The organism is Anaerobiospirillum sp. NML120449 (genome assembly GCF_023051105.1).
Taxonomy (GTDB): domain Bacteria; phylum Pseudomonadota; class Gammaproteobacteria; order Enterobacterales; family Succinivibrionaceae; genus Anaerobiospirillum.
On record NZ_JALKIL010000022.1, the window covers coordinates 1 to 57,671 of the forward strand.

Genomic DNA, 57,671 nt, shown 5'->3' on the forward strand with positions numbered 1-57,671 from the left:
GGCCTGTGGCCTGTCGCCTGTGGCATGGACAGGGGCAGAGTCAGGGACAGGGGCAGAGTCAGGGACAGGGGCAGAGGCTGGGGCAGGGGGTGAGTTGAGGCTGCGTGCTTGCACTGCGGGGCAGGTACTGCGGAGATGACAGTGCCGGGCTGACACTTTATTGGTACGTCTGTCGGTGCACGGGCCATTAGTGAGGGTACTCCGGGCCAGTGTTATGTTACAGGACGGTGCGGTGGTGCACGACAGGGAGCTTACGTGCTTACGTGCCTATGTGCACGTGGCAGTGGTGCACTGTTCAGGAAATGCCTTGTTTACGATTTTTGGACCGGGCAGGGGCACTGTGCTTTGCGCATTGTGTGCCATGATTAAATATATCTGCACATCTTCAGAGAAGGGGCTGTTTTTGGTAGGATTCATAACTGTTTTTTGAGTTGTTCTGAGCATTGCCTGTCGTGCAGCAAATGGAAGGCAGACAGCTTTACCGGCTATGCCGGCAGTCTGTCTGTAATGGAAGCTGTGCTGTTGGCTGTGCCTGCGACCTGAACTTGTACCGGTTGAGTATCAAAGTGGTGAAAGGACTGAATCTCGCCGGAGTGGTCAAATCTTCTTTCAGAGGACTTACGTAGTTTTTATCATGCAACAAAAGGTTCTAATCTCTGAGTGTCCTGATGCTACAGGTTTAATTGCCAATGTAACCACCACCTGTTTTGAGTTTGGTCTGAACATTGTTCACCAGGATCAGTTCGCTTCAGTTGAGGACAATCGCTTTTTCATGCGTACTGTGCTCGAGGGCAACTTTGAAGACGGTATTGAGGAGAAGTTCTTAAGCCGTGTTAAGTCCCGTATGCCAATGAGTGCTGAAGTTCGTCTTAAGGACAAGTCCATCAAGCCACGCATTGTCATTCTGGTTACCAAGGAGTCTCACTGCCTTGGTGATCTGCTGATGAGAAGCTATTCAGATTCACTCAATGCCGAAATTGTCATGGTTGCAGGTAACTACCCTGACCTTGGCGACCTGGTTTCCAAGTTTAACATTCCTTTCCACGTAGTCTCTCATGAGGGCCTGACCCGCGAAGAGCATGATCAGCGCATGATGGATCTCATCGACCAGTACAATCCAGACTACATTATCCTGGCCAAATACATGCGTATTCTTACCCCACGCATGGTTGCCCACTACCGTCCTGGCACTCTTATCAACATTCACCACTCCTTCCTGCCAGCCTTTATCGGCGCCAAGCCATATCAGCAGGCCTTTGACCGTGGCGTAAAGATCATTGGTGCCACTGCCCACTTCGTTACCGACAATCTGGATGAAGGTCCAATTATCGAGCAGGACGTTATCAAGGTCACTCACCGCTACGAGGCCGCTCAGATGGCCAAGGCCGGCCGTGACGTAGAGCGTATGGTTCTGGCCCGTGCTCTGGGCAAGGTCTTTAACAACAAGGTCTTTATCCACGGCAACAAGACCATTGTGTTCTAATCTTCACTTGTAGATGCCACAGGCCTTATAACCTGCCGCGACAGCACATAAACAAAGCCCCTGACAGAATGACTCTGTCAGGGGCTTTGCTCTCTTTATACGTTAATTTTGCGTAGATCAGTGTAGCCTGTTCTTAAATGCGGTTAACTAAACAGGAATATTTTCCACGAAAAAATGACAATATCCTCAGACTGGAGGATGCATGAACAGGCACCTGTTATAAGGGCAGATGCCATGTAACAACTCATGAGTGAGATTCATACTGGACCTGTTAAGTTGAACGTAGTCTCTCAACATCAACGGTGTCATTACCAACAGCATCAGCCAAAACAGAAGGACGTCCGCGAGGTCTTTTAGTCGCCTCCAGTGCTGCCCGTTCCTCAGGAGTCCTGTTACGACTGCCCGGTGGCCTTCCAGGACGTCTTTTCATGGCAGCAGCAAGAGCCTGCTCTCTTTCTATTGTGCTCTTGTTTCTGCTGCCTGCTGGACGTCCACGTCCACGCTTAACCGATTCCTTTGCAAGCTCAGCCTCCCGTTCAAGGGTCTTTTTGTTCTTGCTGCCCGGAGGGCGTCCTGGACGGCGCTTTACCTGTTCCTTAGCCAGCTCTGCCTCCCTTTCCAGGGTCTTCTTGTTCTTGCTGCCAGGAGGACGACCGCGTTTAGCAGGTGGCTCAGGAGGCATGTTGGCCGCTGCAGCCTCCCGTTCAAGGGTCTTCTTGTTCTTGCTGCCAGCAGGGCGTCCTGGGCGGCGCTTAACCGTACCCTCGGGCTCAACGGTGGATGCCTGTGCCGCAGGATCAACAGGTGTTTTCTTTCTGCCCCTCTTTTTCTTGCCAAACAGAGAATCGATATGCGGCAGCTTCCTTACCTGTGAAATAGCGGAATTTACACGCAAATCAGCAATCTCATTAGCCATTGCCTGAAGACAAACAGTGGTTATACCAAGATCCTCAAGGATTTTCCTTGCAGACTTGAACGTTGCTCGCGTGATGGTTGGGAGCTTTCCCTCCTCACCAATATGAATCTGAACCTCTTTCAGACCATTAATAATCGAGTTTATGTCAGATGCAGGAATGTCTGCTGCGTATCCGATAAGTGAGCGAATAACGCATGCTATGAAGCTGCAGGCAATTCGTGCATTTATGCCCTCGTCAAAATGAGAGTGCAGAATGTTATGTCCAATTTGGGGATTGTTAACAGAGAAGGGATTATCAACACAGTCACGGGTGCTGTACCTGGCATAAGCTTCTGCCGCAGCCAGAGGTAAGGAGGAGGCAATGGAAAAATACCCCATGGATCCGCAATCTCTCTGCAACTGCTCAAGATCCAGATACACCTCAGAACCGCCAGAGTCATTGCTGACAATTTGCACAACCTGACTGAACTTAGGATTTATTGAAACACTGGTCTTGCCACTGGCGATAAGACCCTTGACCCGCTCATACTCGAGCATTGCCTTATCCATATGATGGATAAAGCGTTCTGCCCCATTAACTCCATGAAAGAAAAGGGAAACACAGTATTCCCTCTCGCTTCCTCTGAACAGCTTTTGTCTTGAAGAAACACCATACAGACCGCCCTCTTTAACTATGGTGTTGACCTTGAAGTAAATCTCGGCAGAGTGATCTTTCATCATGCTCTGATGTGCATAAGTCTCGGCTTTGAGCATCATGATCCAGTTATAGCCCAGGCTTTCAACCAGGCTGATAATCTCATCACCATTGAAACCTCGGTCAAGAATGACGCCCTCAACCTCAATGCCTGCCTGTTCAAGAAGCTTGATGATCTTTTCAAAGGCAGTTGCATCGGTCATGTTGCCACGGTTTACAAGCCAGGTTACAGGCATGTTAATCCCGGCTGCAACAGCCCATATCTGGCCAACAATGTTGGATGAGGTACCCGACTTTGACTTACCCTGGGCAGCAAGCTCAGATTGCGTGGCCTTACAGTCATCATTAGTGCCGTCGACTGCAAGCCATACCTTCTTGATAGAGAACCTGTCACGGCAGGCATACAACCACTGTTCTCTCAGAGTGTTTATCTCATCACTGTCAGTTGATTTGAACTCACGTGAATACCATGCATCATCCTTAGGCTTGATTGAGAAAGTTGCATTCTTTCGGGCATAGTCAGGGAAGTGTGTCAGAGCATTTGTGTTCTCGCTAATGTTGAACAGCGCGTAGTCCATAAAGGCATTGCCTTTCTCTGGGCCAAATGCAGCCAGAACAGCCTGATATAGACCACTGCTCTCTGAAACTGCCAATGCAGACGCATAAAGACCTGATGACAGGCTTTGATCCTGCTTTTTATCGGGTCCATAGTGAGCCTCCCACAGGTCACTGTGCATCCTGCGAAAGTTATCGTTTGGAAGCATGTTGCCATTGGAAAGCAGCTGGCCAATGATGTACCGACGCCTCTTGCCAGAGGTGTCCCTGTAGTAGACAGAAACCTCATTAGTTTTTCTGTCAGGAGTAGCAAAGTCAGGTACAGATATTTCGTGCAGGTTTCGATAAATATAGCCCATAAACAAGCCCAGGATAATTTTCACGTATCGTGAAAATGTTCCAGTATATTTTAATGCATTATTATAAGTGTTTTATTATAAGAAAAACGCCTTATTTATCATGAAAACCATGGGGATTTATATGGGAATTAAAGTAATATCCTATTTAATTGTTCACGGTTCTATGCAAAATTAGCGTTTGTAACCTGAGTCTGCTGCCGCAGTGCGCCGCCTCAGGCAGCAGCTGCATTCCAGAGCCGGAGGCAGCGGCGGCTGCCGACGGCGCCTTTGGCTCTGACAGTGGCTGCCTGACATGAGGCTAGAGGCGGCGAATGTCAGGCTTCTGGTAGATATTGGTGATGTGGAATATTGGCAGGCCGGCGGCTGTGCATACTCTGTCCAGGCGGCGGTCGCGCAGCTTGCGGTCGGCATTGAGGTGTGTTGGGTCATCAAGCTCAATGGCACAGACAATACGGTCCGTGGCCTTTTCAACCAGCACGAAGTCAAAGCTCATGTTGTGGCATTTCTGACCAAAGGTGCGGCGTTCCTGAACGCTGAGATCTGATACATCAACGTTGATGCCCAGAGCTGAGCCCACGCTTACCTGGCAGTAGACATAGTACTGATGGCCAAACCAGATGCGCAGCTTTTCCAGATAGCTGTGCTCGAAATTGGTTACCAGGAACTTGCGCCCAGTGACAGCACCAGCCTTAATCATAGTGCTGAAGATACGGTCCATGTCATCAAAGTCACCGCCTTTGATGTCCTTGGGCTGAACCTTCTTGACCAGCTCGTTAAAGGAATCGGTAGCTTTGGGATGAGTAAACTCGGTGGCATTTTCCTTGTTGGACGAGAGGAAGTCCATTTTGGAGGTGAGGCTCTTATCATCATCATCGCCTCGGCCAAAAAGACCACGATGACGTCTGGCGGCGCCATTTTTGTTCCTGCTGCCAAAAAGTCCGCCACGACCACCACTGTCATTGTCCTTATCGCCGCCTTTGCGCGAATCATGAGAACTGTTCTTTTTATGGCTCCAGCCACGGTTGCCTTTACGGCCTCCGGACTGGTTGCGTCCTTTGCTGCCCTTCCTGTCGGCATCAGAATTTTTCCGGCCGGAAAAAGGCACAAAATACAGAATTACAACTATACCAAGTATGGCCATGGCAAGATAGAGCACCATGGTCGAAGTGGACAGTGACTGGAAATATGCGAGCACGTCTTAGGCCCCTGAAAAAACTGGTCTTAGGCTGGTTAACAGCGCCACATATTAGCAAATATACCTGTCCGGGCATAGTTTGCCGCGCCCTTATCTTTGAGCTTTTGCCCTCAACAGCCTTCTTTTGCGTGCTGTGCAGTCAATAATTCCTGTCACTCAATCACGCTGCAAAGCTCATTACCAGAAAAGACGCTTTCCATAATGCATAGTTATACGTCATGCCGGGATGCCCAGCGCACATACTTTCAGCAAGGCCGCGTGTAGTCAGTCAGCTTGTTACCAGCCAGCTTGTGGCCAGTCAGCTTGTTGCCAGTCAGCGTGTTACCAGGCCATGCCAGGTCATGCCTGGCATGGCCTGGTATGGAGTGATGCACTGCAGCTGCTGCCTTCAGCGGCAGCAGCTGCAGCTGAGACCTGGTTTTGCTGATTATGGGGAGAGGCGGGAGGTGGCCCAGCTGCCGTCTTCCTGGAGATCGTAGATAAAGCGATCGTGGAGGCGGTTTTCGCGGCCCTGCCAGAACTCTACCTGATGGAAGAAAACGCGGTAGCCGCCCCAGAATGATGGGAGGGGAACTTCGCCATTGGAGAATTTGGCCTTAATCTCCTGGAACTTGCTTTCCAGAACGGAGCGGGCACTGATGCGGCTGGACTGATGGGAGGCCCAGGCGCCGATCTGGCTGTCACGTGGACGGGAGTGGAAGTATTTGATGACCTCAGGTACAGAGAGCTTTTCAGCATGGCCGACAAACATCACCTGACGCTCCAGGTAATACCATGGAAAGAGCATGCTGATTTTATTGTTGTGCTCCAGGTGCTGTGCCTTGCGTGAGCCCAGATTGGTAAAGAATACCAGGGACTTTTCATCGTAGTTTTTGAGCAGCACCATACGTGAGTAAGGCTGACCTGTCTGATCCACTGTGCTTACTACTACACCATTAGGGTCATAAAGACCTGCATCAAGCATGTCCTTGAGCCAGCGCTCAAAGAGCGGAATCGGGGTCGGGGTCAGATCCTTTTCATCAAGACCGTTCATGGTATAGCTGCGGCGCAGCGGAGCAACATCAATCATTGTTAACCTCTGAATAATCCAGTATTTATGCCCCTCATTGTAGTACGCCTGCAGTGATATGGCGCACTGTGCTGTGTTACGGCCCTCATTGCTCCGCTGCAGGGCAGCGCTGGCATGAATTCCAGCTGCTGACGCGCTGCAGCGGGTGGCATGAATTCCAGCCGCTGACGCGCTGCAGCAGCTGGCAGGCGGGGGTGGCAGGTGCGACAGGGCGCTGCAGGGGCTGTTGATGTTGAAGTTCTGGCTGGTAGCCGGGGTTGATGGATGGAGCTGTCGCAGCAGGGGCAGGGCCGGGCTGTTGGCGCGCAGGGTTGACAGATATGGTGAATGGTATTTTTAGAGGGCTGAAAATGGCCCTATATTAAAAACAGTTAATTAATGCTTCCTGGGATGTCCTTGGCACTAGATATGAGAAAAATCCCCTGGTATAGCTATCAAAAGCCGTAAATATAAGCCTTTATGGGGGACATGACCGGTGCGTAATACGCATTGTTGCCTGGCAGAAACATGGTGCATTTTCACAAAATGCATTATAAGAAAAACTTATGTAAGGCAATTTTCATACGACTGAAAAACGGCCTGGATATGCTGTTCTGGTTTGAAGTATTTAGGATAAAAGTGCAACTGTATCGCTTTTTGATATTTATTTTACTTAGTTATTAAAGTCACTGTATTATAGTTACCATTAACAGACAGCGGTGTTGAAAATTACAAATCCCCAAGACAAGCGGTCTGCTGGACTTTTTGATATATGTTCTCACTACAAATTTTCCCTCAAATTTGAGCTGCATCGAATTTATGAAAAATCGCTTTTTAGGGCTGGTGCTATAATGAACCCAGGTCAAGCATGGGAATGAACACCGTATTTATCTGTTGTTCTGATTAATTAAATCCGCTTCTGGCGGTTTTTTGTTATCTAAATGTCCTGGTATGAAAAGGACAGTGCAGCAGGTCATCAGGCGCTGACTGAGTCACCGGAAATTCCGGGATAACAGTCATGGTCAACGATTATCCCGTCATGGTGATCAGGCTGATGCACGGTGCTTGAGATCTTTAATGCTGCACAGAGGTGAGTCTGTGCGGGGATTGCCCTACATAAGGGGTCTGTCATAACCAGCCCGGCTTGACAGGTTGTTCAAATAACGGGTTTTGTTTAGTCATCTAGGGTACACAATGTCTACTATCAATCAGTCAGTATTAGTCATCAACTGCGGCAGCTCATCAGTTAAGTTCGCTATCATGAATCCAGAGGACGGCAAGGTTCACTTAAGCGGTATCGCTGAGGCCATGAACCTGCCTGAGGCTTTCATCTCCTGGCGTTTTGGCGATGAGGACAAGCAGAAGGCTAACATCTCCGGTTACAACCATGAGCAGGCACTGGCTTACCTCGTTGATAACATCTTAAGCTCCCACAAGGATCTGCTTGATTCCATCGTAGCCTGCGGTCACCGCATTGTGCACGGCGGCGAGTACTACAGCGCCCCAACCCAGATTGACGACGAAGTTTTAGCCAACATTGAGAAGGTTATTCCTTTCGCTCCTTTACACAACCCGGCACACATCCTGGGTATCAAGGCTGCCCGTACCTCTTTCCCATCCATTCCACACGTAGCTGTCTTTGACACTGCTTTCCACCAGACCATGCCTCCAGTGGCCTACCGTTTTGCCATCCCTGAGGAGTACTACACCAAGGGCGGTATCCGTCGTTACGGCGCTCACGGTACTTCCCACATGTACCTGGCTCAAGAAGCTGCACGTCTCCTGGGCAAGAAGGTTGAGGACACCAACGTAATTACCTGCCACCTGGGCGGCGGCGCTTCCGTATGTGCTGTTAAGGGCGGCAAGTGCATGGACACCTCCATGGGTCTGACTCCACTTGACGGTCTGGTAATGGGTACCAGAACCGGTGCTATCGACCCATCCGTAGTATTCTTCCTCTGCGATCCAAAGAACAATGGCTTATCCGTAGAGGAAGTTAAGGACATCTTCAACAAGAAGTCCGGTTTATTAGGTCTGTCCGGCGTATCCTCCGACATGCGTCCTATCTGTGAGGGTTACGAGAACGGCGACGCTAACTGCACCCTGGCTCTGGAGTCCTTCTCCTACCGTCTGGCCAAGTTCATCGCTTCCTACTTCGTACCAGTAGGCCGCGTTGACGCCATCGTATTCTCCGGCGGTATCGGTGAGAACTGCTGGGAAGCCCGTTTATTAACCTGCAAGTACTTAAAGGAATCCTTCGGCATCGAGATCGACGAAGACCTCAACCTCAAGGCCCTGGGCCGTCTGGGTTTCGAGGGTGGCGTAATCTCCAGTCCAGAGTCCAGATTCCCTGTTTACATGATCCCAACCAACGAAGAGCTGGTTATCGCCCAGTCTTCCATGAAGTTCGTCAAGTAATTTACAGCTTCACCTTAAAAGGCGCCGGCCACCAGGCCGGCAGCCTCAGCAAAAAAGGCAGCTCTCATCCATGGGGCTGCCTTTTTTGTTTTGTAAATTATCTGTGCAGCCATTGCCCGGCATACTGTGCCCGAACGCAGGCATATTCAGACCAGCTCTTAATGCACCGTGTGTCTGGGTAGCTCCCGGCTCTGTAAGCCTCACGGCTCTTACAGCCTCCGGCACTGACAGATCACCGCTCGGGCAGTGCATCATGCATTGGCCGCGCACCTGTCCTGGGCGAAATGCTCTTCTTTCAGGGGCAATTAAGAGTTGCCTGTCAGCTCAGTGCGGTTCATGGCTCACGCTCAGCATGAGGATGCGCTGCTCGGCGTGTTTACAGCAGCCTCCTGCGCGGCACACCTTGCATTGCTCCAGCTGGGCACTGAATGCGCTCCTGGCCATTGCTGCGGTTCTGGTTATGGGCCGTGCCAGTGGCCGCAGCCAGGTCTGCAGCACTGCCGGGTCTTCAGCATCTGCCTGCAGCCTCTTAGGGAGGCTGTATTGCCAGGGGCTGGAGAGGTCCGGATCAGATGATCCGTGGCGTAAGGTGCGCAAAGCAAAACGCCCTCCTGTCTTGTGATCGGAGGGCGTTTGAGCGTCTGATCAGCCCCTGACAGTAGCTGTCAGAGAGCTGCTTTATTTCTGTACTCAGCTGCGTTTTTGGTCAGAGCTGTCGTCTTTGGATGTTGCGTCAGCATTGGCATCCGATTTTTCGGTGACCGGGGAGCTGCTGTGCTGCCCGTCAGCGCTGTCCAGGGCGGCAGCCTCGGACGTGTCTACGGGGACGTAGTCCTTGTCCGTACTCTCAGGATGTTCGTGTGGATGTGACCATTCTTTGTCATTGGCATTGCTGGTCACCTCATCCTGGATTTTGCTGCCACGCTTTTTCTTCTTTTTTCCTGACGATGTGCCAGATGAGGCGGCGTCTGAAACCTTTTGAGCATTGTCATCTGCAGCCTGGCCAGCATTGGCAGCCAGAGCGGCGTCGGCCGCTCTTTCGGCCAGCATGTTGTGGTAGCGGCGGCGACGGCGTCCTGGTGGATTAAACATCAGGGAGATGACCACGAAGAAGGCCGGCACCATAATAAGACCCAGTGAGGTGGCAAATACGGTACCGCCAAATACACCTGTACCAATGGACTGCTGGGAAGCAGCACCGGCGCCCTTGGCGCTCAGCAGTGGCAGAACACCGAGCAGGAACGCAATAGAGGTCATGACAATAGGGCGGAAACGCAGTGCGGCAGCCTCCTGGGCGCTGCGCAGCAGGGAGCGGCCCTGCTGGCGGAACTGGTGGGCGTATTCGACAATGAGAATGGCATTTTTCGCCGACAGACCTCCCGTAGTCAACAGACCTACCTGCAGGTAAACATCATTGGCCATACCTCGGAAAGCCACAAATAGCAGGGCACCGAAAATACCGATAGGCACGATGAGCATAACGGCAAAAGGAATAGACCAGGACTCATACAGGGCTGCAAGGCTCAGGAATACCACCAGAGCCGAGATGATAAAGAGGGCGCCCTGATTGGAACCGGTGAGCTTTTCCTGATAGGAAATACCAGCCCAGGCATAACCGTAGTTGCCCGGATGCTGCTCGATAATGCGGGCGATTTCATCCATGGCCTCACCTGAGGAGACGCCAGGAGCCGGGTCACCAAAGATGGATATGGAGGATACGCCGTTAAAGCGCTCAAGCTGCTGAGGGCCATAGGTCCACTCAACACTGCCTACGGTGTCAAAGGACACCATCTTGCCTTCCTTGTTCTTGAAGTAGAGCTTGTTGAGATCAGATGGAAGAGCACGGAAGTGGGCGTCAGCCTGAACATAAACCTTCTTGACACGGCCACGGTCCATAAAGTCATTGACGTAGGTACCGCCCCAGGCAATCTGCAGGTTTTCATTGATGGTGGACGGTTCAAGCTGGAACTGACCGGCACGGAAGTCATCAATATTGATATTAAGCTGCAGGGCATCGGCCTGAGCATTGGAGCGCACGTTATACAGAACAGGGCTGGAACGGGCCTGTCTTACTATGTCCTCAACATCCTTCATGAACTGCTCATGGCTGTTGCCCATGATGTTCTGAACATAGACATAAAAGCCTGAGGAACCACCCATACCGGAAATGGAGGCTGGCATGGACATACGGATTTCGGCATCAGGATAATTGTCAAAGTACTCCTTGGCACGGGCCAGAATTGCCTGAGCGCTGTTTTCCGGACCCTCACGCATTTCCCATGGAACCAGTCTGATGCTGGCGTTGGCAGTGGCCTGACCCTTGGAGCTGCCACCTGAACCAAGAGACAGCAGAATACCCTTGATATTGTCTACTTCATGCTCAAGGAAGTAGTTCTCTACATCACGGCCTACCTTGGCAGTCTGAGCCATGGTTGAGGATGATGGCAGGATAATACGTACTGAAATAACGCCCTGGTCCTCAATAGGCAGGAATGAGCTTGGGATTTTATTAAAGAGCCAGCCGGTAGCGCCAATCAGGGCAAAGAAAAAGACCATGACCTGAATCTTGTGGCGCAGGCAGTAATAGTTGATCTTCAGGTAGCCGTTCTGGAGCACATTAAAGAAGCTGTCGAACAGTGACATCAGGCCACGGCGGGCAGGAGCGTGCGGATTACGGCGATGTACCTTGAGAATAGTGGCGCACAGGGCCGGGGTAATGATTACGGCTACGATAATGGAAACTACCATTGAGGCCACAATGGTTACTGAGAACTGGCGGTAGATATTACCCGTAGCTCCTGAGAAGAAGGACATAGGGGTAAATACGGCCACAATAACCAGACCCACACCAAACAGAGCCGAGGTGATTTCGTTCATCGATTTCACCGAGGCCTCATAAGGCGAGAGGTTTTCCGTGTAGATAAGTCGGTTGACGTTCTCCACCACCACAATGGCATCGTCTACGAGCAGACCAATGGCCAGCACCATGGCGAACATGGTGAGGGTATTGATCGAGTAGCCAAAGAAGTACAGCACCACAATGGTTGCTGAAAGCACGATTGGGATAGTCAGAGACACGATCAGGGTAGATCGTATGTCTCTTAAGAAGAGCAGGATAACCAGCGACACCAGAATCAGCGCTTCAACCAGGGTCTTGGCTACTTCATAAAGCGAGGCCTTAACGAAAGGCACGGTGTCATAAGGAATGGCGTATTCAAGATTGTTCGGATAGAGCGGGCGCAGATGCTCAAGCTCGGCTTTGACCTTTTCAGCTACCTCAACGGCATTGGCGCCGTCTGCAAGGCTGATCTGCAGGGAGGCCATAGGGCTCTTGTTGTAATTACCAAAGTAATTGTAGGAGCTGCGGCCCATTTCAATACGGGCAATATCCTTGAGGTAAACGGCAGCACCAGAGGTTGTGACCTTGACCAGAATCTTTTCAAAGTCGCCTATGCTCTGCAGAAGCTCACGTGACTTGATGGTTACGTTAATGGTCTGCTCGGGCACTGATGGCAGACCGCCCAGCTGACCTACGGAAATCTGCTTGTTCTGGTTTTTAATGGCCTGAACAACTTCAGAGGGATTGAGTTTGTACTGCTTGAGCTTGTTGTTATCAAGCCAGATACGCATGGCATAGGATGAGCCGAATACCGAGACATCACCTACACCGTTAAGACGGGAAATAGGGTCCTGAACGACAGATACCAGGAAGTCTGCAATGTCCTCCTGGCTCATGGAATCATTGGTGGTATAGAAAGAAATGGTCTGCAGCACATCGTCTGAGACCTTGCGCACTCTGACACCCGATCTCTGAACCGAGTCCGGCAGACGCGACAGTACGCCGCTCAGACGGTTCTGTACCTGCATCTGGGCAACGTCCACATCGACGTTGGTATCAAAGGAAAAACGGAAACGGGCATTACCATCAGAGGTAGTAGTGGTTGAAAAGTAGATCAGTCCGTCCAGACCTGTCATTTCCTGCTCAATAATCTGAGCTACGGAGTTTTCCACTGTCTGGGCAGAGGCACCGGAGTAGGAGGTGCTGACGCTTACTGTAGGCGGAGCAATTTCCGGAAAGCGCGCAATCTTCATGCGCGGCAGACAGATAAGGCCCACGATCATAATCATGATCGCGATAACCCATGCTGCTACAGGTCGGTCAATGAAAAATTTACTGATCATGGCAATTCCTTGAGATGCTCAAACCTTTGAGCATCCGATTGTCGTTCTTTTCAGTGTCTATTTGCAGCCCAGGCTGCTGTGCTGTCCTCGCCGGGCCTTACTGGCCAGCATGCTGTGCCCGGCCAGTAAGGCCCGGCAGGGCAGCCCCTGCAGGGCAGGTCCTGATGGCAGATCCGTGCGGCCAGTGCAGCGCGCCGTGCCAGGGGGCGGGCGCTGCGCGCCACAGTGATGCTTACAGACGAGCCTTATGGTAGCTTTAGCTCGTATGCCTGAACAGGAGTGCTTAAGTGTTCTCTTAAGGCATGGAGGTGGCAGGTGCACTGGCTGAGCTCTGACCAAGGCCTGAGGCGCTGGTGGTAGGGTTGGATACAGCCTTTACGGCTGCTTCCTTGTTCTTGTCGCCCTTGGCGCCATCAAGAGTGATATTCACACCGTCCTGATTGATAACGCGAATACGTGAACCCTGACGTAATGCGGCAGCACCTGAAATTACTACTTCATAGGAGCTGTCGAGGCCATCCAGAATCTGCCAGCCGTCGTTATACAGCTCGCCCAGCTGCACCGGAGTCTGCAGTACGCGGTCTTCCTGAACGGTATAGACATAGGCATTGCCCTTAGGGTCACGCATTACGGCCTTGGCAGGCAGGGTCATGATGTTCTGGGAGACACCGCCATTGACCTTACAGACTACGGCCATACCTGGCAGCAGCAGATGATCAGGGTTGTCAAAAATGGCTCTTAAGGACAGAGCACCGGAATCTTCATCTACCAGTACTTCAGACAGGCTCAGATTACCAAGGTGACTGTAAAGGGTGCCGTCTTCAAAGTATAAGGAGACGTCATAGGCGCGATCATTGAGGTAGATGGAACCGTCAATCAGACCCTGACGCAGACGGCGCCACTCAAGGGAGCTCTGCTCCATGTCCACATAGACCTTGTCGAGGTCAATGATGGTGGCCAGAGGAGTGTTCTGATTGGCGTTAACCAGGGCGCCACGGGTAATCTTTGAGGAGCCGATAATTCCGGCAATAGGGGCACGTACGGTAGTGTAGGCAAGGGAAATCTTGGCCTTATCAAGGGCGGCCTTGTAGAGCTTTTCATCAGCCTGAGCCAGCTCATAGGCCAGCAGGGCGTCATCGCGCTCCTTTTCACTGGCAGAGCGGCGGCGATAGAGCATGTTGTAACGCTCATAATCCTTAAGGGCCATCTTTCTCTGCACCACGGCTCTTTCATAGGATGCCTGGGCATGCTCAAGGCTGGCCATGAATGGTGCCGGGTCAATCTCATACAAAGGTGTGCCCTGCTCTACGGCTGAACCTTCTTCAAAGAGGCGGTTGAGCACGATACCGTCAACCTGAGGTCGCACGTCAGCGCGGGTAAAGGCGCGCACACGGCCGCTGAGCGTAAAGGAACGCTCCCGGTTTTTAAACTCAGGGTGAATGGTGCTTACTTCAAAGAAGACATCGGCAGCCGAAGGAGTGGAGGCTGTTTTGGGCCTGTCATCGCAACCGGCAGTAAAAAGGGACATAACACCCAATGAGGTGATGATCAGCACCAGACGGCTGACAAGGGATAATTTGCTGCGGTATTCAGGTCCAGGATGAGGCATAAGACAGAGGATCCTTGTTCCCATTAAGGTCGGCAGTCATCAGCTGCAGTTGCTGCAGGGCTCCGCTGCTGCATAAGGGCAGACGTGGCAGGAGCAGCATAAAGTGCACAGGTTGCATTGTGACTGTAAGACAGAATGCATAGACATAATTCAGGCCTGAGACACAGCTGCAGGCTTGAAGTTATGAAGTGATGCCCCTGAGCTGAAGAACAGAAGGCTCAGGACATCTGCCCCGGGCAGGGCGTTTAATAATCGGGGCCGGGCGCCTGCAAAAACAGGCTGCTCCGGCCATACTGGTAAGCATGTCTGAGACCATGGAGGTCTCACCAGAAATCAATCACTGCCGCCCTGTAAAATTTCAGTCAACTCAGGGCCTGATGAGCAGTGAGATAAGTGATGTAGTGATAAGGGCAATATCTTATAGCCAAATATCACCGTTGCCGCCATACAGACCAGCGCCGGCAGTAAAGACAAAGTGTCATTGAAGACAAAGGGGCAAAACCGAAGCAGCTGTAATGACATTAAAAATCATAGCAGCCACAGCTCCTTGCCTCAGTATGTATCAGCAGGATATCAGCACCGTACACCAGATCCTGTCAGAGCATACAGGTATTGAGATACTCACGTAAAACTGCAGGATGATGCCGGGTTTTGACCGCCTGACTTTATCAGACTGGTTCAGGCTCCTGGGCACGTGAAGCTGTCATCTGCACTTAGCTCTTCCACATAAGCCTGAAGTGCAGAGGCAAAGCGGCACTGTATATCATAGCCGCTCAGTCCTGGTTTTGAATGAGCGGCGGCCTTTTGAGGTCAAATAAGTGCCTTAATGCACCATGGAACGCATGTTGCCCACAGATCGACGGCAGACTGCTAACTCAGCGAGCCTGCACGGCCATCTCACGCAGCGAACCGGTGTGGCCATTTCACGCAGCGAACCGGTGCGGCCATCTCACGCAGCGAACCGGTGCAGCAAGCACATGCACAGCGGTCCTGTGCCATGGGGCGCGAGGTGAGTCGCGCCCGGTACTGTTTAAAGCACAGGCAGCGGCAGGGCTGGAAGAAATTTAGCATGCATTGGTCACCATCACATTGAAGTTACAGGGGGCGGTGAACCGAGCCCAACAATGAAATATATAGACTTTTTTCAGAAATTTCACTGTTTTGAGTGGAAAAGTCAGATAAAGTGCCTGAATTTTTTCCCCAGGGCATTTTTTTCTCAAAAACACAGAGGCAGGACAAATAAAAAAGGCCTTGTCATATGCTCTGACAAGGCCCTTTTGCTAATCAAATGCGCTTACGTTACTTCTATTCGGAACGTGCATTCATAGTAAACAATGAAACTTAGCTTTTACTTAGAAAGTTAACTATGTCACAAAATTTGATATTGATTTTTATTTTTACCATGGTTCATACCATACGGCATTTTCTCCTGTAGTGACCACAGCCGCCCTGGCAAAAGCTCATAATCATCCCCGTCACCGCCGCCAACAGGCATCTTTAGTCGAAAACAGTCATTCAGTCACTTCAATCAGGCATCCAGGACTGGTATCTCGCCGGATATCTCAATCTGGTATCTTGCCGGATATCTCAGCCTGGCGTCTCGCCAGATATCTCAATCTGGCATCTCGCCGGATATCTCAGCCTGGCGTCTCGCCAGATATCTCAATCTGGCATCTCGCCGGATACCTCAGCCTGGCATATCGCCTGGCTGGCATGCTGGCCTTGAAACTTAATCTGGAGTCTCAACCAGGCTGCTAATCACAGCAGCAGGACGCGCTGATCCTGACCTTGGCTTTGTCTTGCTATGAAAGGAAACAGCAGGGGCATGGTCACAGGCAGTGACGGCTGAGGGCATGGACCTGGCAGGACCCAAAAAAACAAAGGACAGTTCCATAAAGGGAACTGTCCTTTGCTGTTACTGCATCAGAGCACTGTACGCCATACTTACGGCCGGCTCGTACGGTCTGTGTATGGCAGGCTGAATCAGGCCTGGCAGTTACTGGTGTGCATCTGTTCTGTTAGTCCAGACGGTTGAGTGTGGACTTGAGAATAGAGTAGATCTGCTCGGTGTGGCGGATGGAGCAGCACTCGTCAGGGGAGTGAGGGCTGCGTACGGTAGGGCCAAGGGAGATCATCTGAAGTTCTGGATTGGCCTTGGCAAAGTAGCCAGTCTCAAGACCAGCGTGAATGCTGGTGATCTTGACCTCCAGATCGCACTGCTTGCGGTACTCATCCTTGAGAATGTCGATAAGGCGGCTTGAGGTTGGAGAGGTCCAGCCAAAGCTGCGGCCTGAGAAGCCGGCTTCAACATTGTCCAGCAGAGAGCAGATGCAGTCGATCTTGTCGATAACATCATCAAGGCCATGGTCCTTGAGGGAGCGTGGCAGCAGACCGATAACGATGGAATCATTACGGGTTCTTACAGTGGACAGGTTGCAGGAGGTCTCAACTACACCCTTGTACTCACGGGACATTCTGATAACGCCATTTGGCAGAGCGCGCAGCAGGGAAATCAGATTCTGAGATGAGGTGTAGGACAGAGCGGTAGCCTGCAGCGGGCAGCTGCCCAGAATCAGGTGCATGTCAGGATCGGTGTCGTTGTAGAGATCCTGGTAGCGCACCATGGCCGCACGGGCGGCATCCTTGAGCTCGTTGATGGTATCCTTGGGAACAGCCAGCTCCACATAGCAGGTATGTGGGATGGAGTTTCTGATCTGACCACCGTGGAACTTCTGGATGAAGAAATCGTTAGTGTCGGCAACCTCGGCAAGGATACCGCACATGATGTCGATGGCATTGCCACGGTTTAAGTTGATATCACAGCCGGAGTGGCCGCCGCGCAGACCGGTGAGGTTGAGTACGATGGAAGTGCAGTCAACAACCTTAACCAGCTCTGGGACGAAGGTTACGTTGGCATTGATGCTGCCTGCGCAGCCAACGAAGAGCTCACCGTGGTCCTCAGAGTCGAGGTTGAGCAGGTAGTCACCCTTGAGGTACTCAGGGTCAAGCTCAATAGCTCCCTTCATGGAGCTTTCTTCTTCGACGGTGAAAATAGCGGTGATAGGGCCGTGGCTGAGTTCCTTGTCCTCAAGCAGAGCCAGGATCAGACTTACGCCCAGGCCATCGTCAGCACCAAGAGTGGTGTTGGTGGCGGTGATATAAGGGCCATCGCAGATCTCCAGCATCTTCTGGGAAACGCCTTCGCTGTCAGCGGTCATGATGCGTGGCACGATTGGATCACGGGTAAAGTCGTGAGCAAAGCCGTCACGGGCAACAGGAACCATGTCGATATGGCCCTGCATGATGATTACCGGGCTGTTTTCACGACCGGCAGATGCCTTCTTTTTGAGAATGACATTACCGCAGTCCTCAAGCTCACACTCAAGACCGTTGGTCTGAGCAAAGTTCACCAGGTACTTGGCAATGCCTCTTTCGTGACCAGAAGGGTGAGGAATGGCGCACAGATTCTGGAAGTGAGTAAAAACAGCCTGAGGAGCAAGTTCTTTGATTTCCATATGAAAAAGTTCCAGGGTGCCGACAGGTTAGCAGCCTGCACCGCAAAATATACAAACCGGCCTTTTTGAGGCGACCAGAAAGACAAAACGGGCGTAACAGCCCGCAATGGAAAAGCCTGAGAACCCGCTCTTGATACCAGACTCTCAGATGGCCCCTATATTATGTTTTATAGCCAGCTAAGGCAAGATAAAAACGGCCGTGCCGACCAATTTGATCTTAAACAGGCAGTCCGGCTCATGTACGGGCTTGAAGCATGGCACAAATGCAGCTGCCAGCTCATGGGCACAGTACATAGCCCGCATCAGGCCCAGCCTCCCTCCTATTGCAGTTTTCACTCTCATAATACTGAGCGCGATCTGCTGAACTGGTTATCTGACCAGGTTGCCAGGCTTTGGACGCGCTGCCTGTGCCATCAGAACCTGTGGTGGCGGTGCAGCCAGGCTGTGCCAGGTGTTGCCGGGAATGCTGTGGGAGGGCAAATGGTACTTTGTGCTGACCTGTAATTTATGCCTGGTCTTACCTTGCAAAATGCCCGGTATGAGGAAGTGGTAAAAATGTCCTGATCAGTCTGTCAGGTGCTTAAATAGAATTTTTTGGTGGTGAAATCGTATTTTCTGTTTTAGCACTTGATATCCAGTACGCCGTGACCGGACATTTTAAGTGGCTTTTGCCTGCCTGAAATTGCTGAGCTCTAAGACAATGGCTTCTGCCAGAACTGACGTTTTCATTGCATCACGACTGGCAGAAAACGGGACTGTGATTTGCCTTATTAATGGCTTAAATACAGGCGTTTGGAGGGCTTTGTAAGTGATGGTGAGGGGAGTGGCTGTATGTCATGGCGACAACATATTTAAGATTGCTGGCAGGTATGACAAGTTGCTCATGCCTGTGGTTTTCATGGTATTTTACGCATGAATAATGTTTGAGCTAGAGTTCATATAATTATGCGTGAATCAGAAAACGTTATCATTCCTTTATTTTCGCCAGTTATGCCCTTAAAAAAGCTTATTGGCATGCCATTATTGAGTGCCCTGGTGATCCTGAAAACTGCGAAATTATCTTAATGGCTTTTGAGTTACAGATCACAGAATTGCAATAAATGAGAATTTGCAGTACAGGCCCTATCATAAGATTATTTCAGGCGCCGATAATATAAGTACAACAGATGATTCTGCGGTGCCGTATTCAGGAAACGTTTCCTGAGCACTGCCTGGCGCCCAGTACATCCAGGTAATGCTTTTCTTTGTTGCCCTTAGATAATATTTCAGGGATAAGGCCCGCCGCAGGATAAGGACAAGGCCGGCCGTCAGCACTAATAGAATTAACTTTCCTCATGCCCCCTGGTATCAGGTGTAAATGGCGGAGAGTGTTCTGGTTTATTGTCACGGCTCAGTGGTCTGATTAAGACCTGGCCGCTTCACATGTATTACCCCGAGGCTGTTACTGGCCCGGCTGCACACAGCTGTACCGGCTCTGCAAAGGCAGCCTGGGTGTAAGTCAGAAGAGGTGACTGTAAGATAACCGGTGTTTGCCGGTGCCGTGATTGCTCTTTCTTGTTTTCATACTGACAGTTTAGGGAGCTTATTATGTCCTTGATTACTTTGATATCTCGAAAATTCAGGTCCATGACCGTTGCTGTGGTTGCTGTTATTTTTGCCATGACCATGGGAGGATGCGGTAATTCCATCGATGATTATTCCGGTACATGGATAGGTCTTGATGAACGCGGCGGTCCACACGCAACTATCCATCAGTACGAAATCGTTCCTGGCAAGAACGAATCTGAGTACATAATCCGCGTAACCACTTCTGATTACGAGGTTACTCCAAACGCTACCAAGGCAAGATGGCGCTCTACTGAACCACATATGTTCAGCGGCCGACTCGATCCTAAGGGTAATCTGATCACCGATATCGGTGTTATCAAGGCTGACCCAAGAAACTTCCGTCTGATTTATGGCAACATCTTCCTGGTCCGCAAGGCCAAGAACACTGAGCTCAAGCTCAAGTATGTTATTCGTGACAGCCTCAAGGCCGCTCACCCGGAGATTGCTATCGAAGACTAGTTTTCATGGTGGCTGCTTTAGCAGCTCCCAGACGCAAGCTTCCAAAAAAGGAGATCCCACAAAAGGGACCTCCTTTTTTACGCTCTAAAATCTATTATATTGCGACCACGGCAAGTCCGTCCCCAACCCGGGCCTGCAGACACATATCCATCCGGCAAGTACCATCAATCTTTGCTCACAGGCTTGTCCCGCAAGCTTATCAATCATTCTTTGCCCGCAACCATTGCCATTATTGTTTGCCCGCAACTATTGCCATCATTGTTTGCCCGCAACCATTGCCATTATTCTTTGCCCGCGACCATTGTCATCATTCTTTGCCCGCAACCATTGCCATCATTGTTTGCCCGCAACCATTGCCATCATTGTTTGCCCGCAACCATTGCCATTATTCTTTGCCCGCGACCATTGTCATCATTCTTTGCCCGTAACCATTGCCATCATTCTTTGGCCTCAAACATTTCCATAAGGCTTCGCCCTCTGGCTTTACCCTCTGGCTTTACCCTTAAAGCTTTCTGTACTTTGACTGTACGTCCTGCCACAGAGCAGACCAGCGCGCTTACTGCCTCCGAACACTCTCTAATTACCGTAACAGTCTGCATCTCTACTGAATAGCAAGGAGATGCAGAGCTGATACAGCACACTTGCCCCTCAGCCATTGTCCGGCAGCCACACCAGCAGCTCAGCTGCCGTATTCCGTTCATATGAGCAGATATGCGGTCTGCGTAACCTGAGTAACAGTTCCTGCAGGCTAACGTAGCGCCCTGCATAACGTTTGATAGAGCTCTGTGCTGCAATGCATTATGAACACTCACAAGTTGTCTTGAGGTGCCATAAGGTGTCATCGGGGGTCACCAGCTGCCATGAGGTGCCATCTCGTGTCATCGGGTGCCACAGGGCGCACCAGGTGCTGTAAGCTGCCATCGACGAGCATCAGGTGCCACAGGGGGCCATAAGGTAGCATCAGGTGCCGCCACAGCGCTGCCTCCAGGACTGTGTTCTTTTGCAATGTCCAGTAAGCACTTTATAAAAGAATTACGTTCGTAAATGGATGTATCTTACAGCGCACTGTCACACTCTTAATTATCAGAAGGTAGACGAGGGCAGCCATTAGTCGCTGTTAAAATAATCCAGCCCTTACTGAATGCTTTGTTTGCTGTTTCTGCTGGGCTGGAGAGATTGGGGCTGGCATTGAGGACATTGCTTGACGCATAAGGCTCGCATAACTGCACGAGCGCTAAATGATGTTGCAGCTTTACGATTGAGGTCATACCTGCAGAGATGAGATGTTGGATTGATTATGAGCGACGTGCGTGGAATGGCTTCGCTCAGGAGGGCTGCAGGATCCCCTCAGGTTAACTGTAGTTATTTCCCGAACAGGATTGGCATAGGTTAGAGCTCTTGTCCTGGGACTATTCACGGTCTGGCGCTTGCCTTTGTTCTGGTGCTGGCTTTAGTTCAGGTTCTGACGATGCTCTGGCAGGGAATGCCGGATAAGTGTTGACGTTGTCCTGGCGGCCATGATGAGTGTAGGCGCTGGACGGGAGGCCATGATGAGTGTGGGCGCTGGACGGGAGGCCATGATGAGTGTGGGCGCTGGACGGGAGGCCATGATGAGGTGTGAGCGCGGGCCAGGCGGCCATGATGAGTGTGGGCGCTGGACGGGAGGCCCGGATGAGGGTGAGGGTGGTGGGGTGAATAAAAGCGAAGTTAAGAAGAGTTGGGGTTTTATAAAGCGTAAAAAAGTAAAGCTGCAATTCCTTTGTCCATGGGAACACAGGAATTGCAGCTTTTACTGCAATGAGCCATGTATATCCTTAAGCGCTATGAGCTACAGCATCAGTCTGGACTGCAAAGACAGTCGACCAAAACCAGAAGTTCAGCCTTATATGGACTGTACTATGGCCTGTTTATAATGATGGATCGAAATCTGAATCATCATTGAAGACATCAGTGGTCTTCTTGAGCATGCTGTTAGCGCGGGCTGCCAGCTGTGAGGAGGCTCTCTGGCTTACCAGAGCTTCATCCTTGAGGCGGCGGCGACGTGGTGGCTTTGGAATAAATACAAGACGCTGTGGACCATCGGTACGATATACCTGGAAGCGCTTGAGGCTTGGATACTGCTTGAGGAAAGACTCATAGAACTCAATCAGACCAAACTTTTCCTTGCCCTGTACGCGGCCTACAGATGTAGAACGAATTCTGACAGAACGCTTCTTGTCACTGTCCCATTTGTTCTTGTAAGTACATACGTAGTAGCCACGGCTGGCATCACCGTTAGCAATAAGCGGAGGAAGGTTTGGAACCTTTGGCTGGTTTTCTTTAATCATGATTAAACGCGCCTTCAAGTTTAGTGAAGTTATCTTACGGAGCCGGTGATATCCACATGGCTCACAAGACTAGCCAAAACATAAGGAATTAATCTGTCCGCTCCAGCCCCGAATGATGACATTATTCCTTGTCCATATCATCATCCTGATATCCATATTAAGGAGAAACTGGTAAAGACAGATAACCACCTGTCTGCTTCAGGTAACGCTACAACTGTTAAAAAATCTGTTTGTCACTCCATGAAACCAGGCTATACAGATGCGACAGATTGACACTGTCCGTGCTCTGTATGCCTGTTTGAGGGCCCTGGGCCCATAGTGGTCTCAAGGGGAATTGTGATTGTGCTGGTCCAATACGGAGCAGCCTCAGGTACGGTAGTCAACCGTCCGGATCAGCTTTGTCTGGAAGGAAAACTGATTAAACAGCATTGATACATACTTAGATGCATACCAAGATACATACCATGATCATCGGACTGCGTGCTGAAATGTTTACAAAGCATGTGATCAGCCCGTTCCGGTTATCACTGGTGCTGTAATTTCAGCATGATATCCGAGTCGTTTTGCTCTTCTGCTTCAGCCAGTTGCTGAGCAGCTCCTGTTGATGCCTTTTAATTGAGGTGCCTGGGGTAGTGGCACTTGTCAAACCCATTATTACCGCGAGTATATCAAAACACTTTTAGCGGAAAATTAGGGCGGCCCATACAGTTCAGATCTGCATAGTCATTACCGCACTGTCTCTTGCCTGCCATCCTGAGAATCTCCCGGCCGGATAACAGGTCATTGTTCTCTTCAGCCTGATTTCTTGACCGGCTTTCCAAGAAGTCAGCCCGCTGATAAGTCCGGGCCTGTTTTTGTCTTGCGATATTCTAGAACTTTTTCAGTGCTTTTGGTAGTAACTAGCCAATAACAGACATTAGTATCTATATTATCACAAAAATCCCGTATTTATCGCAAGGATTGAGGGGGTACTGTACTAAAAATCTTAGACAGTCTTTAATTGTTTCATCATGGTAAATTTCCGGGCCATTCTGCCATGACTGCATGTAAACAGAATGTAAACGAAAATTTCCTGATAAAATCAAGGTTTACAGGTATATTATAGATGCAAACATGTGTGATGTAGTGCTGTACCTTGTTGATACAGTGAATATGACACAGAAAATAAAGGTAAACAGCGTGTTTATGGGCAATATTAATAACAGTCCCTGATTTTTATCATGATGTTACCAGATAACATAAATTGCAGCAGAGCTATTGCCTCTCCCTGGTGTTGATTAAATTTCCGTATTATTTGATGTGTAAAGAAGCGCAAAATCATGTGCACGCAAAAAGCACGCACACCAAATGCAAACGATGGCAGATAGCATAAAAATCGTGATGTAAAAATGTGCTCGGGCACGTAAAAATGCATATCCAGCCCGTCAAATGGCCTTTTGTGAATGTATATGCGCTTGCGCAAATGTGACACAGATCGCGAAACGTAAAAGACTGTTTACATCCATTCAAAAACACCACCTGGCTCACATTTTTGCACCTGTTCAGAGCAGCTCATACTGACAGTTCAGAATAATGAGTACTAAAACCATTTATCTGACCATCTCCAAAATCATCCTGGCAATACCTGGCGAAGGTCTGTAAAGCTGAAAGAAATAATTTCCCAGACAGACTTCATAGATACACAAACAGGGGGTTATATCATGCCAGGACAAAATATTTTATAAATTATTTAGTGCCTGGCCTTTGCAGACGAGCTGCTCTTGCATCAATGCGCTCCATGTCTGACACTCCAGTTTAGGGCCTGTTTGGGCCTTTGCGGTAGCAATGGGATGTTCCTGGAGACTGCATAATAATCAGACCATAGCAGCCTCTAAGTAATCATGCTCTAAATTGTGGGGGCTGGCATTTGTGCTGTAGGCAGTCAGGCAGACAGGAGCAGCAGTGATGAAAGGAAAGGGCTGGCAAATGTAAGAGAGTGCACTTTTCCCTGCCGTAACAATGTCAGTGGGACTGCTCTTCTGCTCTTGCCGTGGATGAACTGGCTCAGAAAATCAGGACAGAGCCCAGGATGGCGGCAATGATTTAAGCGGGAGTTATGATGTAAGACCAGTCCGGGCAGATTATGCAATCGATAGCATTGACGGCCGGAGGAAGCCGTTAGCACCTGCTGGAGACTGCATCTGTGAGGTCTGGTGTACAGCAGGGAAAGAGGTCGGGGGACAGGGTTTTGAGCATGGGCACATGACTGCAGCTGCGCACGCCGGGTATGTGATGCAGCTGCTGACATGAATGAATGCCTGGCTGGCGGGCTGGCCGCAGCGCTGGCCGCAGCGCTTTTAGCCCAGCTTGCCTCGGAAGAGATAGACGGCTGTGCTCAGGGTTACGGCGCCAATGGCAAACAGAGGCAGCATCAGGTGGAATACCTGCATGAGCGTCTGACCCTCAAGGTAGATGCGGCGCAGAGCCTCGAGGCCGTAGTAGAAAGGGTTAATCATGCTGACATACTGCATCATCTCCGGCATGGCCGACATGGGGGTAATCATGCCTGACAGAATGATGGTAGGCAGCAAAATAGTAAAGGAAATTACCACTGACTGCTGTGAGGTATCAGTCAGAGCCGAAACAGCCAGACCAATGCCTACGATGCAGACACTGAATACGCTCATTACTGTTACCAGAGCAAGGAAGTTACCCTGGAAAGGAATGTTGAACCACAGTATGCAGATCAAAAACAGTCCCAGTCCCTGAGAGACAGCAATAATAGTAGGAGGAAAGGCCTTGCCAATCAGTATTTCTACAGGAGTGAGCGGAGCCATGAGCATCATGTCGAAGGTACCTTCCTCGCGCTCTCGCGATACTGACAGCGATGACAGCAGTAACACCTGAATCATGGACAGGGCCAGGATCATGCCTGTCATGATGCTGAATCTGGTGTAGTTGTTAGGGTTATAGAAATAGCGGTAATCAAGGTGAATACCGCCTGAAATAGCAGACTGCTGGCGGCGCTGACTGTTGAGATCGCTCACTATGGTCTGCACGTAGCCAAGAGCGGTGTTAGCCGACGAAGTATTGCGCGCGTCGGTAGCCACAAAAACAGTACGGTTTTGGCTGAAGTCACTGGCAATGTAGATGCCCAGCAGGGCGTCACCATGATTGAGGCTGTCATTAAAGCACTGTTCGTCATGGCAGGCTCTGACCAGTTCAAAGGTTTTATTGTTGTTAATCTGATGAACCAGGGATACGGCCGTGGCATCAAAGCTGTCCTGGAAAATGATGTAGGGAACACGCTCAAGGTTAAAGGTGGCACCATAACCAAAGAGTATGGACTGAATGATAATAGGAAGAATCAGGATTTTGCGCGTGCCCTTATCCATGAGCATGACGACAAATTCCTTGCGGATAAGCGACATCAGTCGAATCCATGCAGCAAGTGAAGCACTCATCTATCGTCCCTCTCCTGAATCAGCCTGGCTGTGGTCGCCAAGGTCTGCTGAGTCTGCGTCTGATACAGACGCAGCTGCATCAGCTGCATGACCCGCTGCGACTGCTGCAGCAGGAGCTGCGGCAGCTGCTGCACCGGCACCGGATGGTGCCTGAGCTGGTGCTGCCGGGCCAGCCAGATTGTACGGCCAGTAGCGACGGAAGTGACGGCTGATAGCCAGATAACATCCTGCAGTAAAGATTATGGCAAAGAGCAGCAGAATAGCGGCGTTGCGTACCAGAATGTCGAGACTTCCTCCAGAGAGTATGCAGATTTTGGATGACTCTACCGCATATGTTGGAGGCAGCATATGGGCAACCCAGGAAATAACAGCAGGTATTGAGCGCAGATCAAAAAGAGCTCCTGAGAGCAGGATGGATGGCAGGAAGCTCAGAATAATGGCGTACTCACTTGAAAGGAACTGATTTTGAGTCAGTGCAGAAATCAGCAGGCCAATGAGCACAGCAACATAAAGATAAATGGCCATGGTCAGGACAAACATGAGCACTGATCCTCTGAAAGGCAGGTCGTACAGTAAGAACATGGCCAGGGTGGCCAGCACTCCTCCCATTATGGAAAGAACATAGTAAGGAATAATCTTGGACATAAGCAGCTCGGCTGCTGTGGCGTTGGTGGCCAGAATTCCGGTCATGGTGCCGCGCTCAAACTCACGGGCAATAACAATGGAGCTCATGAAAGCTGACATCAGGGTAAGAATGCCTATGATCTGACCTGCCATCAGATACCAGGTGGACTGATTACTTTCATTGAACCAGCTGCGCGAAATAATCTGAATGTCCTTAACACCTGCAGAGGCAGCTGAACCCGAGGTCATGATATTGCGCTGATTTACTGAACTCAGGTAGGTAACCTGACGGGACAGTCCTTTGATGGACGTGCCACCTGCTATTACCGACTCAATATAGCTGCGGGCCAGTGAGGATGACTGGGCGTCAGATCCGTTGAGCACCACCATTATCTGTACAGGGTGATGAAAGGCTGACTGCGCCACATTGTTGGGAATCATGACGTAGGCACTGATTTCATGGCGCTGCATCAGCGCTTTGGCATCCTTTTCATTACTGACAGCCTGCACATCAAAATAGCTCGATCCCATCATGGCCATGGTAATTTCGCGGCCCACGAGATCATCTATCTGAGGGGTGACCACAGCAACGGAAACAGGCTTGATGTCCATACGCATGCCGGTACCGTAGAGCACTACCAGCAGCAGTGGAATGACAAAGGCTACGATCAGCACTGACTTGTCAGCAAGAATCTGAGCAAATTCCTTACTGATAAGCGCTCTTACATGAACGGGATTAATCATGTCAGGCCTCCTGAATCAATCTGTGCCCCTGCAAAGCAGCGGGCAGCCTGCACAAATCTGGTTTACAGTTACTGACTGACGTCATGCCTGGCAGCATGGCTGTATGCTGCAGCGCCACAGGGCGCAGCTACATACGGTGCTGCTGTGGCCGCCGCAGTTGTTGAAGGTGGCCAGCAGCGGCCTGCACCTGATGCGGGCCGACAGTGGCGCTGGCTGCGTCAGCTGGCGTTGCGGCGCTCCATAACACAGTTGACGAAAGCCTCCTCAATGGAGATACGGTTTGAGCCGTGAACACATATTTCGTCAGGGGTGCCCAGGATAAGAATCTTGCCCTGATCCTGAATTAAAAAGCGGTCGCAGTACTCTGCCTCTTCCATAAAGTGGGTAGTGACAATAACAGTGGTGCCATGAGCTGCAAGACGGGCAATCATGGACCAGAAGGCACGCCTTGAGGTCGGATCGGCCCCTGAGGTTGCCTCATCAAGGAAAAGAATGGACGGCCGGTGAATAAGAGCACATGCCATGGACAGGGAGCGCTGAATACCAAAAGGCAGATTGACCGAGATAATGTTTAAAAACGGTGTCAGGCCAAATACAGAGCATATTAAGCTGATGCGGCTGTCCAGCTCCTGTCCTGTAAGTCCATAACTCTGGCCGAAGTACTCAAGATTCTGTCTGGCAGTAAGCTTGCGATACAGACAGAACTTCTGTGCTACATAACCAATGGTGGCTCGTACCGAGCTCTTGGCATTTTTGAGCTCCATATTGTTGATAAGAATGGTTCCGGCGCTGGGATTAAGCAGAGAGCAGATCATGCGGAAGGTAGTGGTCTTGCCCGCACCGTTAGGACCGAGCAGGCCAAAAATTTCGCCTCTGTAGACCTTGAAGTTGGAGTCATGAACGGCGGTAAAGGAACCAAAGGTCTTTCTTATGCCATCAACAGAAATAATGACCTCGCGTCCTGACTCATCTTTGAGCTCTTCATGCTGCTGGGCAGTAAGCTCAGCTCTGTCCTGATGACGGCTGTCAGGAGTAAAGTCTGCAGCAGCGGCCGAGCCGGCATCATGGCCATGCTCATCTGGCTGTGAGGAGGTAAGGTTGATGTAGGCGTCTTCAAGCACGGGATCACGTGCGCTCAACTTCCAGCGACTGCGGCTTAAATTGCTAAATGGACCTTCCTGTCCTGCAAAAAGGCTCTCCAGATCGCTGTTGAGCTCATCAGGACTTACCGGAGTGCGGGTAAGCAGATCAATGCGGCCCATACGTGGACAGAGGTCCATGATGCAATGGCTGCGCTCGAGCTGACACATCATGGTACGGGCTACCTGCTGATAGGACAGGCTGCTGTCGGGACTGAGGGCAAAACACTGACTGGCTACACGATCGCGCAGTTCCTGAGCGCTGCCTGAATAAATCAGACGGCCGTTCTTAATAAAGATAGTAAGTGACCCTTTTTCTGCCTCCTCAAGGTAAAGCGAGGAGAATATGCAGTAGCTGCCGGTGCGCTCCAGATAATCAGTAATGATGTCCCACAGTTCACGGCGCGAAATAGGGTCAACGCCTACAGTAGGCTCATCAAGCAGCAAAAGTCCAGGGCGGGCGCTGATAGCGCAGGTAAGAGCCAGTTTCTGCTTCATACCGCCAGAAAGTGAACCAGCCTTGTAGTCCTTGAATTTGATTAGACCAACCTGAGTAAGCAGATCATCAAGATAGGCATCCAGAGCAGCCTCCTGCTCATCTGTGCTCCACTCCGATTCCTGGCTGTCCATGGCACAGCTGCCGATACCACCAGTTTCTGTACCGGCACCTGCACGGCCGCCGCCCTCAAGACCAATAAGGCCCATAATGCGGCTCCACATGCTGCCATCAGAGGCACTGCTGTTGCTGGCTGCACTGCTGCTGTCGCGTGCTGTACTGCTCAGGTCGCCTGCTGCACAGGGCCGTGAGCTTTGGGCCGGGACATGCTCAGAGCTGCGCCCAATGCCGCGCCCAATGCCGTGCTCAGCACTGGCATCAGTGCGCAGGGACTGGATATCAAAGTCACGCAGCTTACAGAACAGTCTTAGATTAACTCCGACACTGAGGTCCTCATAAAGACCAAGATTTTGCGACATGTAACCAATGGTGTTGCCGTGAGGGCTCTGGTCCTGGTCAAGAAAGAGGGAAAAGGTACCCTCATCAGGACGGTCGATGCCGGCGATGATTTTAAGCAGGGTTGATTTGCCTGATCCGTCAGGTCCGATCAGGGAAATCATGTGATGTGAGGAGTCAATATGCAGATCAATACCGTCCAGCGCAGAAAGGTCTGAGCCGTCTTCACGGGTAAAGCGTCTGGTGAGTTTATCAAGAGCAATAAGATCAGCCATGATGTTCTCCTCTCTTTACTGAGCGCATGGAGCTTTCAGAATTCAAGAGTCATGGATAGTGTTCAAATGATGCGTGCAGGCTGTAATACCTGGACCGGACCTGCATAGCCCGCCGGTACGGTACGGGCACCGCCTGGACGGCACGGACGGCCGTTAAGAGCACTGCATGGCCTGTACAGACGGCCGGTAAGGGCTCAGCATGGCCTGTACAGACGGCCCGAAAGGGCTCAGCATAGCCAGTACGGGCGGCCGGTAAGGGCACCGCCTGGCCGCTGCGGGCAGGCTGTACTGTCCATGCCTGTGCCCACGCCTGCATGAGCTGCATTGCTGTGGGCAAGGCCTGAGGCAGATCAGCCGGCTTTGACTGTACGGTCCGGAGCCTGACCTTTGAGGTAGACAGTAATGGCCTGACCAAAGCGCAGTACATGCTCTTTGTCGTTTACCTCAACATTGACCTCATAGATGAGATCAGGGCGCAGTTCTTCTGTCTGAACGCTCTTGGGTGTGAACATGGCTGTTGGGCTGATAAAGGAGATACGGCCGCTCAAAGGGGCGTGATAAGGCACCTCGACACTGACTTTCTGGCCCAGTTTGACCAGCTGCAGCTGAGCATCGCTCAGGTAAATACGTATCTTCTTGCTGTCTTCATTGGTGATGGCAAAGATAGTCTCGCCTGAGCCTACATAGTCGGAGATTTCATGGGTACGGGTACGGATAGTGCCGCTGAACGGGGCCTTGATAATACCCTGGGATTCAATTTGATACTTCAGATAGGAAAGCTGTTCTTTACATGCAGTAACACGTGCAGCCTGGGAGGAGATAACCTCCTGACGATAGCCGTTTTCTACTAGTGCAAGCTGTGCCTGAGCTTCAGAAAGTGTTGCCCTGGCTTCGTCATAGCTGGCCCTTGAGCTGTCAAACTCCTGCTTGGAAATGGACTTGCTCCTGAGCAGTGATCTGTTGCGCTCATAGGTGATGGAGGCCAGATCAACTGCAGCCTGACTTTTGGCAACAGCGGCGCGGGCGCTGTCTATTTCTTCTTTGAGGTAACCGTTCTGATACTGATCGAGCAGGGACTGTTCAGCCTGACACTGGGCAAACTGAATACGGATCTGGTGGTCAAGATCCTTGCTGTCGAGTACGGCCAGTACATCATGAGCCTTAACCTGGCTGCCCTCATCAGCATTGAGGGAAACAATCTTTCCGGCTCTTTCAAATGACAGCAGACTGTCCTGAATGTCTACAGTACCGTGTGCCTTATCTGGATCGATACTTTGACGAAAGAGCAGGGCCCATGCAAAAAGCATTACTACTGCCAAAGAGGCAGCGCCAATAAGAACTGATTTTTTCATAAGTCAACAGGACCCCGTCCTATAAGGGGTCACCGCCTCCTGTTCAGGCAGATGCTGAAGATAAAAAGCACAAAGCACGGCGGAGCAGAGCCTGAGCATACCAGCAGGCATGTTCGGCACACCGAATAAAACTGCCTCAGCTACCCGCAAGAAAACCACTGTTATTGCTGAGGAAAGGAATAAGACTTATCGACTGATTACACAATACCCGGTTCATGGGCTTTATTCAGGGGAAAGCATACCCCTCCTCAGGTGCATACACAGGCGTATCCACCAGGAAAAGTAATGGTCGTTGTCAGTATGTATTGTTGTGCCGGTATCAGAGCATGTGAAGCAAAATGTCCGGCTGATGATCACAGTTTATCACATAGCTGCGGGCGTGGCTGGCCATCGCGGGCCCGTGTGCGGGACCGGCACAAAAAACACGGTTTACGGCACGGTTACGGTGTTTAAGGTGCTGCAGTGAGCTTGAGATAACTTCACGAGGGAGGCAAATCAGCCAGCAGGTGATACAGGCTGGTAGCTTTGCTACGTCCAGGCAGGACGGATTGCCGGCGTTGCAGCCCATAGCGCGATGGCCCTGTCATGGCCTTGCCGGCCATGGCCATGCTGACCAGGCCATGACCAGGTGGGGCCTGGTCATGTTAATGGCCATGGTGCTCGGGCAGTGTGGGGAGGGCGGGCACAGCCATGATTGGCATCAGCTCAGGAAGAGCGGGGACAGCCATGAAGGGCATCAGCTCAGGAAGAGCGGGGACAGGGAGTTGAGAACAGCAATAATGGAGATGGAGGTCAGAATATACACAGTGTTGAGATTGCCTGATTCACCGGTAAATTCAGGCACGCCCTTCATGGTCATGATAGGAGCCAGTGAGGTTACAGGAGCCATTACTATGATCATGATGATAAAGCGTACTTCAGAATCATGAGGCAGGAACAGCCAGATAAGAACAGCCATGAGGCCACACAGGGCATAGCGGGTCAGCCATGCTTTGGAAATCATGCGCAGCTGCTCGCCTGTAATCTTCAGCTGGAGCACTATGCCAATAATCATAAAGCACAGCAGGGTATTGGCTCCGGCTATGGTTCTGACAGGTCCCATGATAAAGTCAGGCAGTTGCAGATGCATGGCGGCCAGAATCACGGCCAGAATATAGGTGTAGGAGGGCAGGGATTTGGACATCTCCCTGAAAATGGATTTGAGGCTGATATGCTCGTCTGGAAAGTAGCGTCTGTTCATGTACATGGCCACAGCATAGGAGCCGCCAAAACAGAACAGGGCATTGATGAAGTCAAACATGCACAGGGCCAGGAAGGCCTTGGGACTCATCAAGCTCTGCATGAATGGGATTACGAAGTTGCCGATGTTAAAGCAGGAGATATTGAGCATGTTGAACACGCGGCGGCGCGGATCCCGAGATGAGAAAAAGCCCACCAGCAGCAGAACAAAGCCTGCCGCTATGGACAGCAGCATAATGTCAAACAGCGAGGTATCAAACTGCATGCCGTGAGCTGAGCTCAATATGGCGCAGGGCAGGGTCAGGTACATGACCACAGAGGACATAGCCCTGGCTGTGTCAATATTGACCATCTTAAGGCGCTTGAAAGAATAGGCGATGATGATAATGAGCAGAACGCTCAGACTGCTGTTAAGAGCTGGATTCATGGCAGAGGCCTGAAAATTATGGGCAGCCTGTAAAGCAGGTGCCACCACCGGTCAGGGTTACAAATGGTAAAAGCTGCAGCACACGCGCGGTAAGCCAGCAGGCAATGGCGCAGGGATCAGCAGTCGTGCTGACTGTTGCAACAAGGGGATCAGGGTTATTATAACCCTGTTATGTTACCGGGAACATTGCTGTATAAATCATGTTTTAGCGCCTTGTACTCTGCCTGCCATGGGAGTACGCATCTTCACGCCAGTGGCTGTAGCTGTGCCTGCCATGGGAGTACGCATCTGCCCATCAGCGGGGGCAACTTTGCCAGCATGCGGTCATGATTGCTCATGCTGACCGGGCGTGTTCTGCTCTCTGACTGGTCATGATTATTCTCATCATATAGCTATGATCTTGCTGGCCTGGTGAGCATAATCAGGACTGGTCAGTGAGCGTAATTCTGTTTTCAGCAAATACAAAAAAGTCCAGATCATGTATAAACATGTCTGGACTTTTTGCTTTACAAAACGTAACAGATACCTTTATGGGCGGGCGCCTGAGGTGCACGTTACTGTCAGGTGCAGATGTCAGGACCGGACCTTGAAGTATTTACTGCTACTCCTGGGTGTGTGCTGTTTTGTTTTCGTGAACAAGGGTATTGCGATTGAGCACGAACAGATCAGCATTGATGAAGTCTACAATTTCCTCGCAGGTATTGCCTATCAGAGCAGCGCCGACACCGGCACGGCCATGAGAGCCGATGAAGACGGTATTGGCATGGAGCTTCTTGCAGAGCTTTGGCAGCACATCATCAGGCATGCCCTCTGCAATATGGCAGTTCTCTTCAGGAATATTGTGGTGATGAGCAAAGTCGATAATTCTCTTCTTGTGCTCAGCAAGGATGCTGTCGGCATAAAGTTCCGGGGCATAGTTTGGAACTTCGAGCATCACTGTAGGCAGAACCACCGGTGCACTGTTAACAAGATGGATTGGAGCCTTGGTAATGGTTGACAGGAGCTGAGCCTCACGCAGCAGCAGAACATTCATCAGCTGCTTTTCGTTGGAGGTGAAGTCAACCGCTACCACGATGGAGCTCTGGCTGGTCCACTTGTGATCCTTGGCAATGACCACAGGAATTCTGGAGTGACGCAGCAGGTTCCAGTCGTGAGGGGTGAAGATGATGGAATCGAGCAGGCCATGGTGATTTGCAGCCTTGATCAGCAGGTCAAATTTGCCTGAGTTGGCCTCCAGCAGCATGCCCTCGGAAATGTCACGGGTCCACTTGATAACAGGCTCAATACGCACATTATCAATGTCCATATCGTTATGCTTTTCCAGAGTGGCTGCAATGATCTTGTTCAGCTCTTCACTGGTTACCTGCTCAACGTCCTCATGAGAGGCAATTTCGCTCTTCTTGCCGATAAAAGGAATATCGTTAGAGAAGTCATAAATGAGACGAAGAGCAGTAATAGTTACCTTGGGATTGTAGCGGGCAATCTCAATGGCCCTGTTCAAGGCCAGCTGTTGGTCTTTTTTAGGCTCAATGATGACCAGGATATTATTGTACTGTCTCATCAGCAATCTCCTTAAGCACAGCATGTATCTCCAATGGTGCTGACCTCAAGGGGTGCATGGATCATTTAATGGTGGAGATGTGCTGGCTGACACGCCCAAAAGGTGCTCAAACACTTAACTCTATATTAAGACAATGGGCGTGATATGGACGCAAAACCGCCCATGATGTCTCTCAATTTGTGATTCAGGATCAATATTTGCCCCAAAAGGCCCCGCTGCGGCTGTGCCGTGCCCCTTAAACATTCATGCAGCATGACCAAAACATAAAAAAACAGGCCCGCTATCAGCCATACCAGTTAAAGGATATAAGCTGTGGCGGGCCTGCTCTTTTCTCATAAGCTGGCCATAAGCCTGAAAACGGGGCCGTAAGCATACTCCCGGCACCGCTTACCGGCGCCTGACAGCGTCTCCTTGCGTCGCTCCGTGGAGCGTCGTCACGCCCCGGCCTGGCATCGTGCCCCGGCTTCGCGCTCATGCATGAGTTCGTGCCTGTGAGGCAGTGTGCGTGGTGGAGGCTGAGCCTACATTCTGATCTGACGTGGGCGAATGCCCATGATCAGGCAGGAGATCACGAATACGGCTGCGCCTCCGATGATGAATGCTATGAGCCAGCCAACGGAGACCAGCGTGGTCATCTGTGCCCACTGGGTAAAGTCAGGAGAGAAGTAGCGTACTGATCCTGCCATGATAAGACCGGCAATCAGCGCTTTGAAGATAAATAACAGGGTCTGACGGGAAATACGGTAAATCTTTCTTTTGTGCAGAAGATAGAGCAGCTGTCCTGCGTTGACAAAGGCTGCCAGTGCTGTTGACAGGGCAAGGCCCACGTAATCAAGAGGCCATACCAGAATGAGGTTAAAGACGATATTAGCGGCAATGGCCACAATAGAGCAGCGTACCGGGGTTCTGGTGTCCTGAATGGCAGCAAAACCCTGTACCAGTACTCTTACCAGCATGATGGCACAAAGGCCCGAAACAGAGGCCAGCAGTGAGCTGGAGCTTAAAAGCACATGCTCTTCTGTAAAGGCTCCACGCATGAAAATTACACGCAGAATCGGCTCACGCAGAGCAATGATGCCCAGGGCTGAAGGAATGCCAAGCAGGAGCACCAGGCGTACGCCCCAGTCGAGAGTTTTGTTGTACTGATCGTGCTGGGTTTTGATGTCACAGCGTGACAGGGCCGGCAGGATTACGGTAGAAATGGCTACGGCAAAAATGCCAATAGGAAACTCAAGCAGACGGTCAGAGTAGTAAAGATAGGAAATCGATCCTGTGGCCAGGAAAGAAGCCAGAACGGTATTTACCAGCAGGTTGAGCTGGCTTGCTGACACGCCAAACAGTGCCGGGATCATCAGAGTTCTGATGCGCACAACACCAGGATGACTCCAGCCCCAGCGTGGCAGCACCATAAGTCCAAGACGCCAGATAAAAGGCAGCTGAAAGACCAGCTGGACCACACCGCCAGCGACCATGCCAAGAGAAAGAATGACATTAGGGTCTTCATAGTCAGGGGCAATGAACCAGGCAGTGCCTATCATCACGATGTTAAGCAGACATGGAGTAATAGCCGGAATGGCAAAGGATCCATGAACGTTGAGCACGGAGCTGCACAGGGCGGTCAGCGTGATGAAGAAAAGATAGGGAAAAGTAATTTCCAGAAGGAAAGAAGCCTGGGTGAATTTGTGTGCGTCAGGACCATTGTTGAGCCATGACTCAAACCAGCCCCAGCCAAAAATGGCTGTTACCACTGGAGAGGCCAGCATGCCTATGACTGAAATTACCAGCACAATAAGACCCAGAGTTCCGGCACTTTTGGCAATCAGCTCCTTGAGCTCAGCTGAACTCTGCTCTTTGCTGGTACGGGTAAGTACAGGAACAAAGGCCTGAGCAAAGGCGCCTTCTGCAAAGAGGCGGCGGAAGAAATTGGGAATACGGTTGGCAAAGAAAAAGACGTCAGCCATCAGGCCGGCACCCAGAAGCTGGGCAATGGCAATGTCACGGACCATACCCAGAATACGGGACAGGAAGGTGGCAGCGGCCGTTACCATGCCAGAACGCAGCAGGCGTGGTCTTTTAACTAGTTCGGTCATAAAACAGGCACCACAAATGACATGAATAAACACTGTCCGTCACAGGCCATATAAGGGGCATGCAGTGCCTGCTGCCCGAACCTGTACAGGCAAAACCCCTTATTATCCCATGAACATGCCAAAGCTGCCATGCCCGGACTTTGCTCTTACAAGGCATGCCATGGACAGGTCATGGCCTGGTCATGCCATGCCATGGTCCAAAACTTATCCGGAGCATGAGCGGACCTTGTCCGGAGAGTGTCATTGCACTGTGCGCAGCATGTCGGGCACTGTCTGGAGATTGTCCGTATACACTGTGCAGGAGCATATGCGAGTCCTGTCCGCAGTGCAGGCTGTGGGGCAGTATGCAGCGCGGGCGGGCGGGCTGGCTGACGGCGGCTGCAGGCATGTTTTGTGACCTTTGCTCACTGAAATCAGCCAAGGGAGGTATCGAGCACCATCATCAGGACGAAGCCTGCCAGCACGGACAGGGTGCCCATATCAGAGTGTTCACCAAGCCGGGCCTCAGGAATGAGTTCCTCTACCACTACATAAATCATGGCCCCGGCAGCAAAGGAAAGCAGCCATGGCATCAGAGGTATGAAGAAAGAAGCCAGAAAGACCACAGTCATGGCAGCAATCGGTTCAACCAGTCCTGACAGAGCTCCCATTAAAAAGGCCTTGAAGCGGCTCATTCCGCTGGAACGAAGAGGCAGGGTAACAGCCGTTCCCTCAGGAATATTCTGAATGCCCATACCAATAGTCAGAGCCACAGCTGCTGACCATGCCTCAGGTGTACCTGCAGCGGCTGCTGCAACAAAGGAAATGCCCACAGCCATTCCCTCAGGAATGTTGTGAATGGTCATGGCAAGAAAGAGCAGCTGATGCTGAGGCAGAGAGGTGCGGGGACCTTCCAGAACATTGGTATTGGCGTGCAGGTGAGGCATCAGACGATCCAGAACCATAAGAAAGGCTGCACCGAGAATAAAGCCTCCGGCTACAGGAATGGCCGGCAGCGTACCTTCGCTTTCAGCCCGCTCAATAGCTGGAGCCAGCAGCGACCACATGGATGCGGCGATCATAATTCCTGCTGCAAAGCCAAGTGACAGACGGGTAAACAGAGCAGAGGGGCTGCGACCTGCAATGAAGACGGCAGCAGCACCGGCAGCAGTCATGGCAAAGGTAAAAGCTGTGGCATAGAAGGTAGAGAGCAATGCATCCATAACCAGTCCTTAATATGTGAGGTTTATGCTGATATGTGCAGTATGGCCAGGCTGAATGTGTCAGCGTACTGCCGTGCTGTCAAGGGCAGACGGGCAGAGTGTGCCTGTGCACTGCCGTGCTTTCCGGAGCGGACGGCCTGAATGTGCCAGCGTACTGCCGTACTGTCCTGGGCACACGGGTAGAATGTGCCTGTGCAATGCCGTACTGTCCTGGGCAGACGGGCAGAATGTGCCTGTGCAATGCCGTGCTGTCCGTGGTGGATGGGATGAATCTGCCTGCGTACTGCCGTGCTGAGCCTGATTGCTCCGTGCAGTGCTCATATGGGCAGTGCCTGACAGGGCAGTGCTGGATCGGCTGTATGAGACTTATTGAGCAGGGGCAGTCCGGTCTGACCCTGGTAGTTCCGGGCAATATTCAGCTCAAAAACCGGGTGAATTTACAGGAAATCATCACATATCACTTTGGTGGTAAAAATAGGGGAAATATTCGCCTGCATAATTGGGCAGGTCAGAAATTATTTTAAACGTGACATTGCTCTAAGCAATTGGCATTTAATCGGGATTTGCCTGGGCTTACTAAATTAAAGATCCTTTAAAAATATGGTGATTTTACAGGAGATCTTCATCAGTAGTGATGCAATTTATCAAGTGATCTTCCAGAGCTTTACAGGAAATATATAATGGACCCATCAAAAGTTCAGTGATAATTCACTTTGTAATGTCGCTGAAACGAAACAGAATTCTTGGTCTTGAAAGTGGTAAGGTGGTATTTTTCAAATTCATGCCCCAGTGCACACTTTTAAGATTTGCTCAGCACAATTATTCAGAATACTCATATACTTGCATATGAGTGTCTTTTAACCGGAATGTGACTGCTCTGGCAGAGCGTCCGGTGACAGACAGGTGATTCGTTTTAAGGAGCTATAGATGTCTTTAATCAATAAGGAAGTTGCAGATTTCACCGTTCAGGCCTACGTAAACGACTCTTTCAAGGAGGTCAAGAAGGCTGATCTGTTAGGCAAGTGGTCTGTATTCTTCTTTTACCCAGCAGATTTCACTTTCGTATGCCCAACCGAGTTAAAGGATCTCGCCGAGAAGTATGAGGAGTTCAAGGCTATCGGCTGTGAAGTCTACTCTGTATCCTGCGATACTCACTTTGTTCACAAGGCATGGGCTGACGCCTCTGAGACCATCAAGGCCTGCAAGTTCCCAATGCTGGCTGACCCAACTCAGGCTCTGGCCAAGGACTTTGAGGTTCTCATCGAGGATGCCGGTTTAACCGAGCGTGGTACTTTCGTTATCAACCCAGAAGGCAAGATTGCTGCTTACGAAGTTTCCGCCGGTAACGTAGGCCGTAACGCTGACGAGTTACTGCGTCGCGTAAAGGCTTTACAGTTTGTTGCTGAGCACGGCGACCAGGTTTGCCCAGCCAAGTGGCAGCCAGGTGCAGCTACCTTAAAGCCAGGTCTTGACTTAGTAGGTAAGCTCTAATTAACCGCTGGATTACCAGCAGTTAACAGGCTGAATATGCCAGGGTTTTGTACCCTCAAGGAAGTCCCCGTAAGGGGACTTTCCTGTATATGCAGGCGTATTTTGTCATCCTGCAAATAAAAGCCCCCAGGCATTCGTATCAACAGTAGGACACTGTCAGCGGATCCGGGGGCTTTTTGATTATGCACGCAAGGGGTCTGTAAGTTGTGCATAAATAGTTAGCTATAGCTAACTTTATGTATATTAGCACGTATCTGTGCCTTAGTAAAAGCAGTTCACTGCAGTTAATGCAATTGGGCTTACTGTGAGCGCTTTTCAGGCATGTCACTTTTCGGCCGCAAGGGCCGTGTAGTAGTAATTTGAGCATATCCGCCCGCCAGAGTAACAGTTAAGACAGGGAAACACCTCCGTAAGTAATTAGCCCGGCACAGCGCACCATTTAGATGGACGCCACTTCATGTGCCGGCAGCTGCCCACTCTCAGGCATGACCTGGGAGGCATTGCGACAGAGAAGCGACTTACGGCCTGCGACTGCATGAAATTCAGCCTCAGAGGCTGAGCCGCCTTTGTTTTTGCAAACGATTTCATAAGGACGGCTGTCTGGGGCTCGGCAATGATGCCTGTAAGCGGGGCTGTGCATTATTAAGGTAACAATGTTTATGAGCACTAATGACAATTTATTTGATGCCATTATCGTAGGCGGTGGTCCTGCCGGTTTAACAGCTGCCCTCTATCTGGCCCGTGCGCGTTATCGTGTACTGGTGCTGGAAAAGGACCGTTTTGGTGGTCAGATCACCATTACTCATGAAGTTGTGAACTATCCGGGCATTGAGAACACCTCTGGTGAGGCTCTTACCGAAACCATGCGCCGCCAGGCTGTGAATTTCGGTGCCGAGGTTAAGCTTGCTGAAGTTACCGACCTCAAGCTTGATGGCGATATCAAGGAAGTTGTTACCAACCGTGGCACCATGCGTGCTTTTGCCGTGCTGATCTGTACCGGTGCCAACCCGCGTCATATTGGCTTTACCGGTGAGGCTGAGTTCCGTGGTCACGGTGTTGCCTACTGTGCCACCTGTGACGGCGAGTTCTTCACTGGCAAGGAGCTGCTGGTAATAGGTGGCGGCTATGCTTCAGCTGAAGAGGCCATGTTCCTGACCCGTTACGCTACCAAAGTAACTATTCTGGTACGTAAGGATAGCTTCTCCTGTGCCCGCTCCATTGCTGATGAGGTAATGGCCCACCCTAAGATCAATGTGCTCTTCAATCACGAGCTCAAGTCTGTTGAGGGCAATGACATGGGTATTACCAGTGCCAGTATCTTCAACAACAAGACAGGTGAGACTTTTGAGTACAAGGCCGCTGACAACGATACCTTTGGTGTATTCGTCTTTGCCGGTTATGTACCAAATACCGCTCTGGTCAAGGACAAGGTAGCTCTCAATGAGCAGGGCTACATCATTACTGATCATAATCAGGGAACCAGCGTGAAGGGTGTTTTCGCCGGCGGCGATGTCTGCATCAAGACTCTGCGTCAGGTGGTTACTGCTACTGCTGATGGTGCTCTGGCAGCTGCTGCCATGGAAAAGGTTGCAGCTCAGATGCATGACAAGACCGGTCTGGTACCTGAGGTGCCAAACGCTACCCGTAAGGCTCCCCAGGAGAACCGTGCCTCTATCGCTCCTGAGGCAGCCGGAAGCTTCATTTCACCTGACTTCATCCCACAGCTCAATGCTGTATTTGAGCGCATGACTTCCAAAGTTACTCTGCGTGTACACACCAGTGGTGATGACAAGGGCAATGAGTTACTCAATGCCATGAAAGAGCTGGCAGCTCTGTCTGACAAGCTGTCACTCGACACCACCTCTGAGGGCGAGCATCTGCCATTTGTTGAGTTTGTCCGTGAGGATGGCTCTTCTACCGGCATGGCTTTCCACGGTGTGCCTGGTGGCCATGAGTTCTCTTCCTTTGTACTGGGCATGTATAACGCAGCCGGTCCTGGCCAGCAGATTGAGGACAGCGAGCTTCAGGCTGTGAAGGCCATTGATAAGGACGTAAAGATGCAGGTACTTATTTCCCTGTCCTGCACCATGTGTCCTGACCTCGTGGTTGCCGCCCAGCGCATGGCCTCCTTAAATGACAAGGTCACTACCCACGTCTATGACGTAGGTCTGTACCCTGATATGCGCAATGAGTACAAAGTCATGTCCGTACCTTGTCTGGTAGTAAATGGCCAGCAGATTAGCTTTGGTAAGAAGCAGCTTCCAGAACTGCTTGATTACTTAAAGAGCGTCAGCGCCATATAAGACCCTCAGTATCAGGGCTCTTATAAATCCCCACAGGAGCACAACTCCTGACGTTTCAGGACTGTAAGACATCGATAAGGCCACTCGGCCAAAGAGCCGCAACCATATGCTAAACAGCCTGCAGGGCTGACAGCTTTCTGCTGGCGCAATGTTGCAAGCAGCTTAGTCACCTGGGCAGTGAACCCATGGACAGTGAAACCATGGCAGTATGCCCAGGACAGTGAACCCAGGGCAGTATGCCCAGGGCAGTATGCCCAGGACAGTATGCCCATGGCGTTGTGTCCGGGCAGCGTGTCCCTGAATTACCTGAAAGACCAGTTTCTGATTGTTCGGAGACTGGTCTTTTGTTTTCAGTACTGCGCGGACTGCCTTTGAACAATCAGGTGATGCTGCTGGCGCCAGGTTGATGAAATGCAGTCCACTGCAAGACTCTGCAGTGGTATTGATGTGGCGGGAGCTTAAGCTGGAAACTTGTGCCGCAAAACAGTGCGCTGGGGCATGGACAGGTACAAGGGCAAAAATTGTTATCCCAGATTGCGGTGCATGGGAGGGGTGTTTTTGAGGTGGTTTTATAATTGGTCAGGGCCTGTTTACGGGTTTGTGGTTAGCTGTAGCTAACATGGTGTTGATTGCTGTTATATTAACAGGGCTTATCAAGTGAAAAATTTGTGTTACTCAGCTTGTTGACATGGTTACACAGAACGGTTAGCATAGGCTAACCCGAGCAGGAAAACCTGGAGAGGAATGACAGCTTCTCCTTTGTTCATTGCAAGGCGGTTTTTTCCATTGTGTGTATCCTCAGGACCCTTAATTCCCATTGGCGTTTGTTCAAGCTCCAATGGGGATTGAGGGTCTTGCTTTTTTGGAGCATGCAAGCTGGCCAGGTATGGCTCTATCCAGGTGGCCACGCAGCTGGCTCTGGTGCAACTGCAGGCTGTTCCCGGTGGCAGTACGCGCAGCCGTCTTTGGAGCATGGCATGATGCAGCACGTGCAGCAGTCTTTGCTGCTGCCCTGCAACGGTAAGATTAGTGGAGCGGTAAGTGTTTTTGCGGGCAAATTCAGCGGCAGCGTGCTAATATTGCCTGATTAGATGAAGAAATGCCTCATAACAGCCATATTACCGCACAGCCATAAAGTGGCATTACAGCCATCTGGTGGCATTGAAGTCATGAGGTGGCGTGACAGCCGTCTGGTGGCATTACTGCCATCGCGTTGCGTGGCACCATGGATTGGGATAGCAGCCATTGGGCGGCTTGGCATTCTCAGGCAGCCGATTGCCCGGGAAAGAGCTGTATTGTTTGCAGTGATGCCATGGTGCGGACGTGAGGGATTAAAGTGAGGGGAGGAAAAATGAGCGAAAGCCAGATTCCATCAGAAAACTTAAGCGAAATTCTTTTCAAGCCAAAGCATGATTATATTGAGACCTCACTGATCTCAAATTCCGGCTGTCCTCTGCCTGATTCAGGTGACGGACTGCACTTCATGGGCTCCCCTTTCCGCGCCAGATGGTACCGACCTTTAAATCTCTATACCTGGACCTATCTTGGTGCCAACAGTCTTGATATTGAGGCTGCTCTGTCCAATATTGTCATAAGCTCAAATGATCGCTCACGTCCTGAGTGTTTTGATACCGTATCCCAGTACGGTGCCGGCAACTGGATCTATGAGTTCAGTGCCATAGCCCAGAGACGTGTTATGAGAGGCCGTGAAGCTACTGAAAGAGGCGATTTGATTGAGGCAAGTCACCAGTACCGTATGGCATCACGTTACTTTGCCATTGCTGCCTACCCAAACCTCAAGGGTGACGTTCTGGCTGCACAGGCATCACTTCTGGGCCGTCAGTCCTATCGCAAGATTTTCAATGACGAGCAGCGCCTTGGACATTACGAGGAGCTGACTTTCAATGTGCGCGGCGAAAAGGTAACCGGCTACCTGCACAGTGTGGATAACAGAACACTGCAGCCATGTGTCATCGTGGTTTCTGCCTATGGCGATACCTCAACTGACTACTATGGTCTGTTCAGCAACTACTTACGTAAGATGGGCATTGCCATTTTTGTTATCGACATGCCAGGTATGGGGGATGCCAGCAAGATTGTGCTCGATGCTAACAGCTCAGATGTGCTTGAAGCGGCTGTAGACTTCCTGCGCGATCGTGTGCCATTTATTGACCGTACTGCCATTGGTGCCATGGGCTACCGCTTCAGTGCAACTCCTGTAGCCCGTCTTGCGCTGCTGCGTCCTGACCTTTTCAAGGCCATTGCCCTTGCAAGTCCGGCCGTTCACTCAGCCTACCTTGACCACAAGCTGCTCAACAGCATGCCTCTGTCAGCCCGTTCCTCGCTTGCCAACCGTCTCAACCTTGATGCCAGTGGCTGGGATACCATTGTGCCTCAGATGCAGATGCTGTCTCTCAAAAAGCAGGGTCTGATTGGCTATCATGCCTCAAACACCATTCCGGTGCTTACTATCTTCACTCCTATTGATCTCAAGTTTAATGACGATGATCTGGCTGTTGTCAATCAGGCTTTCAAGAACAATCACGTCATCAAGCACAAGCAGATTCGCGTAAGTCAGTTTGCGCCTAAGTTGTTCTCTGAAATCAGCGATTTCTTCAAAGAAAAGCTGCTCAACTGATCCGGGATCAGCGGCATGACCGATCCCTCTTAAACAAGGTGCATCCGTCCCGCCTGGGATAAGGTAAGAGCACTGTATAAAGACAGGGCCGGAGTGTCATACTCCGGCCCTGTCTTTATGAGCACAGCACCGCTGACGTTCTGATGCCTTGCTGCTGACTGCGCTGCACCGGAACGCAGGCATTGCCCTGGCATCACAGTGATGCCAGGCTGGCGGTGGCGCCATTGTGGTGCGGGGCATGGTGTTTCGCCGGGACGGCCTTGTGCTTATAATGGTGATTCACTGAATTTTGCCCGGCAGCGGGCCTGAGATGGCCACAAGGCGAACTCAGGTGCAGCCATCAGGATGAATTTTCATTTTGCTTTGAGCACAGAAGATACAGGCAATACTGGATATGCATAAAGAACAGGTCAGCCGCAGCGGCTGTCAGACCAATGGTGAGACAGAAGGTCAGAATATAGTTATCAAGCTTGGTACCAGCACTCTGACCAGAGGAAAAAACAGTCTCAATCGTGCCCACATGCTGGAGATTGTTCGTGTGGTAGCCCAGATGAGACAGCTTGGTCACAGGGTTACTCTGGTGTCATCAGGCGCCATGGCCGCAGGTCGTGAGCTCGTTGCCTCTCATGCTTCTCTGCCCCCGGTTTTAAGCTCCAAGCAGCTGCTGGCCTCTGTAGGTCAGGGCCGTCTTATTGAGGTCTGGGCCAGTCTTTTTGCCATTTATGACATACACATTGGTCAGATTCTGCTGACCCGTGCTGACCTTGAGAATCGTGAGCGCTTTTTAAATGCCCGTGATACTCTATTTGCTCTTCTGGATAATGGCATTGTTCCTGTCATCAACGAAAATGATGCCCTTTCAACAGCCGAGATTAAGGTGGGTGATAACGACACTCTGGCCGCCATTACCTCCATAGCCATTGAGGCTGACAAGGTCATTCTTCTTACCGATCAGAAAGGTCTGTTCGAAGCCGATCCGCGCAGCTGTCCTGATGCAAAGCTGATTCGTGAGGTCAGGGAAATTGATGAAAAGATTATTGCTCTGGCAGGCGGTTCAGGTACCACTTTAGGCACTGGTGGCATGTCCACCAAGGTTAAGGCAGCCGATATTGCAACCCGTGGCGGCGTTGAGCTCATTATTGCTTCAGGTGAAGATCCTGGCATTATGCTGGACCTCATAGAAGAGCGCGGAGACGGCACTTTCTTTAGAACAGGTGATCGTCCCAAGGAGCTGCGCAAGGTGTGGCTGGCCTCAACTACCAGACCATCAGGACGCATCATTGTTGACGACGGCGCCGCTGCAGCTCTTACAGAACGCGGCTCATCACTGCTGCCGTCAGGCATTAAGAGTGTCGAGGGCGAGTTCCTGCGTGGGGCTGTGATCGAAATTGACAGTCAGCAAGGTAAATCTCTGGCAAAAGGTATAGTGCGCTATACTTCAAATGAATGCGAACTTATCAGAGGATGTAAATCCGAGGAAATCGAGAGTCGTCTTGGCTTTTCCCACGGGGTGGTCATTCACCGCAACGACATGGTAATGCTCTAGCCTCATGTCGGGGCTGCGAACCCTGAACGGTGCGCCGGGCGCGCAGGTGGCGCGCATGGCAGCACAGCACGCTCGCAGCTTTACAGACACGGCGCTTCTTACAGTTTGCAGCCGCGCTGTTGCGGAGCTGTCAGAACTTTGAGAAAGACCCTGTGTAAACAGGGCCGGTTTTTTGCAGGGGGATAATCAGCTCCCTGACAATGAGCTGTACAGGTCCGGCAGGAGCAACATGTTGAAAGCTCTGAGCCCGGATACGGTGTGACAGCATGGTGCTGTCAAAGACCAGCACAACAGGGCCATATGGTCATACCTGGCATACAGGGAATGTTTTCCCTGAGATAAAGGGAGGTGCTCTGAACAGCGCTTTCAGAGAACCAGGTGCACAGGAAATTAAGCAGGTTAACTATGGGTTTTGGAATTGATATGCACAAAGTCGGCTATACAGCCGCACTGGCCAGCCAGCAGCTTGCCATAGCCAGCACTAAGGACAAGAATGAGGCTCTTGCCGCTATTGCTTCAGTGCTCAAGAAGATGGAGAAATTCATCATGGACGTCAATGCCAAAGAAGTATCTGACGCCACGAACCGTGCTCTGCCGGCTTCTATCATTGACCGCATGACCCTTAACAATAAGCGTTACTGGGAAATGATTGATGGCATTGAGCGTGTCATTGATCTGCCTGATCCTGTAGGCCGTATTATCGATGGTCACGTGGCTGAAAATGGCCTGCATATTTCCCGCCGCCGTGTTCCTCTGGGTGTTGTGGGCGTTATTTACGAGTCCCGCCCTAATGTCACTATCGACATTGCAGCTCTGTGCATCAAGTCAGGTAATGCCTGTATCCTTCGTGGCGGTTCTGAGTGCTTCCAGACCAATCTCACTCTCTTTGAGCTCATGGAAGAAGCCCTGTCCAACAGTCCAGTTCCTTCCAGCTCAGTAAACCTGATCAAGTCTACTGACCGTGATCTGGTTAACAAGCTGCTTACTCTTGATGAGTTTGTGGATGTTATCATCCCACGCGGCGGCGAAGCCCTGCACCGTATGTGCGTCAAGCACGCTACCATACCGGTAATTACCGGCGGCTTTGGTGTTGGTCACATTTTCGTGGATGCCTCTGCTGACATAGAACGTGCTGTTGATGTCATTATTAATGCCAAGGTGCAAAAGCCTTCAGCCTGTAATTCTTTAGATACTCTTCTGGTACACCGCAGCCGTGCCCAGACCCTGATCAATGCACTTGCTCCTGAGCTTGAAAAGCACAATGTCGTGGTCCATGCCCATGGTGAAATGCATGACCTTATGATTGACTATCCATTACTCGGTCAGTGCTCGGATAATGATTTAGATACCGAGTTCCTTGGCCTGAAGATGAATATCGTCATTGTTGAAAGTGTAGGTGAGGCTATCCTGCATCTGCGCCGTCACAAGGCTATTCACTCCGATGCCATCCTGACCAATTCCATTGGCAATGCCGAGCTCTTTGAGCGCTCGGTACCATCTGCCTGCGTATACATCAATGCCTCACCACGCTTCTCTGATGGTGGTCAGTTTGGTATGGGCGCCGAAGTAGCCGTTTCCACACAGAAGCTGCATGTACGCGGCCCTATGGGACTTGAGGCTCTGACCACCTACCAGTACACCTGCCGTGGCGACTATCTGTGCCGTGAATAACAGCAGGATGTCAGGACCGTCAGGGACAGTATGAAAATTTCATGAGGCCAGCCAGGCATTGCCAGGCTGGCCTCAGTTTATTTAGGGCCCTGGTAGATGACTGTGGCCGGACAGCCTCAAAAGTTATGGCCAGACAAGTGGATGTGAGGAAATGGCGATATTGGGCGGCTGGCAGGGACTTTTCGCTGGAGCAGGGGCAGTCAGTTGCTGCTGGATGCAGCTTGCTGCAGCGTGCTCTTTTTGCGCCTGCAGGGTGCACATAAAAGGGTGAGATTGGAATGAATCGATGTTTTTGCAGTCAAAATTTAGAGTAAGTCATAGTTTTGGATTAAAGGGTTTTTAATATCTCAGTAGCTTTGCAATAATGAAATCAGAGCAATTATCTCTATAAAATTTAGAGTAAGGAGGAGATATGGCTTATAAGGTTTTAGTGCTGGTCAAACCAAAGGAAGATCAGCCAGCTCTGGAGCGAGCCGCCGAATTTGCCCGTTTTATGCCGGATCTTGAGCTGGTTCTGTTTCGCGTAGTTACCGACTTCACTGAAGATAAGCGCACTGAGCTTGAGGATCGCTACAAGCGAGAGGTTGGAGCTCTCATGAGCCGCTATCCAAGCATTCAGAACTGGAGAGTACAGGTTGATTTTGCTGATGACGTTGCCAGGGCATTCTGCAATTACGCAGGCAAGAAGTCCGAGCAGTTCGATCTGGCTCTGATTTCTGCCAACCGTCGTCATACCTTAAAGGACTTATTCTTCTCTCCAATCGATTCGCAGATTACCCGCAGCGTTCCTATCCCTGTCCTGGTAGTCAAGGATGCTCAGGCTCCACAGCGTCTTGATCGCGCTATCGTACTGGCCATTGATTTTGATGAGGCCAATCACGAGAAGTTCATCGACGAAGTGCTCATTACCGCAGCCAAGATCTTTGCTGAAAACTTCAACGGTGAGGTGCATGTGCTCAACTGTGTACCTCCGGTACATGGTGGCCTGATGGGCGGTGATACTCATCTGTCTATTATGATGGGTTCATCCAAGCCATCAACCCGTCCAGAAATACACACTGCTGCACTCTACGAGTTTGCTGACAAGCACGGCATTCCACATGAGCGCTGCCACGTAGCCGAAGGCCGTGTCGATGAAATGATTCCACGTGTGTGCAGCAATCTCGAAGCCCGCATGGTATGCATGGGCACCTCCTCTCGTGACGGTGTCTTAAGCGCTTTTGATCAGAGCGCCAGCGAGCTGGTTCTTGAGCAGATCAAGGGTGATATCTTCATCGTAAACCGTCATGTACGCTACGATCAGAGCAATCTGCATGACTGATTAAGACCCCGGGTCCTTAATTCCCTCGGCTTATGACGGGAACACAGGACGGGGCAGGGCCCCGCAGTTTATGCGGGGCTTTTTTGTCTGTATGTTGTTAACTACACAGAAAAATACATTTTTCTGTGTCTGCAGACCCGCACGGCCCTGACAGCTCATTGCTGTCATAGTCTTGCCGGTCTGCAGGCACAGCCGGCATCATGATTTACGGGCTTTGCTCCTACAAAGGCACAGTCCGACATCTCTGCCTGCAGGAGCCGCACACAGGCACAGCCCGCAGGCACCGCTACCAGGCAAAGGCTGCAGGCTCTGCCCGCAGGCGCCGCTGTGGCGGTCAAGGGGCAGTGCACGGGCAGAGGATGGCATTGTGCGGTCCAGCCTGGGCTTCGGGCCTGCGGCAGCTGGTCAATGCTGATATGCCAGGGGGATGCCAGGCGTGATGCTGTATGTTATGTGCAATTACCCTGGACATGAGCATTACTGAAAGTCAGAGGTCACGGCAGGACAGGTCGCGCCAATAGAGCGCGCTGCGTGCGCATCAGTCGCGCTGCCCTGAAGCGACATCTGTGCTTATCGAGGATCCGGGGCCGGCCCCGTGCCAGGCTGCTCCATGGCACCATTGTACCTGGCGCAGGCAGGGGGCATTTGTTTTTCCTGCAGCTTTTATCAGAAACAGGCTTTGTCTGCTGCAGGTCTCAGGATTAGTTTATGAGTGACATACGAATTAGACCATTTAAGTGGAGTAAGGACTTTAATCAGATTTTACAGGTGGCACGTGAGGTATGGTTTGCTGATAAAAGCCATGTGGTAAGCACCCTTAACACAGTGAACTTCATGCTGCACTACATGAACCAGGCTACCACTTTGCTGGTGGCTGTCGACAGCAGTGACAGGTTAATGGGCATTCTTGGTCTGACCAACAAGGTGGACCGTCCGGAATTTCGCAAAAACCGCTTTATCTGCTGCCGCGCCCGTTTTTATGAGCATGCAGCCAAGGCTCTGCTCTATTTCTGGCCGGGCGCTTTAAACTCCCGTCTGTTCAATGAGCTCTTCTTTGCCAATTACGACAGATTAAGAAAAATGGTGCCGGACCTGAGTGCTCCGGAGTTTCTGGTCATGATCGTCAATCCTGAATCCAAGGGCATGGGTGTAGGCCGCAAGCTGGTAGCTGCAGGAGAGGAAATCCTGCGCAATCAGGGCTTTAAGAGCTACTACCTGCTGACTGATTCAAGCTGTGATTACGGCTTCTATGATCACCTGGGCATGACGCGCGCTGTAGACGTCAACATGAGCTTCTCCATCCGTCATGTCCCTGAGTATGATCATTACTTAAACTGCTTCCTGCGCGGCCTTGTCTACACACAGGACCTGCGTGAGCCGCACCAGGACTCAGCCAAAGATCAGTAAGGCCAGGGCTGGGCCTCAGTCATGGACTCAGCTCCGGGCTTAGCCAAAGGAGCAGGCCAGAGCCTGAGCCCTTAACCATGCTCACGGCCTCGGGCGGCAGCCCTGCCTTACAGGCAGGGCTGGCCGTACGGCCAGCGGTGGCGGCGGCACCTGCCGCTGCGCCAGGCAGCTATACAGTATTACAATCTCTGCAGCCATAGCCTTAACAGACTGCAGTTATCAGGGGTTATTATGGATAACATACACATTAGACCATTCAAGTGGGGCAAGGACTACAAAAAGTTATTCAAAGTAGCCAGTGAGGTATGGTTTTTCGACAGCAAAAAGTCAGTCAGTTTCCTGAGTACCACAGGCTTTATGCTGCATTATCTGAACAACGCTACCAGTCTGCTGGTAGCTGCTGACAAGGATGATAATTTCCTTGGTCTGCTTGGTCTTACCAACAAGGTAGACCGTCCGGCTCTGCGCAAAAACCGTTTTATCTGCTGCCGTACACGTGTCATGGAGCATGCCGCCCGTATGCTGCTTTATGTATGGCCAGGTGCACGCAACTCCCGTCTTATCGAAGGGCTTTTTGTTGATAATCACACCAGGTTAAGAAAGATGGTGCCTGACAGCAGTGCCCCTGAGGTGCTGGTCATTATCGTCAATACAGCAGCCAAGGGACTTGGTGTGGGCAAGAAGCTAATTGAGGCCGTAGAGGAGCAGCTGCGCAGTCAGGGCTTTAAGAGCTACTACCTGATTACTGATTCAAGCTGCGACTTTGGCTTTTATGACCACATAGGCATGAAGCGCGCCGTGGATGTCAGCATGAGCTTTAACATCTGCCACATCCCTGAGTTCAATCACGGCAACAACGGCTTTCTGCGTGGCTATGTGTACACCAAGGAGCTCGGTCAGGCTCCGTCCCCGGCAGCTGCTAAGGCTGCAGCCCCTGCTGCGGCCGCCACGGCAGATAGCAAGTCCGATGACGGCAGCGGGCAGGGCAGTACTGGTAAGTAGAGTGGTCTGCAGGCTGATAATTCAGTATTGAAAACAGCAGGGCCCGGGTGCCATATGGCATCCGGGCCCTGTTTTATCCCATCAGCTTTTAAAATACATTCAAATCAATAACTACATCTACTGGTCTTTTTGAAGATTAATCAAATTGTTAGTCTACATGATTGGCTTGTTAAAAGAGCGGGATCGGCTGTAATGATGTTTGCTCTTCATATCCTCTGATTTTGAGAATAGCCAGTTTATCTTTTTCACCCGTTAAAGTTGAGGTTGTACCGCTTCTCAAACGTTAGCCACTGACTGTGTCCTGCATCTTTTTAGTTTGAGGATCTAATATGATTCTGCTTCTGCTGAGTTCGGGATCTGGAATCATTTCTGCACTTTTGAAGTTTTTCAGCTTCGAACAGGCTACATCCATTTAAGTAGGCGCTCTCCTGCTTAAGTCTGCACTGGAAGCAGGTAGACGGATATTTTTCCGGGTCAGGATAAATCCATGCAATGCCAACATTGCCATTATCTATGGACATAACTGGTTGGTAAGGGCGCATGGAGTTGCTGTTACCATCAAACCAGCCTTCATTCTCAAGCTGCTTGCAGGTGTACGTCATGCCATTACACTTGATTCCATCTCTTGAAACACTTGCGTTCTTTTGAGGAAGAAGGCTTAACCTCAGGGATTCATGATTGAAATTGCTTTTCAAAAAAGCAGGACGATTTGCACACCCCCAGCTCCAGAGAGCTACAGGGCTGCAATCCTGTGTTACAGGATAGTCATTAGGCATCTTGTCTTTAATGCGGGCATTAACAGTGTTTACGGCAAGAAGAACTATTCGTCTGTAGTCATTGAGAGTAAGCACGCTGTTTGTTCGGTTATCAACAGAGCCGGCTTTTTTATGTCTAATTTCACATACGGTGGATTGCTTGAGCATAAAACGGAGCTCACTCTGAAGCATACCGATTGAGGACTCAACAGTGCTCTTATGATCTGCGCGGTTTGGGGCTGAGTTAATAACTGTAACCCCATGGTTACGCGCAAAACGCTCTATCCTGCTGTCCTCAAGCTCAGCATTGTCTGCACATATACAGTTAGGAATGCCAAAGGATGGCCAGTCAAAGGAAATATGGATATCAAAGTTTTCCTTAAAGTACTGGCTCTTATCAGAAATTGCACAGAACAGCGCTTCAGCAGCGCTTTTATTATGTGCATTCTCTAAAGAAACATGTATGCCGACAATCATACCTGTAAAACGATCCGTAACTGAATAAAGTACAGGTCGTCCTACTGGAATGGCAGGCTCTAATGAGGAGCAAAGAAAAACATTGTCCGGAGTGGAATCAACTTCGTAAACGTCACCTGGGCCTGAGCTGGCCTCATATTCAGACTCCGGGCGTGCTAAGATATCCTTGTTGAAGACAATATGAGAATGCCTCAGCAGGTCCCGGTCTCTTCTGTTACAGGTTCGGTAATAGAATGAAGAAAACTGTCCGAATGTTGGAACAGGCGAGTCAGGATACTTATCTGAATAGCGAGCAATAAGAAATGAATAAGCCTTTCTTAAAGATACGCCATTCTGTGTCAGAACATAATCCCTGATAGTGGCTGACATTAAAGTCTTTAGGGACTTGTCTAATAAAGGCTTATCAACGCCCGTTTTTCTTCCCGGGTTGGAAGAAAAGGTTCTTGGTGAATGACCTACAGCACGATAGTCAGGCATAAGAGCAGCCTTACACTGACCTCTTTGAAACCATCTGGCAATAAGCCTGTACAGTTTACGCAGCTTGCTCCTGCTGCCGTTGGACGCTTCGTGAAGCGCAACAGTAAGAGCATTACGAGAATATAAGACTTCCTGGTTAGAAACAATTGACGAAATAAGACAAAAGTTTTCCTCAACAGTCTTGTTCTCACTGACATACATGTTTCTCAGTTGCTCATAAGGATCTTCTACGACTCTTACTGCTCCGCAGCCCAGTTGTCTCTCAAGCTCTTTAGTATCAACAACCCTGTAGGTAATTTTACTTTGCTGATTGCCAGATATTGGATAAAGAGCAGTACTGTCAGTATTGGAGTAAAGGACTCGATGAGGGATACTGTCGATTGACAGAACTTCGTTCTTATTAAATATCAACTTGACTCTCCTCAACTTTGCCCAACCTGCAGTCATTAAGCAGCTTTAGATTGACTGGGATCTTTAAGAACTTCTTTGCACGTAGAATCTGTATAGCCTCACGTATGGTGTACCGTGCGTCAGAAGGTACCCCTATGCAATGAGTATCTGGTAACTAAGAAACCATAACATCATAGGGAGCTTCCCTGGGGTTACCAAAAACATTGAAGAGTTTTAATAAATCCTCTTCAGGGACATCTCCTGCCTCATTATATACAAGCAGATAAGATTTCTGACACGACTTTGACTGTCCTCCATTTGGCTATCAAGTCTATTATTAAAGACTTTTCATATAGTTTGCCTCTGATTTGATGTCAGGTATGAGTTTATGACAATCTTTAAATAACATGTACATTTCTGCAGGCTGATAATTCAGTTCTGAAAACAGCAGGGCCCGGGTGCCATATGGCATCCGGGCCCTGTTTTATGTGAGCTCTGCAGATTGTCTGTTCATCTGCTCAGACATATCCGGCCGGGTTTGCTCTGGCCGGATATGCTTATGGTATTAGACGTTGAAGAGGAACTCGAAGAGATCGCCGTCCTGAACGATATAGTCCTTGCCCTCAGAGCGCAGCTTGCCAGCTTCCTTGGCGCCTGCTTCGCCCTTGTACTTGATGAAGTCATCAAAGGCAATGGTCTGGGCACGGATAAAGCCGCGCTCAAAGTCAGAGTGAATCTTGCCTGCAGCCTGAGGAGCGGTAGCGCCTACCTTGACAGTCCAGGCACGTACTTCCTTGACGCCGGCAGTAAAGAAAGTCTGCAGACCAAGCAGCTGGTAACCGGCGCGGATTACGCGGTTAAGACCTGGCTCTTCAAGACCAAGGCTGTCCATGAACTCCTTGCGGTCAGCCTCTTCCATGGTAGCCAGGTCAGCCTCGATGGAGGCAGAAACAGGTACTACTATGGAGTTTTCTTTGGCGGCATACTCGCGGATAGCGTCCAGGTATGGATTGTTCTCAAAGCCGTCCTCAGAGACATTGGCAATGTACATCATTGGCTTTAAGGTCAGGAAGTTAAAGCCCTTCATGGCAGCCAGGTCTTCTTTGGTGAACTCAACGGCACGCAGCATCAGACCCTTTTCAAGGGCTGGCTTTACCTTCTCAAGAGCTACTACCTGAGCCAGAGCTTCCTTGTCACCGCCGGTGCGGGCACGCTTTTCAAGGCGCTGCAGAGCCTTGTCAGCAACTTCAAGGTCAGCAATGGCCAGCTCAGTGTTGATAACCTCAACATCGTCAACAGGATTTACCTTGCCGTTAACATGGATAACGTTAGGGTCATCAAAGCATCTGACCACGTGGGCAATGGCATCAGTCTCACGGATGTTGGAGAGGAACTTGTTGCCAAGACCCTCACCCTGAGCAGCTCCCTTAACCAGACCGGCAATATCCACAAATTCCATGGCAGTTGGGACTACCTTCTGTGGATTTACTATGGCAGCGATCTGATCAAGACGGGTATCAGGTACAGGTACGATACCGGTATTAGGATCGATGGTGCAGAAAGGGAAATTCTCAGCGGCGATGCCGGCCTTGGTTAAAGCATTGAATAAGGTGGACTTACCAACATTTGGTAAACCGACGATACCACAGTTAAAACCCATGTTTAACTCCAGGAAAGTGAGGAAAAAGGATAACGAAACCAGAGCTGCTGTCCGTGCCACTGCAGGCGCCACAGCAGTTGTTCCTGCATGGGCACATGCCGGGGCTGCAGCGGTGCGCCTGCATGGGCACCATCCGGGGCTGCAGCGGGGCCCGGCCTGGCCGCCTGGGCGCCAGGCGCCGGGCCGGACTTGTGCCGTTGGGGCTTACGGAACAGGCGCCTTGAGGCTATTTCTGCCAGGCAAGCGGCTTGAAGCCGTTGATGGCACTGGTGGCTCTGGTTATGCCCTGGGTGTAGATCAGGCCAATATCAACAGCGGCCGCATCTAAAGTTTCTTCAATCAGGGCGCGGTCGACAGGCGATGGCTTGCCCAGAACCCATGAATAGGTGTCAGGACCCTTGCCAATGCCTATGCGCAGGCGGTAATAGTCCTGGCTGTTAGCCAGGTGGGCGGTAATGGACTTAAGGCCGTTGTGACCTGCAAGACCGCCGCCGAATTTGAGTTTCATCTGGCCCGGAGCCAGGTCAAGTTCGTCATGCAAAACCAGGATTTCTTCCGGGGCAATCTTGAAGAACTTGCATAAAGGACCTACGGCACGACCTGATTCGTTCATGTAGGTAGTAGGAAAGAGCAGATGTACCTCATGGCCCTCAATAGAGCCTTTGCCATGCAGTCCGGCAAATTTGCTCTCAGGATTGAGGCTGATATTGTAGCGGCGGGCGATGAGCTCAAGCAGGTCATAACCCATGTTGTGACGGGTATGGTCGTACTTGGCTCCGACATTACCCAGACCGACAATCAGTCTGATATTGGCATTAGCTGGCATATTGGCATTTCTCTGTGGATCTGCGGTCAACAGCTGGCCGCAGGATGCAGGCTGCAGGCTGATAAAAGCTGACAGTGTGCACTGATTGCCCGGTGCAGCCTGCTGCAGATGCAGCTGCTGGCGCTGCGGCGCAGACGTCCCGGCTGCTCAGGCGTGGGCGGCAGCAGGAACGCTGTATGGTATTGGCTGACAGCCTGAAAGGGGCGCTCAGAGCAGGGACGGGGCATCAGCAATCCGTTCGATGCCGCTTAAGTCCTCAGGATTTAAGCGTTCCAGAGCCTGAGCTGCAGTAAGCCCGCTGTCAGGAAAAACCAGATCAGGGGCGATTTCATTGAGCGGCACCAGGACAAAGGCACGCTGCTGAGCGCGCGGGTGAGGCAGGATAACTCTGACGTCTGATGATATCAGATCACCTGCGCAGATAATGTCCAGATCGAGGGTGCGTGGGCCGTCCTTGAAAAGCCTTACACGGCCAAATTCAAGCTCTATAGCGGCAAGACGTTCGTACAGGGCAACAGGATCGGGCTGACTTTCAACCATGATGACAGCGTTAACAAAATCATCCTGATCAAGATAGCCCACAGGAGGGGTACGGTACAGGGATGAAGCCTTGATAACGCTCACGCCCTCAATGGCGTTAATGGCAGTCACGGCATCCTTGAGAGTGGTGGCACTCTGGCCCATATTGGAGCCCAGGGCGATTACAGTCAGCATCAAACTTTTCCAGTGCTCAGACAGCTCAAAAAATGATGATTATCATACAGAATTAAGGCCAAAGCTCAACAAAAATGCTGAAATCTTTGGCCTTATATATCAGGATTTTCATACCTGAGGTCAGCATGCGTGCCTGGAGTGTTCCAGGTCCGTTGTGAGCCTGGGCATGAGTCCTTTGTGATCCAGGGCATGTGCCCTTTGTGAGCCTGCAGCCCGTGTTGCGGGCTCAGATTATGGCTCGAGATTCATGGACTTGCGCCAGTTACGGGCCTTGCTGATGGACTCAGAAGACTCGTAAATCATCTCGCTGTCGCGCTGACCATTGTCTGATGAGCCACGGTCACGGCGATCACGATCGCGGTCGCGATCACGGTCACGACGGTTGCGGCGGCCGCCACGGCGATCATCCTTGTAAGGACGATCCTCACGGGAACGTCTTTCAGCTTCTGACTTGCATGCGTCATAGTAAGGCTGCCAGAACTCAACGCGGGACTGCAGGCTGCTGTCAAACTGAGCACGCAGCTTGAACAGGTCAAAAGCGGCGCGGAAGCTGTTGTAGGAGGTGGTCTCCTTGACATACTTCTCAGGCTCCCTGGATTCAAGGAGGAACTGCAGACGCCACAGCAGGGCGATAGAGCGGATGATCTGCTCAGGCATGGCGGTGATGCTGTACTGATTGATCACAACGCTTGAGGCCAGGAAGGAGATCAGTGACTTGTAGTTGATGTTGTTGGCAGAGAACATCAGGTCGTCGCGCACTTCGTAGAAGTCCCACAGGAACTCGTTCCACAGAATAATGGCATAGAGGAAGTGAGGCTTGTTGCACTTGCCCTCGTGGAAGCGCTGATCGGTGCTGGCAAAAGCGTAATTTAACAAATCACGGCAGGAGCTGGAGTTGAGCAGCATTTCGGAGAGGGTGAACAGGCGGCTGAACAGATGAAGTTCAGAAAGTACGCGGAAGCTTGCCTGGGCGTGGCCAGTGAGGAAGAGCTTGTTAACCTCGTCGTACATACGGGCCGGAGCAACCTGATAGAGCAGCTGGGCACATGGCTCAATGCTCTCAAGGGTGCGACGGGACAGGGCAAAGCCCAGCTTGGCGCTGAAGCGGGCGGCACGCAGAATACGTACCGGATCTTCACGGTAGCGGGTCTCAGGATCGCCAATGATATCGATCACGCCCTGGGAGAGGTCGTACAGACCGCCGTGCATGTCGATAAGCTCACCGGTCTGGATGTCCAGATAGATGGCGTTGATGGTGAAGTCACGGCGCTGAGCGTCATCTTCAATGCGCTTGCCGTAGCTGTTGTCACGCACCAGCATGCCCTGGTCAGTAACCTGAACATCATAGGCCTTGCCATCGCCGCTGAACGGACGGGTTACCTGCATCTTGTTGGCATTGCCACCACGGAAGGTGGTTACTTCGATAATATCGTTATTGGTATATACGATATGAACAATCTTGAAGCGACGGCCAATGATACGGGCATTGGTAAACAGACGACGCACCTGCTCAGGGGTCGCATTGGTGGAAACATCAAAGTCCTTAGGAGTCTTGCCCAGCAGCAAATCTCTTACGC

The 57,671-nt window shown here is 51.0% G+C and carries 33 protein-coding genes (1 of these 33 running past the window's edge); 13 read left to right on the top strand and 20 right to left on the bottom strand.

Features of this window, described 5'->3' with window-relative positions; all coding sequences use genetic code 11:
* Positions 1–634 precede the first annotated feature (634 nt).
* Positions 635–1,483 carry a formyltetrahydrofolate deformylase gene (purU, locus tag MXE41_RS07480; protein ID WP_246978827.1) on the top strand — a complete coding sequence of 283 codons (849 nt, stop codon included), beginning with the start codon at positions 635–637 and terminating at the stop codon, positions 1,481–1,483.
* 271 nt (positions 1,484–1,754) lie between these two features.
* Here purU and MXE41_RS07485 read toward each other — a convergent pair whose 3' ends face one another.
* The 3 genes from MXE41_RS07485 to pdxH form a co-directional block, all read right to left on the bottom strand.
* Positions 1,755–4,007, bottom strand: coding sequence for a hypothetical protein (locus tag MXE41_RS07485; protein WP_247100052.1), 2,253 nt, complete (start codon positions 4,005–4,007; stop codon positions 1,755–1,757).
* 298 nt (positions 4,008–4,305) lie between these two features.
* Positions 4,306–5,202 (bottom strand): DUF2726 domain-containing protein, encoded by an 897-nt coding sequence (locus MXE41_RS13235; protein WP_246978961.1) that lies wholly within the window; start codon positions 5,200–5,202, stop codon positions 4,306–4,308.
* Between the two features lie 427 nt (positions 5,203–5,629).
* Complete coding sequence (gene pdxH, locus MXE41_RS07495) at positions 5,630–6,271, bottom strand: pyridoxamine 5'-phosphate oxidase (RefSeq protein WP_246978960.1); 642 nt, start codon at positions 6,269–6,271, stop codon at positions 5,630–5,632.
* A gap of 1,182 nt (positions 6,272–7,453) precedes the next feature.
* Between pdxH and MXE41_RS07500 the strand changes: the two genes are divergently transcribed.
* Positions 7,454–8,668 carry an acetate kinase gene (locus tag MXE41_RS07500; RefSeq protein WP_348647424.1) on the top strand — a complete coding sequence of 405 codons (1,215 nt, stop codon included), beginning with the start codon at positions 7,454–7,456 and terminating at the stop codon, positions 8,666–8,668.
* Between the two features lie 690 nt (positions 8,669–9,358).
* On the opposite strand, the gene MXE41_RS07505 is transcribed toward MXE41_RS07500, so the two are convergent.
* From MXE41_RS07505 to pepD, 3 genes are all read right to left on the bottom strand, one after another.
* Positions 9,359–12,850, bottom strand: a complete 3,492-nt coding sequence (locus tag MXE41_RS07505) for an efflux RND transporter permease subunit (RefSeq protein WP_247100054.1) — start codon at positions 12,848–12,850, stop codon at positions 9,359–9,361.
* 295 nt (positions 12,851–13,145) lie between these two features.
* Positions 13,146–14,378 carry an efflux RND transporter periplasmic adaptor subunit gene (locus MXE41_RS07510; protein WP_247074171.1) on the bottom strand — a complete coding sequence of 411 codons (1,233 nt, stop codon included), beginning with the start codon at positions 14,376–14,378 and terminating at the stop codon, positions 13,146–13,148.
* Positions 14,379–16,477: 2,099 nt separating this feature from the next.
* Positions 16,478–17,974: a beta-Ala-His dipeptidase gene (pepD, locus tag MXE41_RS07515; protein ID WP_246978956.1), complete on the bottom strand. Its 1,497-nt coding sequence runs from the start codon at positions 17,972–17,974 to the stop codon at positions 16,478–16,480.
* 1,587 nt (positions 17,975–19,561) lie between these two features.
* Here pepD and MXE41_RS07520 point away from each other — a divergent pair.
* Positions 19,562–20,041 carry a hypothetical protein gene (locus tag MXE41_RS07520; protein WP_246978955.1) on the top strand — a complete coding sequence of 160 codons (480 nt, stop codon included), beginning with the start codon at positions 19,562–19,564 and terminating at the stop codon, positions 20,039–20,041.
* Positions 20,042–20,046: 5 nt separating this feature from the next.
* Entirely contained in the window at positions 20,047–20,469 is a 423-nt protein-coding gene (locus MXE41_RS07525) for a hypothetical protein (RefSeq protein ID WP_247100055.1), read from the top strand.
* Positions 20,470–21,948: 1,479 nt separating this feature from the next.
* Here MXE41_RS07525 and MXE41_RS07530 read toward each other — a convergent pair.
* The 9 genes from MXE41_RS07530 to MXE41_RS07570 all read right to left on the bottom strand — a co-directional run bounded on the left by MXE41_RS07530 (position 21,949) and on the right by MXE41_RS07570 (position 37,416).
* Positions 21,949–22,368, bottom strand: a complete 420-nt coding sequence (locus MXE41_RS07530; RefSeq protein ID WP_246979023.1) for a hypothetical protein — start codon at positions 22,366–22,368, stop codon at positions 21,949–21,951.
* A gap of 2,336 nt (positions 22,369–24,704) precedes the next feature.
* Complete coding sequence (locus tag MXE41_RS07535) at positions 24,705–25,811, bottom strand: ABC transporter permease (RefSeq protein WP_247100056.1); 1,107 nt, start codon at positions 25,809–25,811, stop codon at positions 24,705–24,707.
* Complete coding sequence (locus MXE41_RS07540; protein ID WP_247100057.1) at positions 25,812–27,179, bottom strand: ABC transporter permease; 1,368 nt, start codon at positions 27,177–27,179, stop codon at positions 25,812–25,814.
* A 218-nt stretch (positions 27,180–27,397) separates the two neighbouring features.
* Positions 27,398–29,545: an ATP-binding cassette domain-containing protein gene (locus tag MXE41_RS07545; protein WP_247100058.1), complete on the bottom strand. Its 2,148-nt coding sequence runs from the start codon at positions 29,543–29,545 to the stop codon at positions 27,398–27,400.
* A 350-nt stretch (positions 29,546–29,895) separates the two neighbouring features.
* Positions 29,896–30,897, bottom strand: coding sequence for an HlyD family efflux transporter periplasmic adaptor subunit (locus tag MXE41_RS07550; RefSeq protein WP_247100059.1), 1,002 nt, complete (start codon positions 30,895–30,897; stop codon positions 29,896–29,898).
* A 736-nt stretch (positions 30,898–31,633) separates the two neighbouring features.
* On the bottom strand, positions 31,634–32,563 hold the full coding sequence (locus MXE41_RS07555) for an AEC family transporter (RefSeq protein WP_247100060.1): 930 nt from the start codon (positions 32,561–32,563) through the stop codon (positions 31,634–31,636).
* Between the two features lie 601 nt (positions 32,564–33,164).
* A complete protein-coding gene (gene uspE, locus MXE41_RS07560; RefSeq protein ID WP_247100061.1) occupies positions 33,165–34,124 on the bottom strand; it encodes a universal stress protein UspE in 960 nt (319 codons plus the stop codon).
* 521 nt (positions 34,125–34,645) lie between these two features.
* The gene (gene murJ / locus MXE41_RS07565) at positions 34,646–36,214 is read right to left on the bottom strand and encodes a murein biosynthesis integral membrane protein MurJ (RefSeq protein ID WP_247100062.1); all 1,569 of its coding nucleotides are present in this window, start codon (positions 36,212–36,214) and stop codon (positions 34,646–34,648) included.
* Between the two features lie 413 nt (positions 36,215–36,627).
* Entirely contained in the window at positions 36,628–37,416 is a 789-nt protein-coding gene (locus MXE41_RS07570; RefSeq protein ID WP_247100063.1) for a ZIP family metal transporter, read from the bottom strand.
* Between the two features lie 359 nt (positions 37,417–37,775).
* Here MXE41_RS07570 and MXE41_RS07575 point away from each other — a divergent pair, with 359 nt between their 5' ends.
* From MXE41_RS07575 to MXE41_RS07615, 9 genes are all read left to right on the top strand, one after another.
* Positions 37,776–37,940 carry a hypothetical protein gene (locus MXE41_RS07575; RefSeq protein ID WP_247100064.1) on the top strand — a complete coding sequence of 55 codons (165 nt, stop codon included), beginning with the start codon at positions 37,776–37,778 and terminating at the stop codon, positions 37,938–37,940.
* Positions 37,941–38,343: 403 nt separating this feature from the next.
* A complete protein-coding gene (gene ahpC, locus MXE41_RS07580) occupies positions 38,344–38,907 on the top strand; it encodes an alkyl hydroperoxide reductase subunit C (protein ID WP_246977975.1) in 564 nt (187 codons plus the stop codon).
* Positions 38,908–39,566: 659 nt separating this feature from the next.
* Positions 39,567–41,210: an FAD-dependent oxidoreductase gene (locus MXE41_RS07585; protein ID WP_247100065.1), complete on the top strand. Its 1,644-nt coding sequence runs from the start codon at positions 39,567–39,569 to the stop codon at positions 41,208–41,210.
* Positions 41,211–42,561: 1,351 nt separating this feature from the next.
* Entirely contained in the window at positions 42,562–43,848 is a 1,287-nt protein-coding gene (locus MXE41_RS07590; protein ID WP_247100066.1) for an alpha/beta hydrolase, read from the top strand.
* A gap of 394 nt (positions 43,849–44,242) precedes the next feature.
* Positions 44,243–45,394: a glutamate 5-kinase gene (gene proB / locus MXE41_RS07595; RefSeq protein ID WP_246977972.1), complete on the top strand. Its 1,152-nt coding sequence runs from the start codon at positions 44,243–44,245 to the stop codon at positions 45,392–45,394.
* A gap of 417 nt (positions 45,395–45,811) precedes the next feature.
* Positions 45,812–47,065 carry a glutamate-5-semialdehyde dehydrogenase gene (locus tag MXE41_RS07600; RefSeq protein WP_246977979.1) on the top strand — a complete coding sequence of 418 codons (1,254 nt, stop codon included), beginning with the start codon at positions 45,812–45,814 and terminating at the stop codon, positions 47,063–47,065.
* Between the two features lie 412 nt (positions 47,066–47,477).
* A complete protein-coding gene (locus tag MXE41_RS07605) occupies positions 47,478–48,386 on the top strand; it encodes a universal stress protein (RefSeq protein WP_247100067.1) in 909 nt (302 codons plus the stop codon).
* A 708-nt stretch (positions 48,387–49,094) separates the two neighbouring features.
* On the top strand, positions 49,095–49,793 hold the full coding sequence (locus tag MXE41_RS07610; RefSeq protein ID WP_246977970.1) for a GNAT family N-acetyltransferase: 699 nt from the start codon (positions 49,095–49,097) through the stop codon (positions 49,791–49,793).
* A 231-nt stretch (positions 49,794–50,024) separates the two neighbouring features.
* Complete coding sequence (locus tag MXE41_RS07615; RefSeq protein WP_247100068.1) at positions 50,025–50,795, top strand: GNAT family N-acetyltransferase; 771 nt, start codon at positions 50,025–50,027, stop codon at positions 50,793–50,795.
* A 311-nt stretch (positions 50,796–51,106) separates the two neighbouring features.
* On the opposite strand, the gene MXE41_RS07620 is transcribed toward MXE41_RS07615, so the two are convergent.
* The 5 genes from MXE41_RS07620 to pcnB all read right to left on the bottom strand — a co-directional run.
* Positions 51,107–52,915: a hypothetical protein gene (locus tag MXE41_RS07620; protein WP_247100069.1), complete on the bottom strand. Its 1,809-nt coding sequence runs from the start codon at positions 52,913–52,915 to the stop codon at positions 51,107–51,109.
* A 544-nt stretch (positions 52,916–53,459) separates the two neighbouring features.
* Entirely contained in the window at positions 53,460–54,554 is a 1,095-nt protein-coding gene (gene ychF, locus MXE41_RS07625; protein WP_246977967.1) for a redox-regulated ATPase YchF, read from the bottom strand.
* 226 nt (positions 54,555–54,780) lie between these two features.
* On the bottom strand, positions 54,781–55,410 hold the full coding sequence (gene pth / locus MXE41_RS07630) for an aminoacyl-tRNA hydrolase (RefSeq protein WP_247100070.1): 630 nt from the start codon (positions 55,408–55,410) through the stop codon (positions 54,781–54,783).
* Between the two features lie 177 nt (positions 55,411–55,587).
* Complete coding sequence (folK, locus tag MXE41_RS07635) at positions 55,588–56,094, bottom strand: 2-amino-4-hydroxy-6-hydroxymethyldihydropteridine diphosphokinase (RefSeq protein ID WP_246977965.1); 507 nt, start codon at positions 56,092–56,094, stop codon at positions 55,588–55,590.
* 231 nt (positions 56,095–56,325) lie between these two features.
* Positions 56,326–57,671, bottom strand: the 3' portion of a protein-coding gene (pcnB, locus tag MXE41_RS07640; protein WP_247073900.1) for a polynucleotide adenylyltransferase PcnB. 208 nt of this gene lie beyond the right edge of the window; the window shows 1,346 of its 1,554 coding nt (coding positions 209–1,554); its start codon lies off the right edge, out of view; its stop codon occupies positions 56,326–56,328.

Coding starts and splice junctions, on each gene's coding strand:
- purU (WP_246978827.1), top strand. CDS start 635: ATGCAACAAAAGGTTCTAATCTCTGAGTGTCCTGATGCTACAGGTTTA.
- MXE41_RS07485 (WP_247100052.1), bottom strand. CDS start 4,007: ATGGGCTATATTTATCGAAACCTGCACGAAATATCTGTACCTGACTTT.
- pdxH (WP_246978960.1), bottom strand. CDS start 6,271: ATGATTGATGTTGCTCCGCTGCGCCGCAGCTATACCATGAACGGTCTT.
- MXE41_RS07505 (WP_247100054.1), bottom strand. CDS start 12,850: ATGATCAGTAAATTTTTCATTGACCGACCTGTAGCAGCATGGGTTATC.
- MXE41_RS07510 (WP_247074171.1), bottom strand. CDS start 14,378: ATGTCCCTTTTTACTGCCGGTTGCGATGACAGGCCCAAAACAGCCTCC.
- pepD (WP_246978956.1), bottom strand. CDS start 17,974: ATGGAAATCAAAGAACTTGCTCCTCAGGCTGTTTTTACTCACTTCCAG.
- MXE41_RS07520 (WP_246978955.1), top strand. CDS start 19,562: ATGTCCTTGATTACTTTGATATCTCGAAAATTCAGGTCCATGACCGTT.
- MXE41_RS07525 (WP_247100055.1), top strand. CDS start 20,047: ATGGTGGCTGCTTTAGCAGCTCCCAGACGCAAGCTTCCAAAAAAGGAG.
- MXE41_RS07530 (WP_246979023.1), bottom strand. CDS start 22,368: ATGATTAAAGAAAACCAGCCAAAGGTTCCAAACCTTCCTCCGCTTATT.
- MXE41_RS07535 (WP_247100056.1), bottom strand. CDS start 25,811: ATGAGTGCTTCACTTGCTGCATGGATTCGACTGATGTCGCTTATCCGC.
- MXE41_RS07540 (WP_247100057.1), bottom strand. CDS start 27,179: ATGATTAATCCCGTTCATGTAAGAGCGCTTATCAGTAAGGAATTTGCT.
- MXE41_RS07545 (WP_247100058.1), bottom strand. CDS start 29,545: ATGGCTGATCTTATTGCTCTTGATAAACTCACCAGACGCTTTACCCGT.
- MXE41_RS07550 (WP_247100059.1), bottom strand. CDS start 30,897: ATGAAAAAATCAGTTCTTATTGGCGCTGCCTCTTTGGCAGTAGTAATG.
- MXE41_RS07555 (WP_247100060.1), bottom strand. CDS start 32,563: ATGAATCCAGCTCTTAACAGCAGTCTGAGCGTTCTGCTCATTATCATC.
- uspE (WP_247100061.1), bottom strand. CDS start 34,124: ATGAGACAGTACAATAATATCCTGGTCATCATTGAGCCTAAAAAAGAC.
- murJ (WP_247100062.1), bottom strand. CDS start 36,214: ATGACCGAACTAGTTAAAAGACCACGCCTGCTGCGTTCTGGCATGGTA.
- MXE41_RS07570 (WP_247100063.1), bottom strand. CDS start 37,416: ATGGATGCATTGCTCTCTACCTTCTATGCCACAGCTTTTACCTTTGCC.
- MXE41_RS07575 (WP_247100064.1), top strand. CDS start 37,776: ATGAGACTTATTGAGCAGGGGCAGTCCGGTCTGACCCTGGTAGTTCCG.
- ahpC (WP_246977975.1), top strand. CDS start 38,344: ATGTCTTTAATCAATAAGGAAGTTGCAGATTTCACCGTTCAGGCCTAC.
- MXE41_RS07585 (WP_247100065.1), top strand. CDS start 39,567: ATGAGCACTAATGACAATTTATTTGATGCCATTATCGTAGGCGGTGGT.
- MXE41_RS07590 (WP_247100066.1), top strand. CDS start 42,562: ATGAGCGAAAGCCAGATTCCATCAGAAAACTTAAGCGAAATTCTTTTC.
- proB (WP_246977972.1), top strand. CDS start 44,243: ATGCATAAAGAACAGGTCAGCCGCAGCGGCTGTCAGACCAATGGTGAG.
- MXE41_RS07605 (WP_247100067.1), top strand. CDS start 47,478: ATGGCTTATAAGGTTTTAGTGCTGGTCAAACCAAAGGAAGATCAGCCA.
- MXE41_RS07610 (WP_246977970.1), top strand. CDS start 49,095: ATGAGTGACATACGAATTAGACCATTTAAGTGGAGTAAGGACTTTAAT.
- MXE41_RS07615 (WP_247100068.1), top strand. CDS start 50,025: ATGGATAACATACACATTAGACCATTCAAGTGGGGCAAGGACTACAAA.
- ychF (WP_246977967.1), bottom strand. CDS start 54,554: ATGGGTTTTAACTGTGGTATCGTCGGTTTACCAAATGTTGGTAAGTCC.
- folK (WP_246977965.1), bottom strand. CDS start 56,094: ATGCTGACTGTAATCGCCCTGGGCTCCAATATGGGCCAGAGTGCCACC.